Origin of the sequence: Paenarthrobacter sp. YJN-5, from assembly GCF_015040095.1 — a bacterium.
Lineage (GTDB): Bacteria > Actinomycetota > Actinomycetes > Actinomycetales > Micrococcaceae > Arthrobacter > Arthrobacter ureafaciens.
In genome coordinates this window covers 211,948-269,496 of sequence record NZ_CP053545.1, presented here as the reverse complement: position 1 = coordinate 269,496, position 57,549 = coordinate 211,948, and the positions used below count along the sequence as shown (strand labels likewise).

At 63.9% G+C, this 57,549-nt stretch carries 56 protein-coding genes and 2 pseudogenes (2 of these 58 cut by a window edge); 29 read left to right on the top strand and 29 right to left on the bottom strand.

The genetic code is table 11. The features are described 5' to 3' along the window. Positions 1-224, bottom strand: partial view of an A24 family peptidase gene (locus HMI59_RS22805; RefSeq protein WP_193593890.1) — the 5' end (the start) only. 1,021 nt of this gene lie to the left of the window's left edge; the window shows 224 of its 1,245 coding nt (coding positions 1-224); its start codon is at positions 222-224; its stop codon lies off the left edge, out of view. 228 nt (positions 225-452) lie between these two features. On the opposite strand from HMI59_RS22805, the gene HMI59_RS22800 reads away from it, so the two are divergent. After that, entirely contained in the window at positions 453-1,322 is an 870-nt protein-coding gene (locus HMI59_RS22800; RefSeq protein ID WP_370583599.1) for a sigma-70 domain-containing protein, read from the top strand. On the opposite strand, the pseudogene HMI59_RS22795 reads toward HMI59_RS22800, so the two are convergent. Continuing rightward, a pseudogene (locus HMI59_RS22795) lies at positions 1,318-3,927 on the bottom strand (Tn3 family transposase); the annotation flags it as partial. The gene HMI59_RS22800 and the pseudogene HMI59_RS22795 sit on opposite strands and share 5 nt — an antisense overlap. Before the next feature lie 125 nt (positions 3,928-4,052). On the opposite strand from HMI59_RS22795, the gene HMI59_RS22790 reads away from it, so the two are divergent. The 4 genes from HMI59_RS22790 to HMI59_RS22775 all read left to right on the top strand — a co-directional run bounded on the left by HMI59_RS22790 (position 4,053) and on the right by HMI59_RS22775 (position 7,607). Then, positions 4,053-4,667 carry a recombinase family protein gene (locus HMI59_RS22790; RefSeq protein ID WP_193593888.1) on the top strand — a complete coding sequence of 205 codons (615 nt, stop codon included), beginning with the start codon at positions 4,053-4,055 and terminating at the stop codon, positions 4,665-4,667. Positions 4,668-4,731: 64 nt separating this feature from the next. After that, a protein-coding gene (locus HMI59_RS22785; protein WP_085959879.1) for an IS3-like element IS1133 family transposase occupies positions 4,732-5,861 on the top strand; the annotation gives its coding sequence in 2 pieces (ribosomal slippage) (positions 4,732-4,978 and positions 4,978-5,861; 1,131 coding nt in all). Between the two features lie 106 nt (positions 5,862-5,967). Then, complete coding sequence (gene aph(3'')-Ib / locus HMI59_RS22780; protein ID WP_001082319.1) at positions 5,968-6,771, top strand: aminoglycoside O-phosphotransferase APH(3'')-Ib; 804 nt, start codon at positions 5,968-5,970, stop codon at positions 6,769-6,771. Next, entirely contained in the window at positions 6,771-7,607 is an 837-nt protein-coding gene (locus tag HMI59_RS22775; RefSeq protein ID WP_000480968.1) for an aminoglycoside O-phosphotransferase APH(6)-Id, read from the top strand. Before aph(3'')-Ib ends, HMI59_RS22775 begins: the two co-directional genes overlap by 1 nt. Before the next feature lie 41 nt (positions 7,608-7,648). On the opposite strand, the gene HMI59_RS22770 is transcribed toward HMI59_RS22775, so the two are convergent. The 15 genes from HMI59_RS22770 to pilM all read right to left on the bottom strand — a co-directional run bounded on the left by HMI59_RS22770 (position 7,649) and on the right by pilM (position 23,084). Beyond that, positions 7,649-7,906, bottom strand: a complete 258-nt coding sequence (locus HMI59_RS22770; RefSeq protein WP_193593887.1) for a hypothetical protein — start codon at positions 7,904-7,906, stop codon at positions 7,649-7,651. A gap of 135 nt (positions 7,907-8,041) precedes the next feature. Continuing rightward, entirely contained in the window at positions 8,042-8,785 is a 744-nt protein-coding gene (locus tag HMI59_RS22765) for a hypothetical protein (RefSeq protein ID WP_227471663.1), read from the bottom strand. A 59-nt stretch (positions 8,786-8,844) separates the two neighbouring features. After that, positions 8,845-9,957 carry a hypothetical protein gene (locus tag HMI59_RS22760; protein ID WP_193593885.1) on the bottom strand — a complete coding sequence of 371 codons (1,113 nt, stop codon included), beginning with the start codon at positions 9,955-9,957 and terminating at the stop codon, positions 8,845-8,847. Next, positions 9,954-13,295: a fibronectin type III gene (locus HMI59_RS22755; protein ID WP_193593884.1), complete on the bottom strand. Its 3,342-nt coding sequence runs from the start codon at positions 13,293-13,295 to the stop codon at positions 9,954-9,956. Before HMI59_RS22755 ends, HMI59_RS22760 begins: the two co-directional genes overlap by 4 nt. A 54-nt stretch (positions 13,296-13,349) precedes the next feature. Continuing rightward, positions 13,350-14,657 carry a hypothetical protein gene (locus HMI59_RS22750; RefSeq protein WP_227471662.1) on the bottom strand — a complete coding sequence of 436 codons (1,308 nt, stop codon included), beginning with the start codon at positions 14,655-14,657 and terminating at the stop codon, positions 13,350-13,352. Next, positions 14,624-16,456: an S-layer homology domain-containing protein gene (locus HMI59_RS22745; RefSeq protein ID WP_193593883.1), complete on the bottom strand. Its 1,833-nt coding sequence runs from the start codon at positions 16,454-16,456 to the stop codon at positions 14,624-14,626. Before HMI59_RS22745 ends, HMI59_RS22750 begins: the two co-directional genes overlap by 34 nt. Then, entirely contained in the window at positions 16,453-16,656 is a 204-nt protein-coding gene (locus HMI59_RS22740) for a hypothetical protein (RefSeq protein WP_193593882.1), read from the bottom strand. The genes HMI59_RS22745 and HMI59_RS22740 overlap by 4 nt, the downstream gene beginning before the upstream one ends. A gap of 107 nt (positions 16,657-16,763) precedes the next feature. After that, entirely contained in the window at positions 16,764-17,237 is a 474-nt protein-coding gene (locus HMI59_RS22735) for a prepilin-type N-terminal cleavage/methylation domain-containing protein (RefSeq protein ID WP_193593881.1), read from the bottom strand. A gap of 126 nt (positions 17,238-17,363) precedes the next feature. Beyond that, entirely contained in the window at positions 17,364-17,843 is a 480-nt protein-coding gene (locus tag HMI59_RS22730; protein WP_193593880.1) for a prepilin-type N-terminal cleavage/methylation domain-containing protein, read from the bottom strand. Positions 17,844-17,980: 137 nt separating this feature from the next. Further along, a complete protein-coding gene (locus tag HMI59_RS22725) occupies positions 17,981-19,240 on the bottom strand; it encodes a type II secretion system F family protein (protein ID WP_193593879.1) in 1,260 nt (419 codons plus the stop codon). A gap of 114 nt (positions 19,241-19,354) precedes the next feature. Further along, positions 19,355-19,486, bottom strand: a complete 132-nt coding sequence (locus HMI59_RS26005; protein WP_255527685.1) for a hypothetical protein — start codon at positions 19,484-19,486, stop codon at positions 19,355-19,357. A gap of 280 nt (positions 19,487-19,766) precedes the next feature. After that, a complete protein-coding gene (locus tag HMI59_RS22720) occupies positions 19,767-20,321 on the bottom strand; it encodes a hypothetical protein (RefSeq protein ID WP_193593878.1) in 555 nt (184 codons plus the stop codon). Between the two features lie 131 nt (positions 20,322-20,452). Continuing rightward, on the bottom strand, positions 20,453-21,187 hold the full coding sequence (locus tag HMI59_RS22715; protein WP_193593877.1) for a hypothetical protein: 735 nt from the start codon (positions 21,185-21,187) through the stop codon (positions 20,453-20,455). Then, a complete protein-coding gene (locus HMI59_RS22710) occupies positions 21,184-22,029 on the bottom strand; it encodes a hypothetical protein (RefSeq protein WP_193593876.1) in 846 nt (281 codons plus the stop codon). Before HMI59_RS22710 ends, HMI59_RS22715 begins: the two co-directional genes overlap by 4 nt. Then, positions 22,029-23,084: a pilus assembly protein PilM gene (gene pilM, locus HMI59_RS22705; protein WP_193593875.1), complete on the bottom strand. Its 1,056-nt coding sequence runs from the start codon at positions 23,082-23,084 to the stop codon at positions 22,029-22,031. Before pilM ends, HMI59_RS22710 begins: the two co-directional genes overlap by 1 nt. Positions 23,085-23,226: 142 nt before the next feature. Between pilM and HMI59_RS22700 the strand changes: the two genes are divergently transcribed. Both HMI59_RS22700 and HMI59_RS22695 read left to right on the top strand, forming a co-directional pair. Continuing rightward, positions 23,227-24,936, top strand: coding sequence for a GspE/PulE family protein (locus tag HMI59_RS22700; RefSeq protein ID WP_193593874.1), 1,710 nt, complete (start codon positions 23,227-23,229; stop codon positions 24,934-24,936). Between the two features lie 11 nt (positions 24,937-24,947). Beyond that, positions 24,948-26,075 (top strand): type IV pilus twitching motility protein PilT, encoded by a 1,128-nt coding sequence (locus tag HMI59_RS22695; protein ID WP_193593873.1) that lies wholly within the window; start codon positions 24,948-24,950, stop codon positions 26,073-26,075. Between the two features lie 46 nt (positions 26,076-26,121). On the opposite strand, the gene HMI59_RS22690 is transcribed toward HMI59_RS22695, so the two are convergent. After that, positions 26,122-26,817: a hypothetical protein gene (locus tag HMI59_RS22690; protein WP_193593872.1), complete on the bottom strand. Its 696-nt coding sequence runs from the start codon at positions 26,815-26,817 to the stop codon at positions 26,122-26,124. A 164-nt stretch (positions 26,818-26,981) separates the two neighbouring features. Here HMI59_RS22690 and HMI59_RS22685 point away from each other — a divergent pair, with 164 nt between their 5' ends. Continuing rightward, positions 26,982-27,668 carry an A24 family peptidase gene (locus HMI59_RS22685; RefSeq protein ID WP_193593871.1) on the top strand — a complete coding sequence of 229 codons (687 nt, stop codon included), beginning with the start codon at positions 26,982-26,984 and terminating at the stop codon, positions 27,666-27,668. A 72-nt stretch (positions 27,669-27,740) separates the two neighbouring features. Here HMI59_RS22685 and HMI59_RS22680 read toward each other — a convergent pair whose 3' ends face one another. Together HMI59_RS22680 and HMI59_RS22675 are read right to left on the bottom strand one after the other, a co-directional pair. Continuing rightward, positions 27,741-27,902, bottom strand: a complete 162-nt coding sequence (locus HMI59_RS22680; protein WP_193593870.1) for a hypothetical protein — start codon at positions 27,900-27,902, stop codon at positions 27,741-27,743. A gap of 131 nt (positions 27,903-28,033) precedes the next feature. Next, positions 28,034-28,444, bottom strand: a complete 411-nt coding sequence (locus HMI59_RS22675; RefSeq protein ID WP_193593869.1) for a hypothetical protein — start codon at positions 28,442-28,444, stop codon at positions 28,034-28,036. Positions 28,445-28,547: 103 nt separating this feature from the next. Between HMI59_RS22675 and HMI59_RS22670 the strand changes: the two genes are divergently transcribed. From HMI59_RS22670 to HMI59_RS22605, 14 genes are all read left to right on the top strand, one after another. Continuing rightward, complete coding sequence (locus HMI59_RS22670) at positions 28,548-28,769, top strand: hypothetical protein (protein WP_193593868.1); 222 nt, start codon at positions 28,548-28,550, stop codon at positions 28,767-28,769. A gap of 89 nt (positions 28,770-28,858) precedes the next feature. Continuing rightward, on the top strand, positions 28,859-29,779 hold the full coding sequence (locus HMI59_RS22665) for a hypothetical protein (protein WP_227471661.1): 921 nt from the start codon (positions 28,859-28,861) through the stop codon (positions 29,777-29,779). A 39-nt stretch (positions 29,780-29,818) separates the two neighbouring features. Beyond that, complete coding sequence (locus HMI59_RS22660; RefSeq protein ID WP_193593867.1) at positions 29,819-30,670, top strand: hypothetical protein; 852 nt, start codon at positions 29,819-29,821, stop codon at positions 30,668-30,670. 256 nt (positions 30,671-30,926) lie between these two features. Continuing rightward, entirely contained in the window at positions 30,927-31,751 is an 825-nt protein-coding gene (locus tag HMI59_RS22655) for a hypothetical protein (protein ID WP_227471660.1), read from the top strand. Further along, positions 31,744-33,036, top strand: a complete 1,293-nt coding sequence (locus HMI59_RS22650; protein ID WP_193593866.1) for a GspE/PulE family protein — start codon at positions 31,744-31,746, stop codon at positions 33,034-33,036. Before HMI59_RS22655 ends, HMI59_RS22650 begins: the two co-directional genes overlap by 8 nt. After that, positions 33,029-34,255, top strand: a complete 1,227-nt coding sequence (locus HMI59_RS22645; protein WP_193593865.1) for a type IV pilus twitching motility protein PilT — start codon at positions 33,029-33,031, stop codon at positions 34,253-34,255. The genes HMI59_RS22650 and HMI59_RS22645 overlap by 8 nt, the downstream gene beginning before the upstream one ends. Next, the gene (locus HMI59_RS22640) at positions 34,252-35,616 is read left to right on the top strand and encodes a type II secretion system F family protein (RefSeq protein ID WP_193593864.1); all 1,365 of its coding nucleotides are present in this window, start codon (positions 34,252-34,254) and stop codon (positions 35,614-35,616) included. The genes HMI59_RS22645 and HMI59_RS22640 overlap by 4 nt, the downstream gene beginning before the upstream one ends. Positions 35,617-35,691: 75 nt before the next feature. Then, positions 35,692-36,414, top strand: a complete 723-nt coding sequence (locus HMI59_RS22635) for a prepilin peptidase (RefSeq protein WP_193593863.1) — start codon at positions 35,692-35,694, stop codon at positions 36,412-36,414. A gap of 103 nt (positions 36,415-36,517) precedes the next feature. After that, entirely contained in the window at positions 36,518-42,112 is a 5,595-nt protein-coding gene (locus HMI59_RS22630) for a fibronectin type III domain-containing protein (protein WP_193593862.1), read from the top strand. A gap of 210 nt (positions 42,113-42,322) precedes the next feature. After that, positions 42,323-42,850: a hypothetical protein gene (locus tag HMI59_RS22625; protein WP_193593861.1), complete on the top strand. Its 528-nt coding sequence runs from the start codon at positions 42,323-42,325 to the stop codon at positions 42,848-42,850. A 189-nt stretch (positions 42,851-43,039) separates the two neighbouring features. After that, entirely contained in the window at positions 43,040-43,570 is a 531-nt protein-coding gene (locus HMI59_RS22620; protein WP_193593860.1) for a hypothetical protein, read from the top strand. Between the two features lie 126 nt (positions 43,571-43,696). Further along, positions 43,697-44,434 (top strand): hypothetical protein, encoded by a 738-nt coding sequence (locus tag HMI59_RS22615; RefSeq protein WP_193593859.1) that lies wholly within the window; start codon positions 43,697-43,699, stop codon positions 44,432-44,434. After that, entirely contained in the window at positions 44,431-46,161 is a 1,731-nt protein-coding gene (locus tag HMI59_RS22610; RefSeq protein ID WP_193593858.1) for a chromosome condensation regulator RCC1, read from the top strand. The genes HMI59_RS22615 and HMI59_RS22610 overlap by 4 nt, the downstream gene beginning before the upstream one ends. Next, a complete protein-coding gene (locus tag HMI59_RS22605) occupies positions 46,158-46,889 on the top strand; it encodes a hypothetical protein (RefSeq protein WP_227471659.1) in 732 nt (243 codons plus the stop codon). Before HMI59_RS22610 ends, HMI59_RS22605 begins: the two co-directional genes overlap by 4 nt. An 89-nt stretch (positions 46,890-46,978) precedes the next feature. Here HMI59_RS22605 and HMI59_RS22600 read toward each other — a convergent pair whose 3' ends face one another. The 4 genes and pseudogenes from HMI59_RS22600 to HMI59_RS22585 all read right to left on the bottom strand — a co-directional run bounded on the left by HMI59_RS22600 (position 46,979) and on the right by HMI59_RS22585 (position 50,366). Beyond that, positions 46,979-47,503, bottom strand: a complete 525-nt coding sequence (locus tag HMI59_RS22600; RefSeq protein ID WP_193593857.1) for a hypothetical protein — start codon at positions 47,501-47,503, stop codon at positions 46,979-46,981. A gap of 51 nt (positions 47,504-47,554) precedes the next feature. Further along, positions 47,555-47,974 carry a hypothetical protein gene (locus tag HMI59_RS26145; protein WP_370583598.1) on the bottom strand — a complete coding sequence of 140 codons (420 nt, stop codon included), beginning with the start codon at positions 47,972-47,974 and terminating at the stop codon, positions 47,555-47,557. Positions 47,975-48,343: 369 nt separating this feature from the next. Continuing rightward, positions 48,344-49,033, bottom strand: a pseudogene (gene tmk, locus HMI59_RS22590) (dTMP kinase); the annotation flags it as partial. Positions 49,034-49,166: 133 nt separating this feature from the next. Next, positions 49,167-50,366 (bottom strand): hypothetical protein, encoded by a 1,200-nt coding sequence (locus HMI59_RS22585; RefSeq protein WP_193594393.1) that lies wholly within the window; start codon positions 50,364-50,366, stop codon positions 49,167-49,169. Positions 50,367-50,479: 113 nt separating this feature from the next. Between HMI59_RS22585 and HMI59_RS22580 the strand changes: the two genes are divergently transcribed. The 3 genes from HMI59_RS22580 to HMI59_RS22570 are packed head-to-tail and all read left to right on the top strand — an operon-like array spanning position 50,480 to position 52,277. Continuing rightward, positions 50,480-50,668, top strand: a complete 189-nt coding sequence (locus tag HMI59_RS22580) for a hypothetical protein (protein ID WP_193594346.1) — start codon at positions 50,480-50,482, stop codon at positions 50,666-50,668. Positions 50,669-50,700: 32 nt separating this feature from the next. After that, positions 50,701-51,150 carry a hypothetical protein gene (locus HMI59_RS22575; protein ID WP_193594345.1) on the top strand — a complete coding sequence of 150 codons (450 nt, stop codon included), beginning with the start codon at positions 50,701-50,703 and terminating at the stop codon, positions 51,148-51,150. Beyond that, positions 51,147-52,277: a DUF4238 domain-containing protein gene (locus HMI59_RS22570; RefSeq protein ID WP_193594344.1), complete on the top strand. Its 1,131-nt coding sequence runs from the start codon at positions 51,147-51,149 to the stop codon at positions 52,275-52,277. Before HMI59_RS22575 ends, HMI59_RS22570 begins: the two co-directional genes overlap by 4 nt. Positions 52,278-52,335: 58 nt before the next feature. On the opposite strand, the gene HMI59_RS22565 is transcribed toward HMI59_RS22570, so the two are convergent. Next, positions 52,336-53,475, bottom strand: coding sequence for an AAA family ATPase (locus tag HMI59_RS22565; protein WP_193594343.1), 1,140 nt, complete (start codon positions 53,473-53,475; stop codon positions 52,336-52,338). A gap of 129 nt (positions 53,476-53,604) precedes the next feature. On the opposite strand from HMI59_RS22565, the gene HMI59_RS22560 reads away from it, so the two are divergent. The 3 genes from HMI59_RS22560 to HMI59_RS22550 all read left to right on the top strand — a co-directional run bounded on the left by HMI59_RS22560 (position 53,605) and on the right by HMI59_RS22550 (position 55,046). Beyond that, positions 53,605-54,282 carry a hypothetical protein gene (locus HMI59_RS22560; RefSeq protein ID WP_193594342.1) on the top strand — a complete coding sequence of 226 codons (678 nt, stop codon included), beginning with the start codon at positions 53,605-53,607 and terminating at the stop codon, positions 54,280-54,282. Positions 54,283-54,353: 71 nt separating this feature from the next. Next, the gene (locus HMI59_RS22555) at positions 54,354-54,530 is read left to right on the top strand and encodes a hypothetical protein (protein ID WP_193594341.1); all 177 of its coding nucleotides are present in this window, start codon (positions 54,354-54,356) and stop codon (positions 54,528-54,530) included. Between the two features lie 54 nt (positions 54,531-54,584). Next, positions 54,585-55,046, top strand: coding sequence for a hypothetical protein (locus HMI59_RS22550; RefSeq protein WP_193594340.1), 462 nt, complete (start codon positions 54,585-54,587; stop codon positions 55,044-55,046). 69 nt (positions 55,047-55,115) lie between these two features. Here the strand turns inward: HMI59_RS22550 and HMI59_RS22545 are convergent, their stop codons facing one another. The 3 genes from HMI59_RS22545 to HMI59_RS22535 form a co-directional block, all read right to left on the bottom strand. Beyond that, positions 55,116-55,373 carry a hypothetical protein gene (locus HMI59_RS22545; protein WP_193594339.1) on the bottom strand — a complete coding sequence of 86 codons (258 nt, stop codon included), beginning with the start codon at positions 55,371-55,373 and terminating at the stop codon, positions 55,116-55,118. A 105-nt stretch (positions 55,374-55,478) separates the two neighbouring features. After that, positions 55,479-55,877 (bottom strand): DUF4259 domain-containing protein, encoded by a 399-nt coding sequence (locus tag HMI59_RS22540; protein ID WP_193594338.1) that lies wholly within the window; start codon positions 55,875-55,877, stop codon positions 55,479-55,481. A gap of 167 nt (positions 55,878-56,044) precedes the next feature. After that, positions 56,045-56,719, bottom strand: coding sequence for a recombinase family protein (locus HMI59_RS22535; protein WP_193594337.1), 675 nt, complete (start codon positions 56,717-56,719; stop codon positions 56,045-56,047). A 186-nt stretch (positions 56,720-56,905) separates the two neighbouring features. Here HMI59_RS22535 and HMI59_RS22530 point away from each other — a divergent pair, with 186 nt between their 5' ends. Further along, positions 56,906-57,250 (top strand): hypothetical protein, encoded by a 345-nt coding sequence (locus HMI59_RS22530; protein WP_193594336.1) that lies wholly within the window; start codon positions 56,906-56,908, stop codon positions 57,248-57,250. A gap of 15 nt (positions 57,251-57,265) precedes the next feature. Here HMI59_RS22530 and HMI59_RS22525 read toward each other — a convergent pair whose 3' ends face one another. Next, on the bottom strand, positions 57,266-57,549 hold the 3' end of the coding sequence (locus tag HMI59_RS22525; RefSeq protein ID WP_193594335.1) for a GIY-YIG nuclease family protein. It continues 502 nt past the right edge of the window; 284 of the gene's 786 nt are visible here — the last part of the coding sequence; its start codon lies beyond the right edge, outside the window; its stop codon occupies positions 57,266-57,268.

Here is a 57,549-nt window from a genome sequence, read left to right as displayed (position 1 = left end):
AAGTCGGTTGCGCGGACCTGGGCGACGTAGGGCCACCTGCGCAGGTCTCCGAGCACGCCGGCGAGGAGCAGGCCCTCGGCCTCGAGCGCCAGTGCGACGGGCTGCTTGAGGGTGCGACGTGCCGCGAACGACACGAGCGGGATCGACGCCAGCGCTGCCAGGGCCGCCGCAACGACGGCCGCGATCGGGTGCGGGAACAGGCCCGCGAGGAAGTCCTCCACCATGCCGCGGACTGTGCGGACGCGGGGCGAGGCCGCCACCCACCGCAACGAGCCCTCGCTGAGCGATCGTCAGGGTGGCGAAGTTCCTTGGCGCGGCGAGGACTGTTCCGCTGTTCCGCCGCGCCCACGGTGCCGTCCGTGACCGACAACGAAAGCCCCGTGACCGCCGCTGGCGGAACGGGCACTCTCACCAACCCCGGAGACGAGTCGGTGCACGCCGTCAACGCGCGGATGCGTCAGGAGTGGCTGCAGGCCGCTCTCGACTACTCCACCTCCGACAGCGAGACCGAGCGCGACTCCGCCAAGCTCCGCATGGAGGAGATCTGCACCAGCTTCCTGGTGAAGAACCGCAAGCTCGCCATGTCCGGCGCGAAGGACTTCCTCGCCCACGCCGGCAGCCTGACCTCGGACTACGAGCAGGTCGCCATGATGGCGCTGTGGGAAGCCTTCGCCGGCACCGACCCGACGCTGATGCACCAGGTCAGTTGGAGGACGAACCCCGCCGACACGGCCAGCGCCGAGCTGCTCGCTCGCGTCGCCGAGGCTGACCAGGCTGCGGCCGACCACGCCGCCGCCGGCAAGGAGCCGGAGGACCTCGAGGAGGAGGCGGACGTCGTCGCCTACCGCGAGTCCGTGCGGGCCTACCAGGACGCGATCGACCGAGGTCTGTACCTCGTCGGCGCGACGGGCTGGGACCCGGCGAAGTCCACCTTCGGTGGCTACTCGCGCGTGTTCATCCGCGGCGCCGTCCAGCGCGCCGTGGCGAACAACGAGTCCGGCCTGTCGTACGCCCTGTGGTCGCACCGACCGAAGGTCGAGACGGCACGCAAGGCCTGGATCGAGCGCCACGGCTCCGAGCCGTCGGTGGCAGAGCTCGCCAAGATGACCGGCCTCCGGCCGGACACCGTGCGAGCGATCACCACGCCCGCTCCCGTGTCGGCGGACACCCCGATCGGTGAGAACTTCACCATCGCGGACACCCTCGCCGACAAGCAGTATGAGGAGCTCGGCGACGACCGCGACCTCATCTCCGACGTGGTCGCGGCCGCCGCGGCCGACGGGGACATCAAGCCGATGGACCTGATGTCGCTGCTGTGTTGAGCCCGATCTGGGCACGCCGTTGGAGTTCGGCATCCAGAATCCAGTCGATCATGAACAGGGTGCGCTCGACGCGACCGACTTCCCGCAGGGCTGTCGCGAGCTCGTTCTGCCGCGGATAGGAGGCGAGTTTCCGCAGAATCTGGCTTGGCGCGACGGTACCGGCAGCAATGGTGGCGGCGATGCGCAGGATGTCGGGCCAATTGCGCTCGATCATGGCTTGGTTGACCTTTCCGCCGATCAACGCTCGCAGGTGCGCCGGGGCGGCCGACGGATTGAACGCGTAGAGCCGTTTGGATGGCAGGTCGCGGATGCGCGGAGCGAACCGGTAGCCGAGAATGGCACATGCGGCAAAGACGTGATCGGTGAAGCCGCCCGTGTCGGTGAACTGCTCGCGGATATGGCGTCCAGCATCGTTCATCAGCAGGCCATCGAGGATGTAAGGCGCTTCGCTTGCCGTTGCAGGAATCACCTGGGTTGCGAACGGCGCATATTGGTCGGAGACGTGGCTATAGGCTTTCAGGCCCGGGGTATTGCCATATTTCGCGTTGACCAGGTTCATGGCCTCACCTTGCTCTGTAGCGACGAAGAACTGTCCGTCGCTCGAAGCCGACGTGCCCATGCCCCAGAACCGGGCCATGGGTAACGCTGCCTGTGCCTCGACCACCATGGCCAGCGCCCGGTCATAGGCTTCGCCCTCGACATGCCACCGTCCAATGCGGATCAATTCCCAGAAGGTGTGGGTGTTTGTCGCATCCGCCATTTTGCGCAAGCCGAGGTTGATCCCTTCCGCCAAGATAACGTTCATTAGCCCGATCCGGTCAGCGCAGGGTGCTCCTGTGCGCAGATGGGTGAACGCTTCGGTGAAGCCGGTCGCCGCATCCACCTCCAGCAGGAGATCGGTGATGCGCGTGGGCGGGATCTGCTTGTAGAGATCGAGCACCAGATCTTCGGCGCCTGTCGGCGCGGCGGCTTCGAGTTTCTCGATATGCAGAACGCCGTTTTCAATCGACCCGCCCGGGATCGTGCCTGCGCGAGCGGCACGGCCAAGCTCGCGCAACCGCATGTCGAGGCGAGCTTGCCGGTCTGCCAGCCATTCCTCCGGCCGCAATGGCACAGCGAGACGACCGCCTTCCGCGATGGATTGTGCCGGAACGAGTGCGTGTTTCAGATCGCCATAGCGCCGGGACCTAGTAAGCCAGACATCTCCGGAGCGGAACGCATCGCGCAGATGGAACAGCACCGCGATCTCCCATAGGCGAGCGTCGCCAGCCCTCTGGGCCCGAAGGTGGCGATGCCATTTCGAGCTGGGCCGCAAGAAGCTGGTCATCGCGGCATCGTTCAAACCGGTACGAAGGGCCGTCACCGCTTCCAGAAGCGGCAGTGCAACGGGCGCAGCTCGCAGATCGAGCAGGCGCAACATGCGTGGAGCGTATCGGCGGAAGCGGTGATAACCGTCGAGCACATGATTGAGCGGATCGTCGGCCATGGTGGCGGTCAGCCTGGTTGCCATTGCAACAAGGGTTTTTAAGCCGTCCCACCCTGACCCACTCGCGATGACATCGCCCAGCGGCTGGCCATCATCCTGTGCATCGACCAGGGCGCCCCCGATCTCGGCGAAGGATTTCAGGGTGTCACGCACCACCCCCGCTTCGTCTGCGACCTTTGCATGGCAAATACGCTCCGAAGCACGGTAGAGACGGCCGACGATCCGGTCGTGGGTTTCGACCACTGCGTCGGCCAACATCGCCTGCCATTCCGAGACGCAAACAGCCAAGATCGCAAGCCGCCTGTCCTCCGGGAGATCGCGCATGCCGTCGGCATAATACCGTTCACCCTGCCTGCGCAGACGAGTCACCCGATGGGCAGGAACGCCGGCAAGCAGATCCTCGGGGAGATCGATGCGTTGCAGATATTCGAGCCGGTCGAGCAGCCGGTTGGCCGACGAAGAGTTCGAGCCAGGCTCGAACTGGCGCAGCCACACAAAACGGGTCACCCGATCATCAGCCGTCTCCTCGAGCAATGCCAGCAACTGTTCTCGGATCGACATAGGCAGCCGACTGGCGATCCTCGTCTCGATGCGTCGCTCGGCATCGACGAGAGCCGCGGCACAAAGCCGCTCGATCGTGGATGTCGCGGGAAGGACAGTGCGGGTGCGTCGGCACTCGGCTACGAAGCGACGGGCGATATCCTCGTTCGACACCGCCATCTCGGCTTCTCGGAACAACCATTCCTTCAGCTCGCTCGCACCACGTCCGGAGAAGGTGCGGAAGCCGTAGAGCCCCCGTAACTCGGCAAGATGCTCGTGCCGTGTTTCCTCGCGGGCAGCATAGTCTACGAGATCGTCGGCACCCAGGCCAAGCTGCGCTCCGATAAATTCGATGACCTCTGCAGGGATCAGTTCGCCTGGAGCCAGCACCCGGCCGGGATAGCGCAGGACACACAATTGCAGGGCGAAGCCGAACCTGTTGTGAGCGCGCCGACGCAGCCTGATATGCCCAAGGTCTTCATCACTCAGCGTATAGTGCTTGAGCAAATCCGTCTGTGAAGTCGGCAAGCGCAACAGCGCGTCTTTCTGCCGATCGGTTAGAGTGACGCGACGCGGCATACATGTTCCTTTTTCAAAATCTGATAGCGTTCAAGACGCTTTGTTTATGAAGCTGGTTGAGATACATTTCCAGAGGTCAATGCAATCGTGGCCGAAGCGCCGCCTCAAACCAACGTTTGTGATACATGCTGATCGGATATGCCCGCGTCTCCAAAGCCGATGGCTCGCAGTCTCTCGACCTGCAGCACGACGCCTTGCGCGCCGCAGGTGTCGAACGGGACAATATCTATGATGATCTTGCTTCCGGCGGTCGTGATGATCGCCCTGGCTTGACTGCCTGCCTCAAGTCATTGCGTGACGGCGATGTGCTGGTGGTCTGGAAGCTCGATCGCCTCGGACGATCGCTTGCCCATCTGGTCAACACGGTGAAGGAGCTGTCAGACCGCAAGATCGGCCTGCGGGTTCTGACTGGAAAGGGCGCTCAGATCGACACCACGACTGCGTCCGGTCGCATGGTGTTCGGAATCTTCGGCACCTTGGCCGAGTTCGAGCGGGATCTGATCCGAGAGCGCACCATGGCGGGTCTCGCCTCCGCGAGAGCGCGCGGTCGCAAGGGCGGACGAAAATTCGCGCTCACCAAAGCTCAGGTGCGTCTCGCGCAAGCCGCCATGGCCCAGCGCGATACTTCAGTTTCCGATCTCTGCAAGGAACTCGGCATCGAGCGCGTCACTCTCTACCGATATGTCGGTCCCAAAGGCGAGCTCAGAGACCATGGAAAGCATGTTCTCGGACTTACGTAGTGGACTTGCCTCGGTTTCGTTCCGGTCTTTTTGAGAGCATTATTTGTTATCAAGGAGACCATATATGTCATTAAAGCATAGTGATGAATTTAAGCGTGATGCAGTTCGCATAGCACTCACTAGTGGCTTAACACGCCGTCAAGTTGCGTCAGATTTAAGTATTGGGCTTTCCACGCTTGGGAAATGGATCGCATCAATTTCCGATGAAACTAAAATTCCTACCCAAGACACTGATCTTCTGCGTGAGAATGAACGTTTACGCAAAGAGAACCGTATCCTTCGGGAGGAGAGGGAGATATTAAAAAAGGCAGCAATATTTTTCGCAGTACAAAAGCTGTGAGATTTCAGTTTATTACGGATTACCGTGGCTCTCTCTCACGTTCACGCATATGTCGTTTGATGGGCGTAACAGATCGTGGTTTACGTGCATGGAAACGCCGTCCTCCATCACTGCGCCAGCGTCGTGATCTTATACTTCTAGCGCATATACGTGAGCAGCATCGGTTGTGTTTGGGGAGCTATGGTAGGCCGCGTATGACAGAAGAGTTGAAAGCGCTGGGCCTGCAGGTTGGGCAGCGTCGGGTTGGACGTTTGATGCGCCAGAATAACATTACAGTTGTTCGAACGCGTAAATTCAAACGGACAACGGATAGTCATCATACCTTCAACATTGCACCGAACCTATTAAAACAAGACTTTAGCGCAAGCGCACCCAACCAGAAATGGGCAGGCGATATCACTTATGTTTGGACCAGAGAAGGATGGGTCTATCTTGCTGTTATCCTTGACCTGTATTCCCGTCGCGTGATTGGCTGGGCAACAGGTGATCGATTAAAGCAGGATCTTGCATTAAGGGCACTGAATATGGCGTTGGCTTTACGCAAACCACCACCGGGTTGTATTCAACACACAGACCGTGGGAGCCAATATTGCGCTCATGAATATCAAAAGCTACTGCTCAAACATCAATTGCTGCCGTCCATGAGCGGGAAAGGCAATTGTTTTGATAACTCCGCAGTAGAAAGCTTCTTTAAATCATTAAAGGCTGAGTTGATTTGGCGCAGACACTGGCAAACAAGGCGAGATATTGAGATTGCAATCTTCGAATATATAAATGGCTTTTATAATCCACGCCGAAGACATTCAACACTCGGCTGGAAATCGCCGGTGGCATTTGAGAAAAAAGCCGCTTAAAATGAGAGATAGACCGGAACACAACCGGTGCAAGTCCATAGCAACTCGTTTCTTTTCGCAGGTTGAGCCACCTCCGCGCTTCATCAGAAAACTGAAGGAACCTCCATTGAATCGAACTAATATTTTTTTTGGTGAATCGCATTCTGACTGGTTGCCTGTCAGAGGCGGAGAATCTGGTGATTTTGTTTTTCGACGTGGTGACGGGCATGCCTTCGCGAAAATCGCACCTGCTTCCCGCCGCGGTGAGCTCGCTGGAGAGCGTGACCGCCTCATTTGGCTCAAAGGTCGAGGTGTGGCTTGCCCCGAGGTGATCAACTGGCAGGAGGAACAGGAGGGTGCATGCTTGGTGATAACGGCAATTCCGGGAGTACCGGCGGCTGATCTGTCTGGAGCGGATTTGCTCAAAGCGTGGCCGTCAATGGGGCAGCAACTTGGCGCTGTTCACAGCCTATCGGTTGATCAATGTCCGTTTGAGCGCAGGCTGTCGCGAATGTTCGGACGCGCCGTTGATGTGGTGTCCCGCAATGCCGTCAATCCCGACTTCTTACCGGACGAGGACAAGAGTACGCCGCAGCTCGATCTTTTGGCTCGTGTCGAACGAGAGCTACCGGTGCGGCTCGACCAAGAGCGCACCGATATGGTTGTTTGCCATGGTGATCCCTGCATGCCGAACTTCATGGTGGACCCTAAAACTCTTCAATGCACGGGTCTGATCGACCTTGGGCGGCTCGGAACAGCAGATCGCTATGCCGATTTGGCACTCATGATTGCTAACGCCGAAGAGAACTGGGCAGCGCCAGATGAAGCAGAGCGCGCCTTCGCTGTCCTATTCAATGTATTGGGGATCGAAGCCCCCGACCGCGAACGCCTTGCCTTCTATCTGCGATTGGACCCTCTGACTTGGGGTTGATGTTCATGCCGCCTGTTTTTCCTGCTCATTGGCACGTTTCGCAACCTGTTCTCATTGCGGACACCTTTTCCAGCCTCGTTTGGAAAGTTTCATTGCCAGACGGGACTCCTGCAATCGTCAAGGGATTGAAACCTATAGAAGACATTGCTGATGAACTGCGCGGGGCCGACTATCTGGTATGGCGCAATGGGAGGGGAGCAGTCCGGTTGCTCGGTCGTGAGAACAATCTGATGTTGCTCGAATATGCCGGGGAGCGAATGCTCTCTCACATCGTTGCCGAGCACGGCGACTACCAGGCGACCGAAATTGCAGCGGAACTAATGGCGAAGCTGTATGCCGCATCTGAGGAACCCCTGCCTTCTGCCCTTCTCCCGATCCGGGATCGCTTTGCAGCTTTGTTTCAGCGGGCGCGCGATGATCAAAACGCAGGTTGTCAAACTGACTACGTCCACGCGGCGATTATAGCCGATCAAATGATGAGCAATGCCTCGGAACTGCGTGGGCTACATGGCGATCTGCATCATGAAAACATCATGTTCTCCAGTCGCGGCTGGCTGGTGATAGATCCCGTCGGTCTGGTCGGTGAAGTGGGCTTTGGCGCCGCCAATATGTTCTACGATCCGGCTGACAGAGACGACCTTTGTCTCGATCCTAGACGCATTGCACAGATGGCGGACGCATTCTCTCGTGCGCTGGACGTCGATCCGCGTCGCCTGCTCGACCAGGCGTACGCTTATGGGTGCCTTTCCGCAGCTTGGAACGCGGATGGAGAAGAGGAGCAACGCGATCTAGCTATCGCGGCCGCGATCAAGCAGGTGCGACAGACGTCATACTAGATATCAAGCGACTTCTCCTATCCCCTGGGAAAACATCAATCTTACCGGAGAATATCGTTGGCCAAAGCCTTAGCGTAGGATTTCGCCCTCTCCCGCAAACGACCCCTTTCAAGCCGCGCCTTCTCGCGGAGGGCCTCGGCGAGGTCAGCACCCGCTGAGCGGGCCTGGCCTTCATGCTTGTGCTGGAATTCCAGGACAGAGGTTTCGAGCTCTCCCATGGCGCCCAGCACAACGGAGAGGAAATTGTCGCGGCCGTGCTGGTAGGACTCCAGCGGGCTCGCTGTGGTGGCGGTGGTCATGGGACTCCCAGGGTGTGCGTCGGGAAAAGCATTTACCGTAACAGTCTATCTTCTTTACACCAAGCGAACAAAACCACAAGCGGCAGCAAAAAGCCCCGCTGCTCGACTGCGCAGCGGGGCTTTTTAATCGGGCGTTTAGCGGCTCTCCCAGGCCTTCGCCACGGCGTCCTTGACGTTAGCCTTGATGGCAGCGGTCGCGGCAGCCGCCTTGATCTCAGCAGCCTTCTTCTCCTCTGCTGCCTTAGCTTCAGCAGCCTTCGCCTCGGCCGCAGCGGCTTCCGCAGCAGGAGCTTCGGAGGCAGCCTGTGCTTCAGCTGCGACCGCGGGGTCAACCTCGGCGCCCGTTGCGGCATCAACCCATCCACCCTGGGCATTCTGCTGTACTGCGGCCCCGGTGCTGGGGTTCACGTAGGTTCCCCCGCCTCCCCCCGAAGGAGCAGTGTAGGACGGAGCGGTGTAAGAGGGGGCAGAGCCACCGCCACCGACCAACGGAGCACGGTAAACCGGCGCTGGAGCTGGAGCGGGAACGGGCGCCTGGTAGCCCGGTGCAGGTTTGGGGGCAGGTGCAGTGGCCGGAGCGGGCGCCTGGTAAACGGGAGGTGCGGGAGCCTGGTAAACCGGGGGCGCCGGTGGCTGGTAGCCGGGTGCGGAAGGTGCCGTGCCGGCCCCGCCTCCCCCTGGGCCGCCGACATTCCCGCTGCCCGAGCCGTTACCGATTCCACCGCTGGAGTTCGGGGCGCAGGTTCCGCCCATGGCGCCACCGAGGTTTACCCAGTGCATTCCCGCCGGGCACCCTGCCGCCTGAACGGGCGCGGCGCCGAACAGCAGGGAGGCTCCCAGTGCCGAGGCCGCGAGCAGGCCGGTCATTGTGCGCTTCAAGTTATTCTCCATTTCTCAGAAATTACACGCCGGGTAGCAAAGCGTCAACAACTCGTCTCTCACTTGGATGCTTGTTCGATTGCACCATACGTGAAAGTCATCTGCATGGAACGGGTGCTGGCCGACACCGCTTGTGTGGCGACATTTTCCTTCCCTGAATAGATGCCCGTCGCGGCCGCACCCCAGGCCGTTACGTTTGACACTGCCGACACAGCCTCGTCCTTGATGACGGCAGGGCTTCCAGCCCCCTGTCCTGAACCCATCGTTCCCTTCCCCGGTGCCCGGAAGGCGGCACTGCTGAGAATGCCGTCCATCCCACTGGAGAAGCCCGTGTACTTTACGTTGTTGTTCGTGACCTCCCCGATCTTCACTGCTGTAGCGTCCAAGGCGCCTCGGGCCTCGGTGAAGTTGATTTGCTCCGGGTCGACCCCTCCTGACCGGAAATCTCCGCTCCAAGAAGTGCCGTCGGGACTTGTTCCAACCCAAGTCGTTCCTTCGGTGAAGCCGAACCCATTGCGCATGACCGCAGTGAGTGCCCTTGCGGAAGCGGTGTCATCGGGTCCAGTCAGCGACCGGACTTCGTTGTCCGGGTTGCGGTACATTGACCCCTCTGTCGTTGTGAGAACTCCGGCGTAGCCTCCCGCGCCGGCCATTGTCTGCTCAGGTGCCTTGAACGACGTGAGCCAGGACTGTCCGATGACCACCGTGCTTCCCTCCACGAAGACACGCCTCCCCTCGAACCCGTTGGCACTCTTGAGCCATTCGGCAATCTTCTGCGCAGCGTCGGTACTGGAAGCTTCGATATAGAACAAGCGCGACGGTCCGGTCATCGGGATGTCGTGCTTTTCGTGGTCCTGGCTGCGGGAGTATCCGATGGCCTTGATGTCACCACTGAAGGAGGAAGCGTTCAGTTCGGCCAGTCTTGTGTCTGCAGGGGCCATGGCGCCCACCTTGGCCCACCACGACTCCGAGTACGGAGCAAGGACGAGGGTGTCCGCGTCTGCGGGGGCCAGCGCCGGGATGGCGGTTGCCACCTGGGCGCCTTGACCGGGACCTCCCCCAGAGAGGAGGAGGGCTGCGGTCAAGGCCGACAGGCCCAGGACCGCGGCGGCGGCCGCAGCGGTCCTGTAGTGGACCGGCTTGCGGCGGCTGTCTTTACGGAGGGGCTTCACTTGGTTCTCCACTGTGGTCGGTTGTTGTTGTTGACGGCCTGGCACGCCTGGCCGGGCACGTAGCCGTAGCACGGGTACGTGGGTTCGGTCAGCTGGTCCCAGGTGCCGTGGTATGGCCCGCAGCCACTGTCGAAGGTCGCGTAGGCGCTCAGCGTGAGCCTCAACCGGGCCGAAGGCGGGCCGCCGTTGGCCCCGGCGTTCTGGATGTCGAATCCGGAGGTCACACCGTAGTAGTAGGGGTGGCCGGCCCCGGCGTTGACGTTCGGGTTGCCGTCACTCGGTGTCAGCCACGTGCCGCTGGTGTTCGCGAAGTTGGCTGCCCCCTTATCCAGCTGCAGCCCCCAGATGGAAGTTCCGGCCCAGGCGCCATAGAGGGGCGCGTGGTTCAGGTCGATCATGCGAGCACCAACGTAGTGGTCCGGCCAGTCCCACCGCGCCGTTTGCTGGTTGCTCGGGGTGTTGTAGGAGCAAGTGATCTGGACGATGGCGTGGTGAGGCAGATCAGCCGGTGTGATCAGGTTGGCGGTTGTGCGGCTTCGGGTCAGCCCGTTCTTTCCCTTGGCGACCACGGTGTAGTTGTAGGTCGCCCCCGGGGCAGCCTTGCCGGACTGCGTGCCTGAACCGCCGCCGGAAAACACTTTGGGGTCATCGTCGGCGGCCATGGGCAATCCCAGCGAAGGATCGGACGTCACCGTGTCGTTGGCGACCGCCCTGCGGGTGGTCGTGATGGACACTGCTCCGGCCGAAGCGCCCCAACCGACGGTCGTCTGACCCGGCGTGCCAACGGATGAGCTTGAGCCGGCGACGTCTGTGCTGGTCAGGTTTGCCATGAAGCGCTCCCGGCCCTTGCCGGTGGAGTCCCCCAGCCACTGGTTTACGCCGAAGTCACCTGGGTAGGTGTTGACCGTGGTGGTGGCCACGTCGCTGTACCCGCCATTGGTGACGGCCTCATTCTTGGCCCGGGCAGAGAAAGTCACTGTTTCGCCCTCGGGGTTGGATGAGGTTGTCCAGGTCAGCGGTGATCCGCTGCCGGCTGCTGGCTGGTCCAAGGTTGAGACTGGAGTGCCGTTCCGGGACAGCACGTACTTGCAGGTCGCGGAGGTGCAGAACTTGTTCGCGCGATCGTTGCCGCCGTCTGCGTCAGCGGTTGAAGCGAATGTCGCACCCGAGGTGCTCAGGTCCGGTGCCTTGGTGGTTTTCAGGACCGGGGTGGCCGGTCGCTGGGTGAGCCTGACCTTTGCCGAGAAATCGACGCTTACGCCTGTCGGGTTGACCGCCTTGACGTAGTAGTCGAACTGGGTGCCCTTGGCCGCGGGATCCGTCAGTGATGTCTTCGTCAAACCGCCGGTGCCTGCCTGGCAGTCGCCGGCAAGGCAGGTGACTGCGCTGGTCATGGGTGTGACGCGGGCCGGCAGGTAACCGGTAGCGGAGAGGGTCGGTGCCCAGACAACCTGGTTCGCGCCGTCGAGGTCCCTGGTCTGTCCAGCGGCAGCGGAGACTGTGCTGATTGAAGGGATCGGAGGGAACTGCAGCTGAGTCACCGGCCGAGGGGCAGGCTTGACGTTCGGCTGGCTGATGGCGGCACGAACGGCCGCCAGCGCGCCTCCGCGGTAGACCGCGGTGGACGTAACCACCCCAGTGGCAGGCTCCTGGTACGTAACCGTGGGCATCGTGCCTGTCGCCGCGGTTACTCCTGCCTCGGGGTTGGCGCTGGAGGCTTTGCCGCTGGCGGTACCGCGCGGACCGTCATTGACGGCAGCCACGTAGTAGGTCCAGGTCGTGCCGTAAGGGACGATGTCCCTGTACGTCAGCGGCGAGGACGCCGGAACTGTCCCAAGCTTGGTGACTGCCCCGGCGCTGCCACTGTTGTACCGCCAGATGTCATACTCGATAGCCGTCGGTGATGCGCTCCAGGTGATGACGTTGATGCCCTTGGTCAACCGGTCAGAACCCGTGCCGTACTGCGGGGTGACGTTTACGTTCTGCGGTGCCGCAGGGTGCGTGAGCGTCGTGATGTGGGCGGAGTCGGCCGACTGCCCCTGGCCTGCTCCGGCGTTGGCTTTGATGAACCATTCATACCTAGCTCCCCAGCCGCCTTCGTCCCAGGTGAAGGTCGTGGTTGCAGCGGGCAGACCGGCGGCAGCCGAGTTGAACGCGGTCGTGAGCGGGTTGCCGGAGACCGGATCAAGCTCGCGGTATTTCAGGTCGTAGCTGGAAGCGCCTGGAACGGCATCCCACTTGAGGGTGATCCGCGGCTTCTTGAGCCCAAGAGCGCCGTCGGTTCCGTCGGTCCATTCGTGTGCCTCATCGGCGGAGGGCAGGACGGTGGAGTTCTTGAAGGCTGGTGCGGCGATCTGAGGAGACCAGGGCTTCGGGGTGCAGGCGTTGGCGCCCAGGGTGCCGTCGGCGTTGCGGGGCTGGACCCGGTAGTTGATGACCTCGACCGGGCCCGGGGTGACGGTTGCGTCGGTGAAGGACTTCTGCGCGTCCGAGGCAGCAGCAGTCACTGTGCCTACCTGGGTGGCGTTGCGGAACACGGCGTAGGACGTGTAGCCGGGCAGTGTGGACCAGGTGATGACCGGCTTTCCGGCGGCGTTGGTGTCCACCCGCACGGCGGCGCAGGCAGCCGAGGGGGCTGCGGTGTCGGCCTTGCCGGAGACGCTGCGCGGCGCGGCGGAGGTCTTGTTCTCCACGACACCGGTCTTGCCCCCGTTGGAGGTAGTGCCGGCCTTGAGGTCGATGTTGACGAGCGCGATGTCGTACGTCTTCTTGCCGTCAGCGGGGTTGGTGCGGGCGTTCTCGGTCAGGGCCGCCTTGGGGGCCTTGACGTCGAGAATGGCCCCGTCCCTGTCGGTGTAGGTGAACAGGTCGCCATCCAGCTGCAGGTTCTCCACGGATACGCGGGTGTCCAGGTTGGCTGTGCCGGCTGCGGCCGTGGGCAGGCTGCTGCGGTCGTAGGCTGCCACTCCGGCGTCGCCTGACCAGACCTGCTGGTACAGCTTGCCGCTGTTGACGACCCAGCGGGTGATGACGGGGTTGTCGGCTTTGCCCGCCTCCACCTCGGTGGAAGCGGTCACGAGCTCGTTCGGTGCGGCGTACTTGATGGTGTCCGATGCCTGGATGTTCGCCACGGCGCGGTCCAGTGCCTCGGAGATGGCCGTGTTCTGCTCCTGGGTGGAGGCGTTGCCGGCCGCGGCGTTGTTCATGGTGGTGAAGTACAGGATCGGTCCGCCAACGATGATGGCGGCAAGCCCGACGCCGACGACGGCGTCGACGAGCCCGGCTCCCGCATCACGGCGGCGCTTCTTGTACCGGTCAATCAGAGTTTTCAAGGCCATACCTTTCCTGTGTGCGGCCAAATTGTTTTCCGTCGCACGAGTCATGCCGTCCGTCTAGGGCGACCGGGTTCCGGCGGGCTGCTGGTAGTTGGCGAGGTACCAGACGGTGTTGTCGAAGATGCTGTCCCCGGTCGGTCCGATCGGGCCTTTGCGGTCCGGATAGCTGGCGTCGGTGTTGTCGCCCTGGCGGAATTGCCCGGCGACCCGGACGGTCATGCATGCCAGGGAGCCGGAGAAGTTCAGGCTCTTGGTCAGCGACCTGAAGCCGCCCGGTGCCGCGGTGGTTGTGGTGCACAGGCCCTTGGGCGCGTAGGCGTAGACGTTGCGGACCACGAGGGAGCTGCTGGAGGCCTCCTCGGTCGGGAAGGTGACGTTGCCGTTGGTATAGATGTTCAGGCCGGTGCCGGTAGTGGCGCTGATGTTCTGCCGGATCGTGACACCGCCGGAGACGTAGGCGTTGAACGATCCGTTGCCCTGGATGACGGTCGGCACATCGAAGTCCATGGATGCGTAGCAGCCGACGTTGCCGCCGGCGGTCAGTACCCCGCCGTTATGGGATGCCTTCCAGTCTTCCGGCGTGGCGCCGCCGCAGGTGGCCATGTTGTCCGTGATGAAGTTGGGGTCAAGGGCCAGTCCGGCCGGGGCCCGGACGGCTCCCGGGACGGAGAGGGACGTTGCTGCGGGTCCGTACTGGTAGAAGCTCGCCGCTACCTTCGAGGTCGTTCCCGTCGCCGCCTTGACGTCCAGGGTGCTGCCCAGCAGCCCGATCGAGCCGGTGATGAACGGATTGGCTGACCCGATGCCGTTCGTCGCCGTGACGGATTTGCCCATCAGGGTGTGGGTGAACGCTGTGGACGGTGCCACCTGGTACGTGATGGACTTGTCCGCCTCCACCTTGAAGCCGCCGACCCTGGCGCCCTGGGCAGTGGCCTGGACCTTGCGGGTCGCGCCACGGAATGTGCCGGTGGCGTGCAGAACCGCGGACTTGCCACCCGATCCCATAGTCACTGGTTCCGCGTACCAGGACCAGCTGCCGTCGTTGGAGGTACCCCCGGTCCGCGGTGCGGCCGAGGTGGGCAGGAGGGCCGGCTGGACCTCGTTGAGCTGGTACAGGGCATCCTGGATGGCCAGGTCTGCCAGCTGTCCGGACTGGACGAAGTCGGAGGTCTGCACGGAGCTCTTGATCGTCCGGTCGGTGGCGGAGATCAGCCAGTACACGGTGCCGGCCACCAGCACGAACAGCATGATGGTGGAGACCAGGATGAATCCCTTATCGCGGACGCCCCGCCGGCGTGCGTCTTCGAAACGGTCAAATATCCAGCCGCGCATCAGTGCAGCACCGCCCCGCCGCTGGAGGTCCATGTGATGTACCCGCTCTCAAAGTCCTGTCGTTGCATCCCGTTCCAGACGTACTCGCTGGAAATTGGGTAGCCGTATCTGCCGTTCTCGGCGCCTTGGGCTATCCATGCCTGGCCGATGGCACCCATCACAATGTGGGAACCGAGGTTGTACACCCAGTAGATGTAGCCGCCTTGGTAGTTCTGCTTCCTGCCGCCGTTTTTGATGGGGATTTCGTCCGTGGTCGGGTAGCCCAGCCAGCCCTTCTCGGCTCCATAGGCCAGCCAGCTGGCGCGAATCGAGCCGTTGGAGGCATGTGCACCTGTCGCGGCGGACCAAAGAATGGCACCGTTTTCGAAGTCCTGTGAGGCACCGCCGTTGGTTAGACCAGCTACACCATCGTTGGTCGGGTAACCCAGGAACCCGGTTTCGTAACCCAGAGAGGCCCATTCGTCCCGGATTGGCCCCGTCATGGACAGAGTGGCTCCTGTGTTCGGAGACCAAAGGATGCAGCCCAGTGCGTAGCAGCGGTACTTTCCGCCGTTGATCAGGCCGCTGACCTCTGCAGTGGTCGGGGTCCCCAGGATTTTCGGGCCGTTGACCGCGTCGTACTTCTTGTCGATGTCGGTCACAGCCGCCGGAGGCTTCTGGCCGAACTTCTTCGAGTAGTCACTGAAGTAGACAGCCATCGAGCCCCGGCTCAGCGCTGTGCCGGGCTGGAATTGGCCACCCGGGTAGCTCCGGATGACGTTGTTGGATGCTGCCCACGCCAGTTCGAGATAGTCCGAGTCCGTGGTGGCGACATCGGAGAACGGTGACGTCGCAGGCGCCGTGTAGGCCGGGCGGCCAGCCAGCCGGTAGAGCATGATGGCAAGGTCCTTGCGGGTGACCTGCGTGCCGGGGCTGAGCGTAGCGCCGTCCCAGGGCAGGATGCCCTTGGCGTCAAGGTAGGTGATCTCGGTGAAGTAGGTGTTCGACGTAGCCACGTCAGTGAACGGCGATTTAGACGGGTCGGACCAGGCCGGGGACCCGATCAGCCGGTACACGTAGGCGGACATGGCGTCCCGCCCGGTGGTGTTCGTCGGCCGGTAGGTATAGTCCCCGTTGACCTCGACCCAGCCGCTGTGGATTCCCGCCGTGTGCATCCAGTACATCTCGTCGTAGAAGGGGTCTGTGAGGGGCACGTCGGCGTAGAAGGACGTCGGCACAGGCACCGGTGTGGGCGTCGGTGTAGGGGTGGGTGTCGGCGTGGGAGTCGGTGTTGGCGGCGCTGTGGGGGCGACCTCGACTGAGCCGCGGATGCCGTCCGGGACGGACTCGCCGATGCCGGGGGTGATAAGGATCTGCTGCGGCTTCTTATGGGTTGTGGAGGGGTCCCCTGCCACGTCCTGCCAGGAAACTTCGACCATGACCAGTTTGGTCCCGTAATCGGAAACGCCGGTGGGCTTCTTTTGCCAGCCGACGGCGGTCTTGACGGTGACGGGCAGTCCGCGGACCACGACGGGGTCAGCGGTGGAGGCCAGGACTCCGCCGGTGACGGCAGGGACGCCGGAGGGAAGTGTCACGGCGGGGGCGGCGTTGGTGCCGAGCTTGTCCCAGGTGGTGGCCTTGGCCTTTTCCAACGCGTCCTGGGCTGCCTGCACAGCGATTGTCTCGTTCACAGCGGTGCGCTGGGTGACCGTGGCCTGGCTGGTGACGCTGGTGTAGCCGAGGGTGAGCACGGAAATGATTCCGAGGCTGACGACGCCTTCAAGGATGATGGAGCCCTTGTCCTGCTTCAGGAACCGTTCCAGGAGGCGCCGTGCCGGGGCGTGGGCGCTCAAACTGTCATCTCCGCGAAGTCAACGGGACGGGGAGCGGGAAGGTTTGCGTCGGTGGATTCGAAAGCCTCAATGTCGCCCCATGTGGTGGCTGCACGGTCGTGCACCCACCGGCGTGAGGGAAGTGTCTTCAGCAGGGCTGACCCCATGCCGGCGACGGCCTCGGGCAATGCGCTGTCCGTGGAGGGTTCGTACGCCGACATGGGGACCTTTCCGCTGGAACTGGAGCTGTGTTGGGGTGAGGCAGGACTTCGCCTGCCGGAAGCGTCCGAAGCCAAGGAAGGCCCCGGCCGCTTCCGTTTAGGTGCCGCTACGGGCAGGCCGTCGCACCCTTCGGGGTTACCTGCAGGCCGGCAGCTGCACCCTGGCTGGTGTACTTCACGCAGTAGTTGGTTACCGCGGTGTTGGTCCCGGAGATGGTGTAGCCAAAGCCGGTGGCATCGACAGCGCCGGTGAGGGTCGTCTCCGGGCTCTTGTTGGCGGAAGCGACCGAGGCGGTCACGTTCGCGGCAACGTACTTTGCCTTGCCGGTCAGGGAGTAGTCTGAGTCAACGGTCAGGGCAGCGTTGGAAACCTCTGCGGAGAGGTTCTGCACCGCCGCGCGTTCGAAGTACTTGGAGAACTGCGGAAGGATCGCCAGTGCCAGGATGGCGATGATGGCCATGCCGGCCATTATTTCGATCAGCGAGAAACCGGCATCACGGCGCTTGCGCTTGGGCGGTTCCTTGCTGGCGATCCGGGCGCGGGCCTCCTGCGGATCCAGGACGAGTGCGATGTTGCTCAAGGTGGAGCCTTTCTCAAGTCGGGGGCCGGAGGGCTTGCCCGGGTGGCGAGGGGTGTCTGCATAGTGCCTACACACAGGAACATGCGTAGATATTTGAGGCGTCCCCGCAGGAGCTGCCCGGACCCGCTAGGAGCAGGTAGGGTTGGCCGCTTTTGAGTCGACTTTCAAACCGGCGGTCGCGCCCTGGCTCACGTACTTGACGCAGTAGTTCGTCACCGCGGTGTTGGTGCCCTTGATGGTGTAGCCGAAGCCGGTGGCATCGACGGTGCCAGTGAGGGCAGACTCCGGGCTCTTGTTGACGGAAGCGACCGAGGCAGTCACGTTGGCCGCAACGTACTTGGCTTTGCCGGTCAGGGAGTAATCGGATTCGACCGTGAGGGCTGCGTTTGAAACTTCGGCGGAGAGGTTCTGCACCGCCGCGCGTTCGAAGTACTTGGCGAACTGCGGCAGAATCGCCAGCGCCAGGATGGCGATGATGGCCATGCCGGCCATGATTTCGATCAGGGAGAAGCCCGCGTCGCGGCGCTTCCGTCCGCTGGTGCGGTCTGCCGGTGTGTTCCGGGTGCGTGCCTCATGAGGGTCCAGGAGTCGGGCGAAATTCCCCAAAGTAGTGCCTTTCTCGAAACCGGGCTTCGTCACGGGCGCCCGGATGTCTTCTCGGGCTGAAATACCCGTCACCAGGAAACATGCGTAGATACCGCGCGACGGGTCACCGGAGGTCCGCGCCGTTCGGGCCCTGCCTTCTAGTAGGGAGCGATGACGTCTCCGAGGCTGAAGTACGGGAGGTAGATGGCAAGGGCGATGATCAGCACCATGCCGGCGATCCCGATAAGGAAGATCGGTTGGACGTAGGCTTCCATGTTGTTGGTCGTGTGGTCGACGTCGCGTTCGTACAGCTTGCCGACGGCCCGCAGGGACTTGGCGGTCTCGCCGGTGTCCTCGCCCAAGGCCAGGAACTTGAGCAGCATCTTCGGGAACAGCGGCTCCTGGCGAAGTGGCTCCATGATGGACTGGCCCTTGAGCTTGCCGTCGCGTGCCTTCAGCACGGCCTGCTCCATGACGATGTTGCCGACCGAGCCGGCGGTGATGGCCAGGGCATCGGTGATGTGGACGTTGTTCTCGGCCAGGGATGCCATGATGCGGCAGAACTTGGTCAGTGCAATGTCCCGGAACAGCTTGCCGAAGACAGGCAGCTTGAGCTTGAACGGATCCACGAACCCGCGCACCTTGGCGTCCTTGGAGTTGCGTCGGTACCAGATGGTGCCGATGACGCCCAGGACCGCCAGCAGCGGAACCGCCCATGCCATTTGGGCAGAGACAGCCATGACCGCCTGGGTCAGAAACGGCAGTGAAGCCTTGCCGTGGCTCAGGTCCTTGTACATGGCGCCAAACTTGGGCACGACGTACATCATCAGGAACACGAAGATCGCCGAGCTGAGGGCCAGGACGACCATCGGATAGGTCAGTGCTTTTTTGACCTTGGCGCGCTGTTCGTCTTCGCTCTCCAGGTCATTGGCGACCTGGTTGGCAGCTTGGGCCACGAAGCCACCCTTGTCGCCGGCAGCTAAGGTCTTGGTCATCAGTTCCGGGAAAATGTATGGGTGCTTGGCCATCGCCTCATGCATCTTGACGCCCTCGGAGCTCATGTCCTTGAGCACCTGGGTCAAGCCGTGGGCCAGAACGACGTCGCCGATCTCCCCGTCATCGAGGATTTCGGTGATGGCGGCCCGTTCGTCGTAACCGACCTCGAGGTACATCGCCAGCTGCCGGCTGGCGGCGACCATGGCGCGCGCCTTGGGCCGTGATTTCTTCCCGACCACTGCTGTTCCAGTCTGTCGGACCGAAAGAATGGACGTGTAGTCGGGGTTCGCCGCGAGCTTGGCGATTGCCGCTTCGCGCGTGGTGGCGACGGCGGTGCCGGACTTTGGCTTGCCGTCGGCGCCCTCGGCCCGGAACGCGAACGTCTGGTTCTTCTTGGCTGGTGCTACCGCGGTGGTCGTCAAGGTGGCTCCTGAGGTGGTCGTTCCCCGCGGCCTCGGGCCACGGGCGGTCATCTACCTGCAAACATGCGTAGACGCCGCGGGCAGAGGCCTGCCGGGCACCGGGGGCAGCCGCACCTACGGAGCGAGGGCGCCGGCCAGGGTGCCGCCCAGAAGGGCTGCCAGGACACAGACGGCAACGGCTGCCGGGGCGTTTCGGCGCGCTGCACGGCCGGCTTTGCGCAGGGCACGTCGGACGGAAACGATCATGGGAGAAGTCCTCTTCATATCAGGGAACATGCGTTGATTTTGGGCCGACGGGCGTGGAGGCCGGGCGGGCCTGCCGCACACATAAAGAGCACGAAACCACCACGAAAACCGCCGCCTCAGGACCGGTGTCAGCGGTGAAAGAGACGGCGGATTCCGCACACATTATGGAGGTGAGAAACGGCATGGAAAATCAGCAGATACACCCCGGATCGGGTAGTGGAAAAGCCGATGCCGCACACATTAGAAGTGTGACGGAGACCGGAAAAGGAGACGCTGTGGACTACTTGGCAGACTCGCTCGGAGCAGGGCTCGGAGAGGCCGAAGCGGAAGCCGGGAACGTGATTACCCAGGCGCCGTCACGGAACACCAGATCGTTCACCGAGTCAGCCAAAGCATCGCTGTTGGCAACCTTGGCGCCGCCGGCCTTGACCGTCACAGCATCCACCGGAACCGTAGCCTTCTGACCGTCAACGACAACCTTCGACTCATCAACGTCCACGGAGACGGCAGCCTTCGGGTCGGCCATCTTCACCAGCACGAAATCGGACACAGTGTTCTGCACCGTCTCGGTAGGGGTGTCCTTGTCCAGGAACTTCACGGCAGGGGCAAACGTCTCCGCGGTGGCCTTGTCGGCAACAGCCTTGGCGACCTCATCGGAGGTGCCGGCGGCGACGAAGCCCTTGATGGCCTCGGCTGCCTTTGCGCCGGTGAGCTGGGTCGAATCAACGCTCGGGCTCGGTGCCGCGGCCGGGGTGTTCGTGGAGCAGGCCGATGCGCCGAACGCGATGGCAGCGGTCAGTGTCAGTACCCCGAAACCCTTGGTGATGCTGTTCATGGTCAAATCCTTCATCGTCAATAGCGAATAACTCTTAATCGACAAGCTACGTGAGAGATTTGACGGAACGCAAGTTGACGTGTAACCAGTTTTGAAGCCGGGCCCGAACATTATTCGGGACCCGGCTTCGTTTATTTGGCCACGGAGGAGGTTTCCGGCTGGGATCCGTCACTCGAGCCAGCGGCCTGCGGTTCGACCAGCGGGGCCGCCAGGAACGTTTCCCCGTTGAGGGTGACGTGGTAGCTGTTTTCGAGCTTTTCGATCTGCAGCTCGTGCACCAGCAGCGGCCGCTTCAGGTTTTCAACCTTGACGATGAACGCCTGGACCGCTTCGAGGGAGCCTTCCCCGTCAATCTTCAGCGACACGCTGCCCAGCTGGGCGGTCGCGGAATCCACCACGGCCTCGGTCGCCGTCGGCACCGGCGCGGGGCCGGGCAGATCCGTTTCCGCCTGCTTCGCCTGGTTGGCCGCCGGCGTGGCCGGGGTGGCAGGGGCTGCCTTGGTTTCAGCGGCCTTCGGCGCCGGAACGCTCGGGCTCAGCGTCTTCAGAGTGACACCGGTGGAACCTGCGGCGTCGTTGATCGCATCGATCATCTCCTGCTGCCGGGCGGCCGAGGGAAACGACTTGGAGAACTCACTGATCTGCGCCTTGAGCGGGTCAAGGTTCTCGGCGACCCCCTTGAGCTTGTCCACCTTCGCGGTCAGGGCAACATTGTTGGCGTGCGCGGTAGCGGCCTGGGAGACCAGCTTCGTGGACTCCGCCATCTTGGGGACGAAGAACATCATGTAGGCGATCACGATCAGGAAAGCCGATACGACTCCCGCCACGATGTAAGGACCGATGTTTTTGGAGGTGGCGCCGTTCACTTGGATTCTCCCTGCACGGCCACGGCCGGTGTCGTTGTGTCGGTTGCCGAATCGAGGGAGGACATCTCCTCCGGCGACGGCTTGAACTTGTCGCCCTTCCCGGACAGCGCCTGCCCGGTGTGGCCGACGGTGAGCTTGAACTCAACACCGGCGCCCTCGGACGTCGACTCGGTCAGGTACGGCTCCGTGAGCATCGTCTTGTCCTGGTTCAGGGCAGCCACCAGCTGGGACACCGCCGCGACGCTTGGCGCTTTACCGGCTACATCCAGGCAGCCCAGGGACGAGGACGTGGCAAACGGGCTGGACGACATGCACTGAGTTCCCGGTGCGACAGTCTTGACTGAAGTGAAGACGGCTCCAACGGTGTTGGCCCGCTGGATGGCCTGAACGACCTTGGAGTAGGACACGTCATCCCGGAGTACGTCCGAAGCAGCTGCCTTCCGTTCAACGAAGCCGTTCGCGTAGTCCTGGACGTCACGGTGCTGGGCGAGGTAGTCGCTGGCCGCTGTCGTGATCGCAGATTCCTTGTTCACCTCGTTCTGCGCCCCGGCGACCCCGGCGAGGACGACAAGGTAGCCGGCGGCGGTGAGACCCAACATTCCAAGGCCCATGAACAAAGACTGGCGGACCGCTTTCCGGCGCGCCTTCAGCCCCCTTGCCTTGACCGGCAGCAGGACCAGGGACGGTTTGACGGCGGAGGACCATACCGGCGCCGGCGGCGTCTTGACGACCGCAGCCTTCGGAGTCTTGGGTGGTTTCGGTTCGCGCGGGGCCTTGGGCCGGGGTTCCGGCTTTGGCTTCCGTGCTTTGCCCGGCTTCGGTTCGGTGGTGATTGTGGCCATCAGGCTGTTGCTCCCATCGCCAGGCCGACAGCGGCCATGTAGTCAGTGCTGAGGATCGGACCGAGGTGGTGCCGTTCCGGTTCGCCGGCAATGTCGATCGCATAGCGCCCGGTCATGGTCCGCCATCCGGTTGCTTCCTGCAGGGTCGCAGGCAGGTTGTGCACCAGCGAGCCCCCGCCGATCAGGGTCAGCCCGGCCGGTGGGATGGCCAGCTCCGGACGGCTTCGCTGGTAGGTGTCGACCGCACCCTGAATGGTGGAGGTGAGCTTGAACGCATACTGGTCCATGGCCTGCTGGACCCGGTAGTCGCGGTTGAAGGAGACCTTCTCCTTCACGATCCGGTCGTGCGCGTCGTCCTGCAATGCGGCAGCGATGAGCTTGTCCAGGTCGCCACCGGCAGCTCCGCGGTGCAGGGTCAGCGCATACGGCTTGCCGCCTTCATGGATCATCACCGACGTTACGTCGTGGCCGATGTCGACGAGAACATCGAGCATGCCAGGAGCGCGGCTGGCCACCCAACTTGCCCGCAGTGACGCCATCCCGGCCAGGTCGGCGCCGGCTGCGTTGAGTCCGGCTTTTTGCAGGATCTCAAGCTGCGTTTCGACCAGCTTCTGGCCAACGCCGATGAGGAGGGCGTCGATTTTGCGGGCCTCGTTCGCGTCTGTGAACTCGTCAAAGACGACAGCGTCGATGATGACCTCGGCGGGAGCTCCGGTGAGCAGCGACTCGTCGGCGATGATGTCGAAACCGACAGCGGTCTGATAGTTCTTGGGCTCGTGCCACGGGGTGACGGCCCTGTTCACGTAGACGTCCGCCGCCGAGTTGATGCCCATGACGGCATCCTTGGACGTGAACTTGTTGGCTGCCAGGAACTCCTTCAGCTCGGAGGCGACCAGCTCCACGTTCTCGGGCTTGACGCCGCCGGCGCTGATGACGCCGGGATCCAGCGGCATGTACGCCTGCTTGACCACCGTGACGGCACCCTTCTCGATGCTCACTTCGGCGAATTTCAGGCCGGTGGACCCGAAGTCGATGCCAATGACTTTTTCGGTCAACGCAGATCTCCTGCTTCCTTGTCGAAATCGTTCAGGACTCTTCACCCGGGAACATGCGTAGACACAGTCAGGACGGCCATTGCGCCCCGGTCTACGCATGTTTTGCAGTGACACCTCAACCAGTCAGGAACGCCACCCGATCATGAGCACCCTTGCCACCAGCAGGCTTGAAATGCACTTTTTGCAGCAGGAGATCCTGACTGCCGAGGAGTTTGCCGCCGCCGAAAAACAGGCTGTCGCACAAGGCCAGAATGTGCTGGCCTTCCTCAAGGCCCAGGGCAGGATCAGTCACCGGCAGACCTGCGAGGCCTTCGCGTTCCTGAAGGGCTGGACGTACATGCCGCTCGGGGACGACACCATGATCCCTGAGGACATCATTGGCCTGATCGAGTTCCAGCTGGCCCGCCGGCTCAACGTTGTCCCGGTCGCGTTGGATGGCGACGACCTGACCGTGGCCTGCGTCAACCCGTTCGATGTCAATGTCACCAAGCAGCTGCAGTCCAAGACCGGCAAGAACATCACTGCCGTGTACTCCTCCACCAACGAACTCACCCGTGCTGTGGGGCGGTTCTACTCGACGTCCATCGAGGCGCAGCAGATCGGCAAGCTCGCCGCCAAGGACGTCAGCACCGAGGCCGCCAAATCTACCCGGCCACTGCTCGTCGTCGCCGGGGACGAAGGCAACATCGTCAACACACTGGACGCCATCATCGAGGGTGCCCTCGAAGCCGGCGCCTCCGACATCCATCTGGAGCCGGCGTCCACTCACCTGACCGTCCGCTACAGCGTCGACGGAAAGCTCCGCAACGAGCCCGACCAGCCCAAAGAGCTCGCGCCCCGGCTTGCCGGTCTGATCAAAACCCGGGCCCGGCTCAGTTCCAGCGAACTCGTCAACCAGGACGGGGCGATCAGCCACGAATACAACGGCAAGTCCTATGACATCCGCGTTGCGGTCCTGCCTGCGGTGTGGGGCGAATCGATCACGCTGCGCATGGGCGCCTCGGAGGCCTGGACGCTGGACCGGATCGGGTTCTCCGACGACACAGGCGCCCGATGGCGGCGCTCCATCAATCAGCCCAACGGCATCTGCCTGGCCGTGGGCCCAATGGGCTCGGGCAAGACCTCGCTGCACTACGCCTCCCTGGACGCGCTCATGGGCCAAGGACGGAAAATCGTCTCTCTGGAAAACCCCGTCGAAATGAAGCTCCCGTCGGGCATGACGCAGGTCCCCATCAACGAAGGCCAAGGTCTGACCTGGGACGGCGGCATGGAGACCGTGCTCCGGTCCGCTGCTTCGGTGCTGTTCGTGGGTGAAATCAACAAAGACGCCATCGCCCACACCGCAGTGACGGCCGCCAATACCGGGCACATGGTCCTTTCCACTCTGCACACCAACGACGCCCCCGGTGCTGTGCTGCGTCTGCGGGAGATGGGTCTGCGTCCCTCCGTGCTGGCCGACACAATGCGTGCCGTCTGCGCCCAGCGGCTGCCGCGGCGGCTCTGCAAATGCAAAGTGGTCACCCCGCCCAGCCGCGACATGATCCTGGACTTCAAGCTCACCGACGAGGATCTGCGCGCCGTGGATCCGGAAACCGGCGCCTCCATCTGGTACGGGCCCGGCGGCTGCGCGGAATGCGGAGGCACCGGGTACAAAGGCCGCCTCCCCATCCATGAGCTGATGACCTTCCCGCGCCACATCCGGGACCTCATCACCGAAGACGTCCCCAACCGGGTCCTCGCTGACGCCGCGCGGGAGAACGGCATGCTCACCCTCCAGGATGACGGCCTGCTCAAGGTCCGCGCAGGCCTGACCAGTCTCGACGAAGTCCGCAGCCACATCCTGATCGATTAGGAAGGAAAGCCATGACAGCTACCGCCGTCGCCCCCACCCAGCCAACCCCCACCCCAGAGGCGAAGCCCGCGAATGCCGTGGACTACCTGCTGTACCGGACCCTGGACATGAAAGGATCCGACCTCCACCTTGTTGTCGGCAGCACCCCCTGGGCTTCCGTGTACGGGAAAACCGTCCCCCTGCAGGGAATCGCGCGCGAACTCGACGCAGCGTCACTGCGCACGATTCTGCGCCAGATGGTCAGCGAGGAGGAATGGGCACAGTTCTGGGCCAAGAAGCGCCTCGACTTCTCGTACTCCACCGAGCGCGCCAACTTTCGTGGCCACTTCGCCGTCGCCGGCGGGGAGCCGATGGCGGTCTTCCGGACCATTCCTTCGGTTGTCCCCGACTTCGACAGCCTCGGCCTGCCCGAAATCATCCGGTCCTTCATCGACGCCGAAGCCGGGCTCTACCTGTTCATCGGTGTGACCGGGTCCGGAAAGTCCAGTTCGCTTGCAGCCCTGATCAAACTGGCCAAGGAGAAGTACGCCAAGAAGATCACCACGATCGAAGCCCCCATCGAATTCCGTCACTCGAACGGCAGGTCCCTGGTCGTCCAGCGCGAGGTCGGCAGGGACGTGGACTCCTTCGCCCTCGGCGTCGAAGACGCGCTGCGTGAAAACCCGGACATCATCCTGGTCGGCGAAATGCGTGACCCGGAGACCATGACGGCGGCGCTGTCCGCAACAAGCTCCGGACACCTGGTCTTCTCCACCCTGCACGCCGGCTCCACCGCTGACGCCCCGGCCCGCATCCTGGAGGCCATGCCGCCTGACCGGATCGCTGACACCCGTGCGCAGCTGGCCCGGTCGCTGAAAGGCGTCGTCTACCAGAAGCTGCTCCCCCGCAAAGGCGGCGAGGGCCGCGTCGTCGCCACCGAGGTGCTGATGATGAACACTGCCATCTCGAACATGATCAAGAACAACAACACCGAAGGCATCGCCGGGCAGTTGCTGGCCAAGGACTCCGGCTCCATCCCTTTCGAGGTCTCCCTGGTGAACCTGGTCCTGGACGGCATCATCAACGAGAGCACCGCGATTGATGCCGAGCTGACGGACGGTTCGTACTTCCGCCAGAAGGCCGCCGGCCGCCGCAGCTGACAGGAAAGCCCCGTCCCTTTCACCGGGACGGGGCTTCCACCAGGTCCTAGGACAGGAAGGAGATCGATTCCCAGTGGATGGGCTTATCAGTGAGGTTGGCCTCGTCGTAAGCCTGCCGTGCCTGCCGCCGGGCCACAGCGATGTCCTGCCCCGGGACGTGGCGAGCGATGGCGTCTTCGGCGAGGAGCATGCCGGTCCGCAGGGCCGCCAGCCCGGTGTCGCCGACGGCTGCGGCTTCAGCCCCGTAGTGCGCGGCCAGGGTCGCCTTGTCGGCGGCCGCGGCGCTGCGGGCCGCCGCCTGCTGCTCCCCCGCGGTGTACAGCCGGTCAGCCAGGGCCGCGAGCCGTTCCGCCCGCGAGGCTTCGGCGGCGGTGAAGGCCTCAAGATCCCGGCCGGCAAGCCAGGATTGGGCGAAGACTCCCGCCCCGGCCGGATCCAGGGCCGCGTCGGCCAGGTTGATGGCTGGCAGCGCCGCACCTACGGCGCCGGAGATGCCCCAGCTGTCCAGGCCTTTGAGGAGCTGGCCCCGGAATGCCGCAGCGACAGCCGGCAGGCTGTTTTCGGGAAGGTCCAAGGACCGGAGGGGGCTGATGTCCAGCAAAGCCCTCGGGGTCTTCTCCATTTCGGCGGTGATGACCAGCGCGTCAGCGGCAAGCTGGGCGTTCAGGGCATCCCACCCGAGGCCGTCGGCAGCCTTTTGGCAGGCAATTCTGTACAGGGTCTCCGCGGTGGCATTGCCCATAGTTGCTGCAGCTCATTTCCTGCCGGATTGTGCTCCGGCGATCATCCGGCCGGCCCAGACACCGACCCATTTAGTGTAACAGTTGAGAGATTTACCACCAACGCAACGTTGCCACCCAATGCCGTTCCGGAGCCCTCCGGCACGACCCGTTCCGAGGAGCTCCATTGACCGCTCAGACCACACCCGCCGGCACCCCAATTCCCGAGGCCGCGGGGGCCGGAAGTGCTGACGTCGAGATCATCGCCGACGTCGACGAACCCTGGCTGCCCTCGATCATGACCGTCGAAACAGGACTGCCCACCGCAGCCATTGCCCTCGGTACCGGCGCCCTGGGGATCTGGGTCAATTCAGGCCGGGGTCCGCTGGTGGCCGGGATGATCGGCCTCCTTTCGGTTGCCCTCATCTTCCTGGCGGTCATCGACTGGAAAACCCACCGGCTGCCCAACAGCATCGTGCTGCCCATGTACCCCGTCTTTGGCGCGGCGATCGCCGCAGGAGTCGCCACGGGGGCTATCAGCGGCACGGCAGCACTGACAGCAGCCATCTCGATGGCCGCCGCGTACGTCATTCTGTGGCTGGTCGCCTTCTTTACTGGCGGACTGGGCTGGGGCGACGTCAAACTGGGCGGCGTGCTGGCCCTGGTCTGTGGGCTGGAATCAGGCTACGCGGCCGCGTTGGGCGCCCTGATCCTCCCGATGATCCTGGGCGGCCTGGTCGCCCTGCCCCTGCTGTTCGCGGGATGGCGCAAACACGAGTTCGCCTTTGGTCCGTACATGGTGATCGGCGCCCTGCTGATCCTGTTGCTGCCGGACGTACTCGTCCCCATCAGCCGCGGCTCCCTGTTCCACTGACCTGTTCCGGGAATCTGAAAAGGCCCCGCCAGGAATATCGTCCCGGCGGGGCCTTTTCAGGTGAAGAGGGGGCTAGCCCTTGTGGACAGGCGTGACACCGGTCTGCACGGGAGCGAAATCAACGACACCGGTCAGGGACAGTGCCGCGAAAACGATCACGACGCCCAGGATGACGCCGAGGACGATGCGGCTCTTGGTGGATGTGTTGGCCCATTCACTGCGAAGGCGATCCATGGTTTCTCCATTTGTTCGGAGGTCCGGCGGTTTACCGGGCCTGATATTCGGTGTGCAAAGCGGGAACTGCAGTCGGCAGGAACCGATCCGGTACATGCCTCTAACCGGAAACATGCGTAGACATCCGCGGGTCAGGTGCCGCCGTTCGGCTGCAGCATTTCCCCGTCGCAGACCACGGTCCGTGGAAGGGTCACCGTGCACTCGACGCTTTTGCCGTTCACGATGGCGGCAAACGGCACGCCGTCCTTGATGCCCTGCTCAGCGATCGCCGACTGGACGCCGTATTCCTTGGACAGAGTCACCCAGACGGCCATGCTGTAGTTCCGGTCATGGGTGGCGAGGATGTTCACCAGCAGCGCCGATGTAACGATCCCCAGCAGCGCCGCCGCGGTGGCGGTCACCAGGGTCCGGCGCCACGCCTTTGTCCCCCGGTCGGCACGGGCGGTTCCCCGACCGGCCAGGAAGGCGGCATAGAAAAAGACACCAGCCGCGGCCACCAGGATGGCCACGATCGGAAAGACCGGGACGGGTGCCGGGATCATGCCGGTCCCCCGAAGAATTCCTGCTTCATGTCTGGCTCTATGCGGCCCGGACGCCGGCGGCCGGTTTCAGTCCCTCCGGAGTCTCTCACGTAGCGTTGATCCCATGGCATCCACCACTTCAGAAGGCACCCCCGCCCACGACCCTGTCTTCGAGCAGGCTCTGCTGTCCGTCGAGCTGGAGCTGATGCGTACCCCCTCCCTGGCCAAGCTGAACGGTGCCCGCCGACGCGAGATTTCCCGCGGCATCCTTGCCTCGCTGAGCGCCCTCGGTGTCCTCACCGGCATCAGCGCCCTGGAGAACCAGCCGCAGCTGCGCGCCGCCTGAGTGCACTGCCCGGCCACCTCGGCTTGGCGCTAAAAACCCCGTGGCATACAGTAAGTGGGTACTTTCAGCAGATACGGGCAGGGGCCATCGTGGCAAAACCGAAGGACCACATCCCGATGCCGGCGGCGCAGGCGAAGGCCCTGAAGGCCGCCTACACCGCATTCCGACAGGCCCTGGACCCGCAGGACCCGTGGGCCAACGGCCGCCTGGCCACGGTCGTCCGCGCCGCCGACGCCAGCGGCTGGTCACGTCGCACCACCGCAGCCGCCCTGGGGTTGTCCCGGGCCCGCGCGGACAAAATTGGTGCTTTTCCGGCCGCCGCCTCATACCGGATGCCCAAGTTTGAGCTGGGCGCCGTCTTCCCCGCATCCGCGGTCACCGCCTTCCGCAGGTTCGAGGACGAGGTGAGCATGCGCCGGATCCGCACCGAGCGGGCCCTCATTGCCACCATCCGGTCCGCCCACCACGTCGCCGGCTGGCCGTACACGGCACTGGCACCCCTGGTTGGCGCCAGTGCAGAACGCCTCCGCCAGATCGCAGAGATCGACCTGGATGTCAGCTCCGAGCCCGCCATCGCGTTTGCACCGTTCACCCGCGTGCTCAAGGAACGCAAGGAGCAGACGCCCCGGGCGACCCGGCCACTGACCGACGGTGAAGCGGAGCGGCTGGCCCGGCTCGCGGCGAAGGCCCGGAAAGCCACCAAGCATGTCGGCAAACGGCTGGGGCCCCACCCTGAACCGGAGCAGCTCAGGGAGCTGGAGTCCTCCCTGGAGGACCGGCTCGCCTCCGAGGAGCTCAGCGCACTGCTCATCAGCCTCAAAGAAGACAACGTCTCGTGGCTGGACCTGGATTCGGCCTGCGGCTACCGGCCTGGAAGCGCCCGCGCCCGGGCACTGCGTCACGGGTACGCCCGGACTCCCCCAAGCATGGCCCCGTACACGCCGACACCGGTGCCGGGCTGGCCCGCACTGATCCCTGTCTCTCAGTTGACAGATTCCGCCAGCGTGTAACGTGTCCTTCACCATGCCGTCCAGTGAAAGGTGTCAGCCATGGTTACCCCGCACACGGCGGCCGATCCCTGGGCGCAGCTGGCGGAACTACGGATCAAGGCCCACAACAGCGACGCCGACAGGGTCCTCTTCGCTACAGCCCTGCGCGACTTCCATAAGGCCGGCTGGACCTACCGCCAGTTAGGGAAGGCCAACGACGTCTCCCATGAGTACATCCGGCTAGCGATCCTGGACCTTCCCGACGACGCGCCGTCGTCCGCCGGTATCGAGGTCCCGGTCCGGCCGAAGCGCCTGGACGTCATTCCGTTGCGCGACCTGGACCCGGAGGTCACGAAGACACTGAAGAGCCGGCTCACGGAAGCCGTGGAAGCTGACTCTTCCGAGAAAACCCCGTCGGGGGTCAAGCCGGCGGTCGCCGACTACTTTGCGGCGCTGCACCGGGCCCACAGTGCCGGGTGGGACCCCTACTCTGTCGCCCACGCCCTCGGGTCGCACCCGAAGGCGATCTTCAAGTTCATCGCCCAGCAGGACCGGTACGGGGAAGGGCGTGCGCCCGACCTGCCTGGCGCCCCGCACCGGGAGGAGCCGACGCTCTGGAGGGCGAGCCGGCCGTCCCTTCCCCTGGTCCAGGTGCCGGAAGCGGATGCCCTCGAACTGCAGCGCCTCGAGAAGCATGCCTTTGTCGACCCGGTCGGCCACGCTGCCGAGACCAGCCGCTACCTGGCGCTGCTGGGTGCCTGGTATCTGCTGGGCGCCAACCGCGACGAGCTTCAGCGCGCCACCGGCCAAAACTGGGAGACAGTCCGCAAACGCCTCGTACGGGGCGGCTTCATGGCTGGCCAACCCCGGACGCCGCACTCCAAGGCCCCTCAGCCGAACACCGCAGAATAGACCGCCGGAATCCCGGTCGGAGCCGCACTGGCACCGGCCGGGATTTTTTGTGCCCAGAAGAGCGTGCCCCCTTGCCGGTGGGCGAAAGGCCCGTCAGCCCACGCGGTGCATAGGGACAGTTGTAAACCACCCATCAGGTATCGCCTTCGGGCAGGAGCTTCCGCAATTAGAAGGCCCCGGCCGCGCAACTTTCCTGCCACCTGACACCTCATGTCCGGGAATCTACGCATGTTCCTTGATGGGCCGGGGGGTGGCCGTGAAAGTTCGCCACATCGAAGGGAATGCATTGCCTGTCCTGACAACACCGGACGCACGGACGTCCGTCGCCGGCGGCGAATCCCCGGAGTTGCTGACGGTCCTGACATCCATGCCGATGTCCGACCCCGAGTACGGCGCCTGGTGGGACTCCGAAGACGGCCGTTGGCTGTACGCCGAGATCAGCGACCGGATCGGGGGGCCGCTGGCTGCGTCGCTTCGCAATAAGTACGGCGTCACCTACGAAGTAGCCGATGTCGCCAACACTGCGTTCACCGTCCTCCGCCAGGACTTCGTCCACGCCTACATCCTTCGCGCCGAAGATCCCTGGGCCTACCTGTCCCAGATGCTCAAGCGGGAAATGCTCTCCGCCGCCGGCGCCCACTTCCGTGTTGAACTCACCGACGACGCACTGTTCGCCTCCGACGTCCCGACACCCAGCCAGCCGCTCGTCACGGTCCAGGAAGCCGCCAGTCTCACCTACGACGCGCTGGCCCCTCTGATGCCGGCAGATCTTCGGGACAGCCTCAAGCATGCGATCCGGTACTTCGCCGAGCCTGGTGGCGTGAGGATGAGCCACCTCTACACCCACGCCACCACCGACGGTGAACTGACCAGCCTCGGCCTGGTCCGCGAAGAGATCCTTGCCATCGCCAATGCCGTCCTGGGCAGCCGGTCCGCCGGTGGTCAGAACTCCCTCATTGCAGCGTTCCTGCACGACCCGGCCTTTGACCCCCGCACATCCATCCTGCACCGCCGGGCGCTGACCAAGTTCCAGTCCCGCATCGCAGGTGCCGCAACCAAACAGGAGGCACTCGTTGGCTAGACGAGCCCTTGAAGCCCGCCGCACCTCGGAGTTTCCACGGCACCGGGCCGACTCCAAATTCGCCGACCGTTCCCTGCCGGTCGTGGCCTTGGCAGCCGGCGAACTGGACGCCGCCGGCACGGCACCCCAAGCCTCCGGTCCTACCCTCCAAGCCACCCCGGCCGCAGAGATCTCCCGCGAAGACCTCCCAGAGGACTACTTCCAGGAAGAACCCGACACCTCCACATGGCTTGAGGAGACCATCCAGCACTGCATGCAGATGGGCGCCTCCGACCTTCTGCTCAACTTCGACAACGCCAGCCTGATTCTGGAGGCCTCGGCCCGTGTGGACGGCCGGATGCGGCCCGTGCGCCAGGTGAAAGGCATCGACGGGCGCGTCATCATCGGCAAGTTCAAGGCCGAAGCGAAACTCGCCACGAGCGGCCGGTTCGCGCCCGAGGAGACCGTCTACATGGTCAAGGTCAACGATGAGCGCCGCAAGGCCCGCGTCGCTGCCTTCCGCACAGCCGACGGCGGTGACGCCATCGTGCTGCGCCTGCCCCCGTCCGGTGCGCTGCGCCGGCTCGAAGACCTGTCCTTCTCGCCGCTGAATCTGCAGCTGTTCTATGACCTGCTTGGCGCCGCAAACCGGATGATCATCATCGCCGGGCCCATGGGCTCAGGCAAGACCACCACTGCCCAAGGTGCCCTCATGCATGTCGCCATCCCGACCCGGACAGTCTGGACCGTTGAGGATCCGGTGGAACGCTCCCTGCCCGGCCTCATCCAGCTTGAAGTCGACGAGGACAACGGCGCCGGCTTCGACGCCCTGCTCCCGGCGCTGGTCCGATCTGACTACGACACGCTGTTCCTGGGCGAGATCCGTGACCAGGCCACCGCCGCGGCCGGCGTCCGACAAGCCAAGGCCGGCCGCCAGGTCATTACGACCATCCACGCCAACAACAACGTCACCGCCCTGCTGCGCCTCATTGACCTGGCCGTCGACTCGCCTCTGTCCGTCATGGACTCCGTCAAGGGCGTCGTCTCGCAGCGCCTGATCGGCAAGCTCAACCCGGATTGGGACGGCAGGAACCCCCTGACCAAGTACCGGGGCCGCGTCCCCATCCACGAAGTCCTGACCATCACGGACGAACTGACCGAGGCGATCATGACCAACCAGCCGCTCAGCCAGCTGCGGGCGCTGGCCGAAGACAACTCCATGAGCACCTTCGCGGCCGACGTCGAACGCCTGGTCAACGCAGGAATCACGGACGAAGAAGAAGCAAGGAGGGTCATTGGTGAATGATCTTATGACCCGGCGCGGACAGCGCGCCCTCGATTCCGCCGCGCCAGTGTTCGTGCCTCCGCCTGCAGCGGTCGAGGTGCCCTCCTCCGGACCTTTGCTGGTCAGCTCTTCGGTGTCGATCGCCCGCCTGCACGCCCTGATCGACAGCTGCGGAGACGAGCGCGTCTCCGACATGCACATCCACCCGAACAAGCCGGTCCGCCGCCTGCGCAGCGGCAAGCTCGTCAAGGACGAGGGTCCCGAGGGAGTCTTCACCGACGAGGACATCGCCGCCTGGCTGGTGGATGCAACCGAAGGCCGCCCCAACCCGCTGGAACCCCGCGGGCACACCTCCGTGGCGATGGCAACCGGCAGGTACCGGGTCCGCGGCACCTTCCGTAAGTCGCTGGCCGGCACCACCGTCACCTTCCGCCTGATTCCCACCGTCATCCCGGACGCCAACGACGTCGGGGTGCCCCAGATCATCCAGGAGCTGGTCCACCGGGACTCGGGCCTGATCATCATGGAAGGCCCGACCGGTTCCGGGAAGACCACCGCCATCGCCGGGCTCATCAAGAAGGTCAACACCGAATACGACAAGCACATCTACATGGTCGAGGACCCGACCGAATTCGTGCATGAGGAGATCGGGGCGACCTCCATCGTCCAGCGCCAGATCGGCTCGCACGCCTCCGACTACCCGACGGCGATCGAGGACGCCCTCCGGTCCAAGCCGAACGTCATCGTGATCGGCGAGCTGCTGAACGCGGCGACCGCGAAGGCCGCCCTGCACGCAGCCACCACCGGGCACCTCGTCATCACCACAGCCCACGCCGGATCCATCACCGAGGCCCTGGACTCCTTCATCGGCCAGTTCACCGCGGACGAGCAGCCCCAGGTCCGGTCCAGGCTGTCCCAGTCACTGCTGGCCATCATGGTCCAGAAGCTGGTCCCCGCAGTGGACGGCCGGCTGCAGGCCGCCCGGGAGGTCCTGGTCAACAACCTGAACTTCACCGAGCTGATCCGCGACGAAAAGGCCCACATGATCCGCGGCCAGATCGACGGGGACAAGGTCGCCGGCAAGCAACGCAGCTTCACCCTCGAAAGCAGCCTGCTCACCCTCGTGGCAGAAGGAAAAATCACCTGCGACGTCGCCATGGCAGCGGCCAAGGCACCTCAGGAGCTCGAAAAAGACCTGAAGCGCGCAGGACTCTACAAGGAACTGGGGCTGGCAGCATGAGCATAAACCTCGACGAGCAGGCACCGGTCCCGGCCGACACGTCCTTCGAAAGCTTCACCGAGGCATCCGCTGACGCCGCCCCGGCGCGCCGAGGCTGGGGCTTCAGGAAAGCAGGCCCGGCAGAACCGAAGGCGCCCAAGGAGCCGAAACAGGCCAAGGCCAGGAAGGAGAAGCCGGCAAAAGACTCCAAGGAAGCCAAGGCGGCGAAGAAGAAGGCCGGTAAGAAGGCCAAGAAGGGCGACCTGGGCTTCGACGAGAACGGCGTACCGCTCAAGAAGCCCGCCACTTTTGTCTGGTACAAGGGCAAGAAATCCAAGCCGGCGACAATTGCCCGGTCCCTGCGTGCCCTGACCATGGTGCTGCGCGTTGGCGAATCCGAGGCGCGCGCCCTGGAGATCGTCGGCGAGCAGTACCACAAGTTCGAGATCGGCCGGGCGTACGAGAACGCTGCCAAGACCATGCGCGAAGATGGCGCCGGGTTCAAGCAGGCGCTCATGGCCGAGGAAGTGCTGCCCCGCACCGTCCGCGAACTCATCGAGGCATCCCACACCTCGACGGCGCTGCAGAAAAACCTCCAGGTCGCTGCCACCCTGGTCGGAGAGTCGCAGAACGTGAAGAAGAAGCTGCTGATGAACCTCATCCAGCCAGGCTTCATGCTGGCGATGTGCATCGGTCTGCTTTTCGTGGCGGTGACCCTGATCATCCCAGGTTTCGTGGCCACCTTCGCTTCCCTGGGCGCTGAGACCCCGCCGATGACCCTGGTCATCCTGCAGGTCGCGGAGATCACCAAGTGGGTCCTTGGCAGCCTCATTGCCCTCGTCCTGATGTTCATGGGCTACTGGGTCACGCTCGGTCGCAGGTCCGAGAAGTTCAAGATCATGATGGACACCATCTCCATCCGCGTCTTCGCGATCGGACCCATCGTCCAGCTGGCCGCCACCAGCCGGCTCTTCCAGCTGCTGTCCGCGAACCTGGACACCGGCATCGGCGAGCCCGAGTCGCTCAAAAGTGCGGCCAACGGCTGCGGCAACGAGGCCCTGAAACACCACTGCATCACCCACTCCGACAAGATGCTCAGCGACGGGGTTCCACTGAAGGATTTCATCAAGACCAAACTCGTCCCCAGCGACGCCCGGAACCTGCTCAGTTCGGCGCCGTCGATCCGGCAGGAAATCGAGATCATGAACGAGCTCGCCCCGGAATACCGGAACGAAGCCAACGTGCAGCTCGAGACCCTGTCCAAGACCCTGGATCCGATCATCAACTACATGGTCTACGGCGTCGCCGGCCTGCTCATCATCGCCATCGTCCTGCCCATGTACGCCATCTACCCGGCCCTGATGAAGATGGGAGGCGGCTAAAGAGTCCCGCCAGCCGTCCACCCGCATAGACCTCATTGAGCCGGGCGCACCGGCAACCACAGATTGGACCCCGCTTTGACTACAGTTCTTGACGCAACCACTGTCACCGCCGACCCCGACGCCGCCCCCGAGACTGCTCCCCAGCAGGTCACCCCGGCCCCGGCCACCCCTGTCAACGACATTGCCGAGACCCCGGAACCCGAAGACACCGACCCCCATGAGGCGGGCCTGCGCGAACTCACGGGCCACGACTACCTGGTAGCCACCGTCTGGAGCATCGCCGGGGCCTTGGCCACAACCGTCATGTCTGTCCTGTTCCTGCCGGTGCATCTGATGGCCCTGACCTTCGTCCTGGGCGCGGGCCTTGGAATGCTCGGATACCTGGACCAGTGCACCCATCTGATCCGGAACAAGCACACCCTGGTGTTCGCCGCCGCGGCCGCCCTGCTGCTGACCGCCACCCAGATCCTCAGCCCCGCTGCCGCGATCCTCATCCCGGCACTCGTCGCGGCCGCGGTGACGTTCATCTTCATGCTGGGCCTGACTGTAGTGACCGGCTTCGCCGGCGGCGGGGACATCAAGCTCTCCCCCGTTCCCGCTGCTTTGCTCGCCGCCGTCTCCCCCATCGCAGCGATGATGTGGCTGCTGTTCACCTTCCTCCTCTGCCTGGTCGCGATGACCGCCGCGAAACTGAGCGGCAGCAAGCGGATGGAAGTCGCCATGGGGCCCTTCATGGCCGTCGGCGCAGTCCTGGCCCTGGGCGCCTACGGAATGCTCAGCCAGGTTCTCGGGATCTGACGAATCCGCCGTCAGGCCGCACACAGCATAGGGAGGGGGTGGTCCGGTTTTGCGCGGGCCGCCGCTTCTGTTGCTATAGCCACCCAGAGAAAGCTTGGAGACCTTGACCCGCACGCCGATGAAGACTGCCCTCAAAGGACGATCAGGCGCCTTTGACCTGCCCTCAATCATTACAGGCGTGGTCGTCGTCGCCCTGCTTACTGCAGGAGTGCTCGCAACCATCTTCGGGATCATCCCCTTCGCCCAAGACAACGGGACCCGGCAGGACATCTCCGCTGTCCGCACCGCCGAAGGCGTCGCTTTCGCCAAGGACGGCAAGTTCACCGACGTCCCCGGGCTGGTCGCCGCTGGCTATCTCTCCGGAAAGTCGGCGTCGGCGCAGCAGGACCCGTCAGTCGGGGACTACTACCTCCGTGTTGACTCCACTGAGAAGCTGAAAACCGTCGCCGGCGTCAACACCAAGGGTGACTGCTACATCGCGCTCGGCAAATCCGGCTCCGGAAAAATCTTCTGGGGCTCCGACAAGGCTTCGGACCCGCAGGTCCTGACCCCGACTGACAACCCGGGCTGCATCACCGCAGACCAGCTCAAAGCACTCGTTGCCTCCCTGGGCGGCTTCGAGGGCAAGTTCGCACCCCGCGACCCCGCCGTAACCGGCACCAGCACCGACGAAACCCGCGCGACATTCACTTGGGACGCCGTCGACACTGCCACCGGGTACAGAGTCGAATCCCGTATCAACGGACGCGCATGGACTGTCATCGACGAGAACCAGACCGCGACCACCTCGACTGTCACCGCGAACCCGAGCGACGTCATCGACATCCGTGTCACAGCCCGCAACACCGGAGGTGACTCCGGCTACGGAACCGCTACTGTCAAGCTGCCCGATGCGCTCATCGCCAACGGCGGCTTCGAAAACGGCCTGACCTCCTGGGCGGCGTCCGGAACAGCTGCAGCCTCTGCAACCACCCACACCGGCTTCGGTGCCGCCAGCCTGACCGCCAACGGCTCCACCAGCACCCTTTCCCAGTCGGTCAACGTGCCGGACAATTCCTTCTCCACCGTGACCTTCTGGGCCCGGGTTACTAACGTCTACAGCACCAACACCCGGTTCGAGATCCTCTCCCCGGCCGGGGCCGTGCTGGCAACGCCGTTCAGCAGCACCGGTACCGACGCCGGCTGGGTCCAGCGGACCGTTGACATGACCGACTACAAAGGCCAGAGCGTGACCTTGCGGTTTGTGCAGTCTTCCAACTACAACGGTTACACCGGCACGGCGCTCTTGGACGATGTGGTCCTGACCAGCACCCCGCCGGTCATCACAGATGCCCCCACCCGCGTCGGAGCCAGCGCCGTCGACCAGGGAGCCTCCATCGTGTGGGATGCTCCGTCCTCCCGCGCCGCAGCAATCACCGAATACACCGTCATTCCGTACCTGAATGGTGCAGCTCAGGCCCCGGTAAAGGTCACCGGCAACCCCGCGCCGGCTTCAGCTGACATTACGGGACTCACCGACGGGTCCAGCTATACCTTCACCGTCTCTGCGACCAACAGTGCAGGCACCTCCCCTGAGTCCGCCCCATCCGCGGCAGTGGTACCCGGCCCGGTTACGATCGCCAACGCCGGCTTCGAAGCCGGTCTGAAGTCGTGGACCACGACCGGCACCGTCCAGCCTTCCACCACCGCCCGCAATGGGATCCGAGCTGCAAGCCTGATCGCCAACGGCAGCACCAGCACTATGGCTCAGACGGTAAACGTGCCGGACAATTCCTTCTCCACCCTGACCTTCTGGGCACGGGCTACCAATGCCTACGGCACCAGCACGCGGCTCGAGATCGTCTCCCCGGCCGGGGCCGTACTGGCAACACCGTTGAGCGGCACCGGTACCGACGCCGACTGGGTCCAGCGGACCTTGGATATGACCGACTACAAGGGTCAGGCCGTGACCGTGCGGTTCGTGCAGGCCTCCAATGTCAACGGCTACACCGGAACGGCGCTCTACGACGACCTGACTCTGACCAGCGCCGCGCCGGTCATCACCGAGGCCCCGACCCGCGTCGTCGCTGGTGCGGACGAGACGTCCGCGTCCGTCTCCTGGACGGCGCCGGCATCGCGGGCCACAGCCATCACGGAATACACTGTCACCCCCTATCGTGATGGCAAGGCGCAGACGGTGGTGAAGGTCCCCGGAACGTCCACAAAAGCAACAGTCGGTGGCCTCGTACAGGGCAGCTCCTACACCTTCACGGTCACCGCGACCAACAGCGCGGGAACCTCTCCGGAGTCCGCCCCGTCAGCAGCCGTAACCCCTGTAGCGACCCTCATCAAGAATGCAGGCTTCGAGGCTGATCTTCAGTTCTGGACATCAGCGGGCACGACCGCGCCGTCCACCAGCTCCCGCACGGGCGTTGGGTCAGCCACCCTGACTTCCACCAACACCGTCCGTGAAAGCTCCATCGAGCAGTCCTTGAGCGTCCCTGCTGACATGTTCTCCAGTCTGGACTTCTGGTACCTGCACAACAACGGCGGCAATGCCAATGCCAACAAGACGGAGCTGCAGATCCTCACCCCTTCCGGGTCGCTGCTGGCCACGCCATTCACCGCCAGTGCGACCAACACCGCATGGGCGAAGGCCACCGTTGACCTGACTGATTACAAGGGCCAGACCGTGGTCCTGAAATTCGTCGAGCACAACAACGCCTACCTCCAGACCGGCACCCTCACCGTCGACGACCTGGTCCTCACCGTCACCCCGCCGGTCATCACTGCCGCCCCGACCCGTGTCGGGGCTACCGCCGACGACACCACGGCGTCTCTCGCCTGGGCCGCCCCGTCCTCCCGAGCCACAAATATCACCTCGTACACCGTCACCCCGTACCTGAACGGCGCCGCCCAGGCACCGGTGACCGTCACCGGCAACCCGGCACCGACTACGGCCACTATCACGGGCCTGACCAATGGCGCCAGCTACACCTTCACTGTCAAGGCCACGAACAGCGCCGGAACCTCGGCGGAATCCACCCCGTCCGCAGCCGTCGTGCCCGGACCGGTCAAGATCGCCAACGCCGGGTTCGAGGCAGGCCTGAAATCCTGGACCAGTGCCGGCACCACCAGCGCTTCAGCCACCGCCCGCACCGGCTTTGGCTCGGCCACCATGACCGCGACGAACGCCATCCGCGACAGCACCATCGCCCAGTCCGTGAACGTCCCGGCTGACATGTTCTCCAGCTTGGACTTCTGGTACCAGCACAGCAACGGCGGCAACGGCGGCGCCAACTACACGGACCTGAAGATCCTTACCCCTGCCGGGGCCGTGCTGGCCACGCCGTTCACCGCCTCTGCCAACACCACCGACTGGGTGAAGGTGACCGTTGACCTGACCGACTACAAGGGCCAGACCGTGGTCCTGAAATTCGGTGAGCACAACAACAACTTCAGCCAGGTGGGCACCCTCATCCTGGATGACCTGGTCTTCAACTCCACTCCGCCGGTCATCACCGCAGCCCCAACCCGTGTCGGTGCCACCGCGGACGACACCACGGCGTCCCTGGCCTGGGCCGCCCCGTCCTCCCGAGCCACGAACATCACCTCGTACACCGTCACCCCCTACCTGAACGGCGTCGCGCAGGCGCCCGTCACCATCACCGGCAACCCCGCACCGACCACGACCACTATCACCGGCCTGACCAACGGCGCCAGCTACACCTTCACCGTCAAGGCCACGAACAGCGCCGGAACCTCGGCGGAATCCACCCCGTCCGCAGCCGTCGTGCCCGGACCGGTCAAGATCGCCAACGCCGGGTTCGAGGCAGGCCTGAAATCCTGGACCAGTGCCGGCACCACCAGCGCTTCAGCCACCGCCCGCACCGGCTTCGGATCCGCGGTTGTGAGTGCGACGAACACCGCCGTGCAAGACAGCTCGATCGCCCAGTCCGTCAATGTCCCGGCGGACATGTTCTCCAGCCTGGACTTCTGGTACCAGCACAACAACGGCGGCAACAGCGGCGCCAACTACACGGACCTGAAGATCCTCACCCCTGCCGGTGCCGTACTGGCCACGCCGTTCACCGCCTCTGCCAACACCACCGACTGGGCGAAGGTGACCGTTGACCTGACCGACTACAAGGGCCAGACCGTGGTCCTGAAATTCGGTGAGCACAACAACAACTACAGCCAGGTGGGCACCCTCATCCTGGATGACCTGGTCTTCAACTCCACTCCGCCGGTCATCACCGCAGCCCCAACCCGTGTCGGTGCCACAGCCGATGACACCACGGCGTCCCTGGCCTGGGCCGCCCCGACCTCCCGCGCTGCCACCATCACGTCCTACATGGTGACGCCCTACAAGGACGGCGTCGCGCAGGCGCCCGTCACCATCACCGGCAACCCTGCCCCGGCCACGGCAACCCTGACCGGACTGACCAACGGCGCCAGCTACACCTTCACCGTTGCAGCAGGAAACATCGCCGGTACCTCCCCCGCTTCGGTCCCGTCCGCAGCCGTCGTTCCAGGACCCGTCAAGATCGCCAACGCAGGCTTCGAAGCAGGCCTGAAGTCCTGGACCAGCACCGGCACCACCAGCGCCTCGGCGACCGCCCGCACCGGCTTCGGATCCGCGAACCTGACCGGCACTAACGCCGTCCGTGACAGCTCGATCTCACAGTCCGTCAACGTCCCGGCCAACATGACTTCCACCGTCGACTTCTACTACATCGCCACGAACAACAGCTCCGCCTACAACCGCACCGAACTGCAGATCCTCTCCACAACGGGGACCCTGCTGGCAACACCGTTCAGCGTTTCAGGGGACACCAACGCCTGGACCAAGGCATCTGTGGACCTGACCGGGTACCAGGGCCAGACCGTGGTGCTGAAATTCAACCAGCACAACAACGGCTACGCTTCCTACCCTGGAACGTCGACGATCGACGACATTGCCATGACCATCACCCCCGCGGCCGCACCTGCGGCGCCGACGAGCGTGACCGGGGCACCGGGCTCCACATCCGCCTACGTCAGCTGGACAGCCCCCGCCTCACCGGGATCAACCATCACCAGCTACACCGTGACTCCCTACAGCGGTGGGACCGCACTGGCCCCTGTCAAGGTCACCGGCAACCCTGCTGCTACGAGTGCAGTCGTTTCGGGGCTCACCAACGGCTCGACCTACACGTTCACGGTTTCCGCCACGAACGGTGTTGGCAGCTCTCCGGACTCTGCTTCCTCCGCGCCAGTAACGACAGGCAACCAGACCCTGTCAAACGGCGGCTTCGAATCCGGGCTCGCACAATGGACAACCGGCGGCGCCCCCGTTCCGACCGTTTCGACAACCGCCCACAGCGGAGCGAACGCCGTATTGCTCGGCAACGCGAACTCGGCTACAAGCAGCATCGCCCAGACCGTCTTCGTTCCGAACACTACAGCGCCGACCCTGACGTACTGGTTCAAGGCGTCATCGGGCGAGAGCGGATGCAGTTACGACTTCTTGAAGGTCGAGGCGAGGACAGCCCCGGGAACACCAGGTACGAACATCAAAACGACCGGCCTCTGCACAAGCCTCGGCACGGCCTGGAACAGCGTCTCTCTGCCTCTGACTGCGTACAAGGGACAGTGGATCACCCTCTGGTTCAACGTCAGCACCGACGGAAGCGGACCCAGCTCCGCCATCCTCGACGACATCGCAATCGCCCCGTAGCTGCCGGTGCCGGGAGACCAGATAAGACGGGTCTCCCGGCACACCGGACTCAGGTCACCGACAGCAGAAAGAGCGCCCGAATATTTTGAAGAAATTCTCCGGTTTTTGCGCGGAAGCCCACTTCTGTATGTGAGCCCGAAATTTGGATTCACCGCTGGCCTCCTTGGGGGAAGGCCGGCAGCCACAAATTCTTCACAGAACGGAAACACCATGACTGCTTTCTCCCGCATCGAAGCTTCGAAGTCCGCCGCCTCCGTCCGCGTAGCTGACGCGTTCAAGAATGAAGCAGGTGCCTTCGATCTGCCCTCGATCCTCGTCGGCGTTGTCGTCGTCGGCGTCCTGACCGCAGGCGTGCTCGCGTCCATCTTCGGAGTCATCCCGTTCGCCCAGGACAAGGGCGCGCAGCAGGACCTCGGCGCCATCACGACCGCCGAAGGCGTCTACAAGGCACAGACGACCGAAGGCCGCAGCTACGCTGCTGACCTCGCAGGCCTCCAGGGCGCCAACCTGGTGGGCACCGGCATCACCAACGTTGCCGCTGCCGGTGACAACGACGAGTGGGCTGCCGTGTCCAAGTCCAACTCCGGCAAGTTCTTCGCCGTGAGCTCCAAGAACACGACCCCGGTCGAGGTTACCTCTGCTGCCACCGGCGCCGATGACGCTGCGAAGCTCACCGCCGCACTGGGCTCCGTGATCGACAGCGCCAAGCTGAACACCGGTACCGCTGCACTGAAGTAAGCCTTCACCGCGGAAAAGGCCGCCCGGACTGTCCGGGCGGCCTCTTTCGTGCCCGGAGATTATTTCAGGAAAACATCCAATTTCTGCGCGGTGAACCACTTCTGTATGTGAGCCCGAAGAAAGGCTAAACGGGACATCCCGGGAGGCCGGCCTCACCCCAACTTTTTCCTTCACAGAAACGGAAATACCTTGACCCAGGCTTTCTCCCGCATCGAAGCATCGAAGTCCGCCGCATCCGTCCGCGTAGCTGACGCGTTCAAGAATGAAGCCGGTGCCTTCGATCTGCCCTCGATCCTCGTCGGCGTTGTCGTCGTCGGCGTCCTGACGGCAGGCGTGCTCGCCTCCATCTTTGGCGTCATCCCGTTCGCCCAGGACAAGGGCGCGCAGCAGGACCTCGGCGCCATCACGACAGCGCAGGGTGTGTACAAGGCGCAGACGACCGAAGGCCGCAGCTACGCCGCTGACCTTGCCGCCATCAAGACGGCCAACTTGGTCGGCCAGGACGTCAGCAACATCGCTGCTGCCGGTGATAACGACGAGTGGGCTGCCGTGTCCAAGTCCAACTCCGGCAAGTTCTTCGCTGTGACCTCAAAGAACACGACACCGGTCGAGGTTACCTCTGCTGCCGTGGGTGCAGACGACACAGCCAAGCTCACCGCTGCCTTGGCTTCCAAGTTCGACACCAGCAAGGCCAACACAGCCTCCGCTGCACTGAAGTAAGCCTTCACCTCTGGTGGGCCGTCCGGACAATCCGGGCGGCCCATCGTTGTTTCACCTCGCAGCGGTGAGACTAACCGCCGCTGCCGCACACATAGCCGGGATGCCGACCCTGCCGAAAGGAACTGCGTGAAGAAACTGATGAAGCTTCTGGGTTCACAGCGCGGCGACCTGTTCATCGACTCGATGTTCGGGGCGGTCATCATCGCAGTCATCATGGCAGCTGCCGGGTCGGTGCTGATGGCGGCAACGACCGCGGCAACCGGCAACGACGCCACGACCACCCGCAGCATCCTGCTCAACACGGTACTCAGCGACGAAAAACCGAACCTGGCCAACTACTCGGCGTCACCGCGGAGCATCTCCCGTACCGCCAACGGGGACACCGTCTCCATCGCCATGTGGCGCGAAGACCCATCCCCGGGAATCTCTGTTCTGAACGCCGCCACGAAGAAGCCGTCCATAGCCGCCGGGTCCGCCGACTGCGCAGGAGCCGAGCGCCTGGACACCTCCAAGTGCCTGGCCTCCCGCACCGTCGTCACCACCAGCAACGCCGGAGTGAGCATCCAGCAGGTGACCATGACCGAGGGCACCGCCGGCGCGCTGAAGGATTTCACGGCGCCGGCTGGGGCGACCGAGCTGCGCTACCTCTTCAAGGTCACCGACGCTTCAGCGGATTCCACCGTCACGTTCGGCAACCGGGACCACCCCGAGGTAAAGCACGCCATGAAGATCCCCGCCGGCGAAACGGGCTACTTCTACGGCCGCATCCTGGTCAACGCCGGCAGCAAGCTCTATCTGCAGTCATCCGGGCCGGCCGCCGTCGATCCCGCCAGCATCACGATCTATGAGGCACCGAAGCCATGACCTTCCTCCGCCGGCTACGCCGGACAACCCAGACCCGTCTGGCGAACGAACACGGTTCTGTCGCCGGCTCGGTAGCCTTCACGGTGTTCACCGCAATGATGCTCATCGCCGTCGTCGCTTCCGTGGTTGCCTCCCTGGGCACTGCCACCACAATGAACAACTCGAGCGCGGTCAACCTCGGCTCCGCCCAGCTGCAGGACTCCTATCTGAACGCCGTCATCCGCGGAACCGCTGCCCCCACGGGCCGGACCTGCACCGGGGTCATCTGCTCGGAGATCACCGGCACCAGCGACAGCGGCGGCATCCTCAGCCTCAGCATCGAAGGACAGGCCGGAGACAAGCAGGCCACGACGCGGATCCGCACCCTGCGCCAGATCACGCCGACAATGATCACCGGCTACGACTCCCTGGGCAACCCGGTCTGGGCCAGCCAGTCCGACACCACCCCGTACAGGTTCACCAGTCTCACCTCCCGCGGCAACTCCAGCTGCGCCCTCGACACCGACAGAGCTGCCTGGTGCTGGGGAGCGAACGACCAGGGTCAGCTCGGCGACGGGACCACCACCAACCGCCCGGCACCGGTCAAAGTCCAGGGCACCGCCAAGTTCACCGCACTGGCCAGCGCTGCCGGAAACACGTTCTGCGGCCTCGCTGACGACGGCAAGGCTTGGTGCTGGGGCGACAACGCCGCCGGCCAGCTCGGGACCGGCAGCGCCGCCGTCGGCACCGACTCCCCCGTCCCGGTCAACCCGGCAGGGGACCACACGTTCACAGCCCTCTTCACCGGACCCACCACGACCTGCGGCACCGACGCTGACAAGAAGACCTGGTGCTGGGGCGCGAACCCCGGCAACGGGACACCTGACGCCGCCCCGGAGCCAGTCGCCGTCGCTGGAGCCCACGACTTCACGTCCATGACATTGGATGCCAGCACCGCGTGCGGCCTCGATTCCGGCGGCAGAATCTTCTGCTGGACAGCAGCCGACTCCGGCCGCACCGGAGTTGACCCTGCACCGGCCACGGGAACACCCGTTGAGGTGGCCGGCGGGCGCACCTACACCTCGGTCGCCGCCGCCAACGAAGACCGCACCGGAACGCCCTCCCTGGTCTGCGCAATCGACTCCGCAGCCAAAGCCTGGTGCTGGGGTACGAACGGATCCGGCCAGCTCGGCAACGGCACCACCAGCGAATCCCTGGTTCCGGCCGCCGTCACAGGCGGCCACAACTTCAAAGCCCTGACCGTTTCCCCGTCCGCGGTCTGCGGCGTCGACACGTCCAGCCATGTCTGGTGCTGGGGCGACAACTCTTCAGGGCAGCTCGGCAACGGATCCACCGAAGCCGCGAAGGACCCTGCCGCGGTCGATCCCGGAACAACCTATACGGCCATTACCGCCGCGACGGCCAACGGGAAGACTTTCTGCGCCCTGATCACCGACGGCACCGCAAAATGCTGGGGTGAGAACAGCTTCAGGCAGGCCAAGGAAGGCTCCACAGCGCCCGTCACCTCCCCGACTCCCATGGGCGCCTTCAAGGGGCTCAGGAGCCTCTCCACGGGCGCTGCCTTCTCCTGCGTCACCGACACGCGGAACGAAGCATCGTGCTGGGGCCACAACGACGCCGGCCAGACCGGCAGCGGGACCGCAACCCCAGTGAGCGAACCCCTGCCGGCGGCGCGGAAAGACTACGCACCCTCGAAATTCACCGGATTCCTGAAAGGCGGGAAATGATGCTGCGCCGCACTCGTCAACATCTCCTGAATGAGTCCGGCAACTTCATGGTCTCCACCCTCATCGGGTCCCTCGTGATGATGGTCGTGATCGGGGCCATCGCCGCCGGCGTCCTGGGCATCGCCCTGTTCCATGAGGCGATTACCAAGAAGTCGGATGTGACCAAAGAAGCGGCCATGGCGGATTCCACACTGCGCTCGGACATCCTGTGGGCCTCCTCCATCACGGCCACCGACAGCAAGAAGGTCCAACTCACGGTGCCAGGCCAGAACGGCACCTGCCGGGACGCGACCTGGACGATCAGCGCCAGCGCCGAAGGCAAGACCACTGTTGATGTCACCGTCGTCAACTACCCCTCCGTGGACGCCACAGTGAACCCGGTCCGGTGCTCCGGTGAGGGATCTGCACCGTCGACACAGACCATGATCGCCGACGCCAGTCCGGACAGTACGTTCGCCTACGCCAACGCCGGCGGCCGCGGCCTGAGCTTTACAGCGGGGACAGGGACCCTGGATGGTCCGGCAGCTGCACCGGCCGGAGTCCCGGCCAAGGCCTGGGCATCACCGAAGCTGTCTGCGGTCGCCCTGAACACTGCAGTGGCCAGCTCCACCGACCGGAAGGCCTCCTACCGGTTCGCCCAGACAGCAGACAATCTCAGTGTCGTCCAGGAAGCAGCGGACGCACCCTCGCACTTCGTTCCTGAAGGGGACCTCACGGCGCTGCCCTGACACTCGTCCGCCCAGACCAGTTGGGGGTGGACAGACGGCAAAGCCCCCGGCAGCTGGACGCGGCCGGGGGCTTCTTGGTGCTTCGGGGTCTAGCTCTCGTTGACGAAGAGCTCCACGATGCCGATGTCCGAGAGTGTCTGCAGGAACGTCGTCTCGGTGAACGGGTCGACCCACAGGACGTTGCCGGACGGCTTCGTGGCGGTGGCGTAGGGGGCGTATTCGGTGGCGACCAGCACCAGCGGAACGTCCTTGTTGGTCCATTCGGCGATCTCGTCAATCTTCTCGGACCGGTCGGTGAAGATTGCCGTCAGGACGTCTTCGGACTGTGTGGACGGGTCGAAGGTGCCTTGCTCCGCGGCGTGGGCCGCCAGAACCTGCTGGAGAGCGTTGGCGATCTGCACTGAGGTGCGGTAACGGGCGTACAGCGCCTCAGTGTCGCCTTCCTCGGTCTCGGGCAGGTCGGCGTAGCCTTCGATCAGCTCAGCCGTCAGTTCCGTGCGGGTCTCGGCCAGGACGGCCTTGTCCTCCCATGCCAGGACGAACGGGAAGGGTGTACCGTCTTCTCGGACGGGCAGGGTTTCGGGCAGTGCGCCTTCGAGGGTGATGGATGCCATGGTGTTGATTCTCCTTGATGAACGTTTACGGGGCCGAGCTTCTGGGAGGCTCTATGCGGCTGCCAGGACGGCGGGTGTCACTTTCAGCACATCGTCGAGGGCGTCGGCCAGCTCGTCGATAGTGCCGCCGTTGCTGACCGTGTGTCCGATGTACTTCCGGTCGATGCCGGCCTCGGAGACATGGCCGTTGACGGCGGAGATCCCGGGGCGGGTGATTTCGATGATGGTGCCGCCGTTTTCGGTGATCCATGCGGCCTCGTCGTTGAACCGGACATCGGTGACGACCACGGCTGCTGGGTGTTCCTCGGCGACCCGGCGGGCCAGCAGCTGGACCCAGATGTCCTGGCCGAAGTTCTCCCGGCAGACCTCGGTGGCGTACACCTGGAGGAGCCGGCGGACCTCGGGGCCGTGGAAGCGGTGGTATTTGGCCAGCTCCCAGTCTCCGCCGAGCGAGTCCAGCAGGGTGCGCATGGAGACGTCGCCGTCCAGGAACGGATCCAGGGTCAGCAGGTCGTCGCGAAGGTCCTCGATACTGCGGTCGACGTCGCCGAAGACGCCGCGGACCAGCTCGTCCCGGTAAACGGCCAGGGTCCGCTTGAACTCCGGGCCGTAAACGCGGTGGTTTTCGACCTCTTCCCAGGAATAGTCGTAGTCGTTGATGAGCATTGACGGGGTGACGGTGCCGTTGAGGCGGACGTCCAAAAGGTAGGCGTGTTCCTTCATCGGCTCACCGAAGGAGTACCGGGTGTAGCCGTGGCCGCCGATGAGGTGGGTGCCGGCGGTGTCCTTGCCGACGTGTGCAACACCGGTGACGCCGACGAAAGCCGCACCAAGGCTGGTGTTCGTCGCTGCCGGTGCCTGCAGGAGGGACAGCACCCGGTCCAGCACCTGCCCGGCGAGTTCGTCGATGCTGGCCTCTGCCGGAAGCACGAGGTACTTCTCCGGGTGCAGCGCGGCCTGTTCGAGGAACGCGGCGCGGATTCGGGCATGGAAGTCGTCATCCTCGGATTCGATCCGGTCCTCCGTGGCGTTGCCTGCGGTGCGGCGGAGGCGGGCCATCGCCGGGTTGACGTCGATCAGGACGGTCAGGTCCGGCAGCAGGCCCCCGGTGGCCCAGCTGTTGAGGTCCCGCACCGCCCCCGTGCCGAGGCCCCGCCCCACGCCCTGGTAGGCGACGGAGGAGTCGATGAACCTGTCGGAGATGACGATCTCACCACGGTCCAGGGCCGGGCGGATCTTCTGGTCCACGTGATCGGCGCGGGACGCGGAAAAGAGGAGGGCTTCGGTGTGGGCCGACATGTGCCCGTACTGGTCATCCAGGATGAGCGACCTGACCTTCTCACCCAGTGGGGTTCCGCCGGCCTCGCGGGTGCGCACCACGGTGAAGCCGCGTGCTTCCAGGGCATCGGTCAGCCGGCCCACTTGGGTGGACTTGCCGGCGCCGTCGCCTCCTTCGAAGGCTACGAAGAGCCCGGTCTGCTTCACCTGGGTGTTTCCTCGGCCTGTACTGCGGATGTCTGTGATGTTCATGGTTCCTTCCAAAGCTGCCGTTCGGTCACCGTTCCTATGCGGCGGTCCGGAGTGCGGGTGTCGTCTTTCTGATCCGTGCCATGCGAAAGCCCCTCCATCCGGTTGTCAGATGAAGGGGCTTTCGTCGGGTCCCTCAGAAGCCTTCGGAGTCGGCGCTTTTCAGGTGCGCAGCCAGGGCGGCCGGGCCCGTGGCCGGCTGCTGCCTGCGCGGTGCCGGGAAGCCGGTCTTCTTCAGCGGTACCGGCTGGGCACTCCGGGACGGGGCGGTGTTGACCGGTGCCGGGGCGGGCGCAACGTTGCTCACCGGGTTGACCCCGTGGGACCGGCTCGTGGCGACCGCCTCGGCGCGCTTGCGGGCGCGTTCAACGTGGGCCAGACCAATGCCGGATTCGGGCTTGTGGCCGCTCGGGCAGGTGTGCGAGACCAGGGATGAGAAGAAGTTGCGGCACTTCCCGCACTGTTCCACGCTGGTGCGCTGGTGGGCGCGGACAAGCTTGTTGAAGACCTGGCCGGGACGCTCCGAAGACTTCACGGCGTCAAAGAACTGCTTGGAGACCTTGTGGCCGTAGAGCTTGTCACCGATCCGGGTTGCCATCGTGTTGGTGTTCTCGTCGAAGCCGACCTCATCGATCCAGGACGAGGATACCGGCGACAGCGCGGCGCCCTTGGCGGCCTCCCGTTCCTTGCGGGCCTTCAGCAGGTCCGGGACCCTGGACAGCGCAGTGGTGACACGGCGGGACTCCAGGACGGCTGCGACCGCCTCGGCAACCTGCTCGCCGGCTGGGCCGCCGTTGCCGCCCAGGGTCGTGGTCTCCCAGGTGTGAGGGCCGGTCTTGGTGACCCGCACCCAGCCCTGAACGGGTGCGCCGCCCTTGAGGGAGACAGACACCGGCACGTCGAAGGTCGGGTTGCCGTTGTCGCCGGAGAAGCGCCGGATGGCCGTTGCCGACGGCATGCGCAGCTGGATGTCCTTGTTGCCGTAGTTCATCCGGTGGGTGCGCCGCTTGCCGGACATGGCCTGGCCGGAGTGCATGTGCGGGGTGTTGTCGTCCGGCATCTGCGGGTAGGACTTGCCTTCGGTGCGGTACTCGGCGGCCACAAAGTTGCGGTTCCACCATTCCTCGCGGTGCTCAGTCGTGGTGGGGGCGTTCATCGCCTGCATGGTGGCTGCCGGGACGAAGCCCTGGGCGCGGAGCAGTTCCCGTCGGACGGCCATGGCCTGGCGATGACGGGCGACGGCCAGGACTGCGCCGGGCTCGGCGTGGGCGTATGCGGCGTACTGACCGCCGACGGGAATGCCTTTGGGCTGGCGGGGCGTGGGATCGTTGCTCATACCCACCCTGTGTGCGGCTGCAGCCCCGCAGTGACAGGCTGCGCGTAAGACGGACACACCGGACACAGCTGAGGGTCCCCCAGGGCCCGCGCAACCAATGTAAGGCTCAACCCATGAGCGAACTTAACCCCACAAAAGCCCGTCTCGTCCGTGTCGAAGGCCGCGAGGACGTCGGTGAAATTGTTGGCACCATAAATTTCGGCAACACCCGGACGATCCGCTGCCACGAGGTGTACTTTGAAGCGGACGGACTGTGCGCCGTCTATGCCACTAGCAAGGTAAAACCCGCAGAACAGGACTGACGCCGACCAGGTCTCCGTGACATGATGCCCGCATGACTAACACGCCCGACGACCGGCGCAGCTGGGCCAAAGGGTCCCTGCCGCTCGAGGCCGCCACCGAGTTATTGCTGCGCGGCTTCAGCGGCCGCTTTGCCGAGCCGGGCTGGCCCTGGGTCAGGACAGAAGACGGCCGGCCCTGGATCGACTTCGACTCGGTACCCGATGAGATAGGCGGGCTGTCCAGCGGGGAGCAACGGTTCCTGATGATCGCGGCCTCCTTGGGCGGGGACGACGTCCGGATCAGCCTTTCCGACGAGATGTCCCTGGACCGCACCTTGCTGGAGCTGGTTCTGGCCGCAATTTCTCATGCCGCCGGTACCCATCAAGATTCAGGGATAGTGGAGCAGCCGGACGGGTCGCTCGGATTCGAGCGGAAGGATGCCCTCTACTTGTGGCCTCCGCAGGCCCAGTCCTTGCGCCTCATCGACGGAGGCAAGCCTTGAGCGGTGAGCCACCAGTAACCGCGACGCCCAACAAAGAATCAGCCGAGGAGACATTTCTTCGGGATCTAATTCAACGTTCCCGCAAAAATGACGGCGCTCGGAAGCACCATGTTGTCCCTAATTCCTACCTCAGGCGCTGGTCCAAACCTTCGGGCCGAGTCCAGGTGTGCGATGTCGCAACAGGAAAGTCATACGCCACTTCTCCGGCCACTGCAGCTCGAGTCACTGACTTCTACCTGCTGGAATCACCAGATCTGGACCCAGACGAGATCCCGCCCGCGTTTGTCGAGAATCTTCTAGCACTAATCGAGGGCAGGGCTGTCCCAGCATTGGACAGCCTCTTGGATCTGGGTCCGGATGGCATTTCCGGACAGGAACGTGCCGACATTGCTACCTTTCTGGGTTTCCAGTCGGCACGAGGGCAGCAGACCCGAAATATGATCCAGCAAGTCGCTGCCGACATGTCCAAGTACCTTCACCCAGCCGGGACGGCGACCGAGTCCGGCATCAGGTCACTGCTAGAGACCACCAACCTGCCGTTGACCGATGAACTCCTGGCCGAGGTCCTGGACTTTCAGCGGGGCCTGCAGGATGGATCCATCATCATGCAGCCACAGCAGGCGGCACTGGTTGGGATGCCAATTTCGATGGCGATCGAGATCTCCGAACGCCTCTTCACGAGGCACTGGACCCTTTTCCGAACACGTCCCGTGCTGTCCACCTGCGACGAGCCTGTCATTCCAATAGGTGGTCCGGGGCATCCCCGCGATCGTAGGGCCGGCTTTGGCACCGCCCCAGTCGTTATCTTTCCGGTGGCTCCCGATGCGCTGCTCGTCATGTTCCTCGGCAAGCCAGCGCCGCTGCAACTGGCGGACCTCGGCCACGTGGAACTTGCCGAGATCAATCGCGAAATCGCAGCGGCGGCCAGTAGGTGGGTTATAGACCGAGAAGGGCGCAAAACAGCCCTAGCCTTCGACATTCCGCCGTGGCCGGATGCCATTACGTCCCTCGAAGAGGGACAGGTGGATGACACCGGGCGTGCGAAGCTGCTCCACGGCACATGGATGAGCAGGTGGGCCGCCAGTGATATTCCACCGGAATGGCCCGTCTTACGGTGGTTCAGATAAGCAGAGGTGGGACGCGAAACAGCCCCCGGAGTTATACCGGGGGCTGTTTCAGAGTGACCTACTTGGCGCCGACAGCTACCTTGTACTTCGTATTGCCGAACAGCTCCATGAAAGCCTCAGCGAAGCGCTTCGGGAGCCCGGAGACACCCTTCGGCAGGTTGTTCGCGAGCTTCTGAGCGGACGGGAACGCCACATCAGGCTTGCCGCCCTCAGCGCACTGTGCGAGGACGATGGAAGCTTTGCGCCACAGCTCCGCGTCACCGGAGAGGCCCAGCGCCGTCACACCCTGCACGAGGGCGAACAGACGGTCGGCGCGTTCGCTCTTCCAGTCGACCGAGACGGTCCCGTCGATGACTTCGGCCGGGTCGTAGAGGTCGGCGGCCGCGAGCCACTTGAAGTATTCGGTCGCGGCACCCTCACCGACAAGACCCTCGACGACCAGAAATGCAGCTTCTTCGTCGTAGCGGTCGAGCTGGGACAGGACGCTGATCACATTGGTCCAGGAGCGCGGGGAAGGCCATGCGCCACCGGCCTTGACCGGGTCTGTCGGCACGGGCGGGGTCATGAACTTGGAATTGACGTTGAGGAAGGCGGTAACGGCGGCGGAGACAGCGGCCTTGCGGGTAACCGGGTCAGCGGCCAGCATGTCAGAGAGCGGAATCGGGTTCGTGTTCTGGAAGCCGGTGCCGACGTTTTCGAGCCAGTTCTTGGTGTCGAAAACCCACTTGAGGTGCATCATGCGGTTCGCCATCGGAGCCGGGAGGTCGTAGGCGTCAACTGCGGTTTCGATGGGGTTCATCAGGGCGATGATGGAAACGGAGTCGTTGAGCTTTGTGTCGCCGACGTAGCGTTCCTGCACGACGCGGAGCATGCCCTTCATCGTGGACGGTGCGGACGTGTTGAACTCGTCGAGCAGGAGCAGACCTGCCTTGGCCTTGTTCAGGTTCTGGACCCACTGGAAGGACGAGTACTTGATCGCACCCTCATCTTCGATCATCACGCCGAGGAAGTCGGTGGCTTCACGGTTGGAACCGATGACCGTTTCCACGTGGCGGCCCCAGCCGGAGGTCGAGGACTCCATGGTCGCGGTTTTGCCCTGGCCGGGCTCGCCAATGACGCCGACGGGAACGTTGGCCTGGACGCCGGCGGCAAGTGCGCGCTGGAACGGGGAGCCGGGGAGGGTATTGATCGTTGCCATGATGTTCTCCTGAGAGGTAAGGGGGCGGTTGCCCGTTTGCTACCACTCATGTGTGCGGAGTCGCCGAATCCTCTCACCACACAGCGGCCAACTACAGTTGTGCCAACACGGCGAACCAAGGAGGCCAGGATGAGCGCGTTTGAGGACATGGTGAACGACCGGGCCGCCGAACTGTCCGGAGCCGCCCAAGAACAGCGAGCCCGGGATGATGCGCTGCGCGACACCTACGCGTCGGCAGCTGCCCTAGCTGCCCAGAACATCCGGACGGTGCTAGCAGACGCCTGTGGAGCACTGCAGCGCCGCGGCGTTCCCACCAGTCTGGCCGTCACCATAGCCGGTCCTGATGGTGCCCGATGGCACTTTGTCGCCGAAGCTCTCGGCTGGAACCTGCAGCGCGGCGGTGTCAATGCGTTTCTCACCGTTGACGGCCGCATCTGCATGGAGCATGGGCGCATGCAGATGCGGAACGACTTTCTCTCCACCACTCAGGTCCGGGCCCGATTTGAAAAAGCCACGCTGATCAAACCGCTCGTCAACCCTCATCAACTGGTGCCAGCGTCCGGCCAGGTGATAGACCTTCACGCCAGACAGGCGGCGTGGCTGGGTCCAGACAGACTCGTGGAAGCGATTCGCGGTGAAACCAAGGTGCTGTTCCCCATCTCGAGCTACTCAACCCTGGGCCTCGATTTCACGAAGGACGGGCAGGTCCTGGTTCACGACACGGACTGGGACACCGTTTCCTTCACACCCTTGGAAAGGTGGCTCGCAGATGCGGTGGGAAGCCTCATCGCGGAGCAGATAGGCTGACTGACAGGATCCACTGGCAGACAACATGGCTCAGCTATAGTGACTGAAACAAAGCATAGGGCGGAGCCAGAATGTCGTTTGAAGATCTGGTAGGTAGGCGCGTTGCCGATGCACAGGCTGCGGCATCAAGTCACGACGACAGGGAAGCAGCCCTGCGCCGCCAGTACGACGCCGCCAAGCCACAAGCCCAGGCTGCCTTCAAGGACACGGTCCGCAGCGCCCGGGACTACCTCGCCAAACACTCATAGTTCGACCTGACGCTGAGCGGAAGCATCGGCTGGTACCTCAATGAGCACGATGGCGTGCGTGCGTTCATCTCAGATCACGGCAACCTTCACCTTGGCAATGTCCACACACACGCCGGCAATTGGTCACCTGTTGGCGACCTCACCTCGCCAACCACAGCACTGATGATGGTCAGCGGCTCCCGCGGACCGATTAAGGAAATCGTCCAGATCAGCAACCCGGATAACGTCACGCCGCCCTCCGGAAAGGCAGTGACCCTGTCAACCTGGGGTGAAGCCGTCCAAGGTCCGTCCAACATGATCGATGCAGTCCCCGACGGCTACGGATCGCATCGCCCGTGGGAGCGGTGGCCCAGTCAGCAATACTTCTTTAGTGGCAGGGTCGACTTCGATGCCGAAGCCAAGCTGTGGGTGACCTACCAAGAGCTTGTTCACGACCGGACTTGCGCTGTGGCCTTCGATTCGTGGCTCGCCGACCGCATAGCCTGGCGCGTGATTACCCACCCTGCACCCGGTTGATTTCGGCGGAGTTGTACGCGGAGCGGCCCTCGCGGGTTGGACCAGGGAGGGCCGTTCGCCAGGCAATGCTCAGCCCATCAATCCGGCCGCCACATTGACACGCTCCACGCGGGTGCCCACGCTGATCTCCGCGGCCTGTTGGTAGCTCAGCTCGGCACGCCAGACCTGCCTCCCTTCCATCCATCGCCACTGCAAGGGCTTCCCTGCTTCCTGCTCCGCGGCAGCTTTTGCGGCATCAAGACTCGGCAGTGTGCCCAAGCGATCTACAGGGTGGACGGCATCACCGTCCGGAGAGAACCCCAGGTCCAAAAAATACATGGTCGTCATGGCTTACCTCCTTTGATACGAGCCCTCCCTGGTGGACGGCTTCTGCGCCATTGTTGGCAGGAACATGAAACCAAGTGTGGGATCTCGCGGGTGTCGGAGGGATTGCTACCCCAGAGCCGCCCGGAGCCTCTCGGACAGATCGTCGAGAGAGTCCTTCCACTCGGGTTCATCAGCCTCATCCCAAAGCTCGGCGAGCTCCGACTCTTCGCCGCCCACCCGCTCAACAGCTGTCAAAGCCAGTTGAGCGTCTTCGGCAGTTAGTTCGGCACCGTGGGCTGTCACCCAGGTTGCTACGTCCTCCGGGAAATCACCGTGCGGATTGCCCTGGGCGGCGGCGGTGATTTCGGCAGCCGCGACGGCGACGCTTCCGTCCGGTGCCTCTATGTAGCCGTCGGCCACCGCGTTGAGGCTTTGGCGGACGATGTCTGACCCGCCGGCTTCGAGGTCTTCCAACCAGTCCAGGGCGTCGTCATTCTCGAATGCCTGAAATCCCCATGCACCCATAGCTGCTCCTTCAACTGTTCCTGGCTTTTGCTTACATGTCCGTTGGTTCTGAATCTCGTGACTAAGGTAGCGGTCAGCCAGAGCTCAGGAGTGGAGGCACTCCGGCAGGCTAACCAACAGTGGGCGCCCCGTCTCGGAGCATCGATCAGACAGGATCGCAGGCATGCTCAATCGCGGGCGGGGAGCGGTGTGGTGCGCGCGTACTGCGATCTCCCCCGCCCCAGGGCAACCGGCTGTTCTGGATCCTGTGCCGGCGGTTCCGCTCCGCGCTGCTTCAGATACCTGTACAAGGTGGCCCTCGACCAGCCAACGGTCTCCGCCGCCCGGGTAGCGGTCTTGCCTTCGGACAGCAGCCGGCGGGCGACCTCCAGCTTGGCTTCCACCGTTTCCTGCTTCACCGGCTTTTGGCCAAACTTCACTCCACGGGCCTTGGCGGCCATGACCCCTGCCCGGACACGCTCATTGATGAGTTCCCGTTCGTACTCGGCCAAGGTGGCAAATAGACCCAGCTGGAGGCGCCCGCTGGCTGTCGATGGATCGATGCCGTCGACCAGGGACCGGAGCCCGATGCCCCGCTGCTGCATCTCGGCGACCGTGTTCAGGACGTCGATCAGGGACCTGCCGAGCCGGTCGATGCGATAGACCAGGACGGTGTCGTCACGCCGGGCATACGACATGAGGGCCGTCAGCCCGGGGCGTTCCTTCGCGGCTTTCGCACCTGAGAGCTGGTCGAAGTAGATGTGCTCCTCCGGCACTCCGGCCTCGATGAGCGCATCAAACTGCATCTGGCCGTGCTGGTCGGTTGTTGAAACCCTGACGTATCCCAGTAGTAGTCCTCCCATGCGCACATGCTAGACGCGGGGTGTGTCATTGTGCCTTGAGACCTTGTGAGACTCCCCCAGTGAGACAGACTTGGTGAGACACATCTGGCCGTAGAAACGCTCAAAGCAGGCCTGTGGGGAGGTTACTTATCAAGCTAGAGTCTGTGAGACTCCCAGAGAGGTTTGGTGGCTGAAGGAAGGCGGGCAATGCCTGGGGGCTTCAAAAGCGGGCTCGTCGTCGCGAACAGGTTCAGGCTTGGCACGCCTTGGGTCCTTCTTGTACCCACCGAGGACCGGCTCGAGTTCCGCCTCCGCCACGGGCTGGGCCGGTTCTTCGGCCCGTGGGTCCTGGACAGGGAGCACGTCGCGCTGGTCTGGCGGACCGTGCGTGGCGTGGACGCCTATCACGGCATCGGCATCCAGGTCAGTAACGGAGTTTGGTGGACCTTTCTGACCCACGACCCGGATCCGGTGCTGGACCGTTTGAAAGAACTCGGCTACCCCCTCGACCCCAAGACCCGCCATGGGCAGGGACGCTTCTTTGCCCGATGAGGTGCCGGGTTGTGCTCAGGAAGCCTTGGCCGCTTGTTTGCGCAGCTTGTGGATAGCCGCTGTGTGGTTCTTGGTCAGCCGGTAGTTCTTGACCTTCCCTGGTGGCATCCCCTTGCTGAAGACCCAGACATCCCTCATCCGCATCAGCGTGTGGTAGAGGCTCTTGGCGCTGTGCTGGCCCTTGAACTGAGGGACGATGTCGATGACGGCGCTTTGGAATCCCGGGTCGAAGGCCTTGGCGATCGCCAAGGAGACTTCCCTCGCGGCCGGCGTTGCATACTCCAGTGTCTCGACGTAGG

Coding starts and splice junctions, on each gene's coding strand:
- HMI59_RS22800 (WP_370583599.1), top strand. CDS start 453: ATGCGTCAGGAGTGGCTGCAGGCCGCTCTCGACTACTCCACCTCCGAC.
- HMI59_RS22790 (WP_193593888.1), top strand. CDS start 4,053: ATGCTGATCGGATATGCCCGCGTCTCCAAAGCCGATGGCTCGCAGTCT.
- HMI59_RS22775 (WP_000480968.1), top strand. CDS start 6,771: ATGTTCATGCCGCCTGTTTTTCCTGCTCATTGGCACGTTTCGCAACCT.
- HMI59_RS22770 (WP_193593887.1), bottom strand. CDS start 7,906: ATGACCACCGCCACCACAGCGAGCCCGCTGGAGTCCTACCAGCACGGC.
- HMI59_RS22755 (WP_193593884.1), bottom strand. CDS start 13,295: ATGGCCTTGAAAACTCTGATTGACCGGTACAAGAAGCGCCGCCGTGAT.
- HMI59_RS22750 (WP_227471662.1), bottom strand. CDS start 14,657: ATGGACCTCCAGCGGCGGGGCGGTGCTGCACTGATGCGCGGCTGGATA.
- HMI59_RS22740 (WP_193593882.1), bottom strand. CDS start 16,656: ATGTCGGCGTACGAACCCTCCACGGACAGCGCATTGCCCGAGGCCGTC.
- HMI59_RS26005 (WP_255527685.1), bottom strand. CDS start 19,486: ATGATCGTTTCCGTCCGACGTGCCCTGCGCAAAGCCGGCCGTGCAGCG.
- HMI59_RS22720 (WP_193593878.1), bottom strand. CDS start 20,321: ATGAACAGCATCACCAAGGGTTTCGGGGTACTGACACTGACCGCTGCC.
- HMI59_RS22710 (WP_193593876.1), bottom strand. CDS start 22,029: ATGGCCACAATCACCACCGAACCGAAGCCGGGCAAAGCACGGAAGCCA.
- HMI59_RS22700 (WP_193593874.1), top strand. CDS start 23,227: ATGAGCACCCTTGCCACCAGCAGGCTTGAAATGCACTTTTTGCAGCAG.
- HMI59_RS22695 (WP_193593873.1), top strand. CDS start 24,948: ATGACAGCTACCGCCGTCGCCCCCACCCAGCCAACCCCCACCCCAGAG.
- HMI59_RS22690 (WP_193593872.1), bottom strand. CDS start 26,817: ATGGGCAATGCCACCGCGGAGACCCTGTACAGAATTGCCTGCCAAAAG.
- HMI59_RS22680 (WP_193593870.1), bottom strand. CDS start 27,902: ATGGATCGCCTTCGCAGTGAATGGGCCAACACATCCACCAAGAGCCGC.
- HMI59_RS22675 (WP_193593869.1), bottom strand. CDS start 28,444: ATGATCCCGGCACCCGTCCCGGTCTTTCCGATCGTGGCCATCCTGGTG.
- HMI59_RS22670 (WP_193593868.1), top strand. CDS start 28,548: ATGGCATCCACCACTTCAGAAGGCACCCCCGCCCACGACCCTGTCTTC.
- HMI59_RS22660 (WP_193593867.1), top strand. CDS start 29,819: ATGGTTACCCCGCACACGGCGGCCGATCCCTGGGCGCAGCTGGCGGAA.
- HMI59_RS22640 (WP_193593864.1), top strand. CDS start 34,252: ATGAGCATAAACCTCGACGAGCAGGCACCGGTCCCGGCCGACACGTCC.
- HMI59_RS22625 (WP_193593861.1), top strand. CDS start 42,323: ATGACTGCTTTCTCCCGCATCGAAGCTTCGAAGTCCGCCGCCTCCGTC.
- HMI59_RS22610 (WP_193593858.1), top strand. CDS start 44,431: ATGACCTTCCTCCGCCGGCTACGCCGGACAACCCAGACCCGTCTGGCG.
- HMI59_RS22605 (WP_227471659.1), top strand. CDS start 46,158: ATGATGCTGCGCCGCACTCGTCAACATCTCCTGAATGAGTCCGGCAAC.
- HMI59_RS22600 (WP_193593857.1), bottom strand. CDS start 47,503: ATGGCATCCATCACCCTCGAAGGCGCACTGCCCGAAACCCTGCCCGTC.
- HMI59_RS26145 (WP_370583598.1), bottom strand. CDS start 47,974: ATGCGCACCCTGCTGGACTCGCTCGGCGGAGACTGGGAGCTGGCCAAA.
- HMI59_RS22585 (WP_193594393.1), bottom strand. CDS start 50,366: ATGAGCAACGATCCCACGCCCCGCCAGCCCAAAGGCATTCCCGTCGGC.
- HMI59_RS22580 (WP_193594346.1), top strand. CDS start 50,480: ATGAGCGAACTTAACCCCACAAAAGCCCGTCTCGTCCGTGTCGAAGGC.
- HMI59_RS22575 (WP_193594345.1), top strand. CDS start 50,701: ATGACTAACACGCCCGACGACCGGCGCAGCTGGGCCAAAGGGTCCCTG.
- HMI59_RS22565 (WP_193594343.1), bottom strand. CDS start 53,475: ATGGCAACGATCAATACCCTCCCCGGCTCCCCGTTCCAGCGCGCACTT.
- HMI59_RS22560 (WP_193594342.1), top strand. CDS start 53,605: ATGAGCGCGTTTGAGGACATGGTGAACGACCGGGCCGCCGAACTGTCC.
- HMI59_RS22555 (WP_193594341.1), top strand. CDS start 54,354: ATGTCGTTTGAAGATCTGGTAGGTAGGCGCGTTGCCGATGCACAGGCT.
- HMI59_RS22545 (WP_193594339.1), bottom strand. CDS start 55,373: ATGACGACCATGTATTTTTTGGACCTGGGGTTCTCTCCGGACGGTGAT.
- HMI59_RS22540 (WP_193594338.1), bottom strand. CDS start 55,877: ATGGGTGCATGGGGATTTCAGGCATTCGAGAATGACGACGCCCTGGAC.
- HMI59_RS22535 (WP_193594337.1), bottom strand. CDS start 56,719: ATGGGAGGACTACTACTGGGATACGTCAGGGTTTCAACAACCGACCAG.
- HMI59_RS22530 (WP_193594336.1), top strand. CDS start 56,906: ATGCCTGGGGGCTTCAAAAGCGGGCTCGTCGTCGCGAACAGGTTCAGG.